This is a genomic window from Paracoccus fontiphilus (assembly GCF_017356265.1).
Classification (GTDB): Bacteria; Pseudomonadota; Alphaproteobacteria; order Rhodobacterales; family Rhodobacteraceae; genus Paracoccus; species Paracoccus fontiphilus.
The window spans coordinates 108,538-163,259 of record NZ_JAFNAW010000001.1 but is presented as its reverse complement, the minus strand read 5'-3'; the positions used below and the strand labels follow the sequence as shown (position 1 = coordinate 163,259).

The window sequence follows — 54,722 nt, the reverse complement described above, 5'->3', positions numbered from 1 at the left end:
CGATGCCCTGGCGGGGCATCTGGTCGTCCGCACGCCCGAGGAAGGCTCGCCCATGCGGCCGCTGGGCCGGGCGGCCATCGCCTACAGCCTGAAGCCCTCGGATGAGCGGGCGCATGCGCTGAAGCTTGCGTTTCGCGACGTGCTGGACACCTTGCCCGGCAACGATGTCCCGGTCCTGATCAGCCACGAGAACTTGGCGGGTGCCATGCCCGGCAATGGCGGCGAGACGCGGCTTTTCCCCGCTTTGCCGCAGATCGCCGCGCTTTTGCTGGCCGAGGCACGGGACTTCGACGTCGACTTCGTGGTCTATACGCGCAAGCAGAAGACCTGGCGCCCGTCCGTCTGGGCGCAGGCCGTCCGCACCGACGGCTACGAACGCAGCCTGGCCGAGTTCGAGGACGAGACCGCTGGCCTGCCCGGTTGGGGCGACCTGATCCGCCGCCTGACCGCCGATCTTGGCGGGCGTGTGACCCGCTTCAGGCTGGAGGACGAGGCTGATCCCCTGCGGCCCGGCCGCCAGCTTCTCCGCCACGCGGGGTTGGAAGACACCCTGATCGACACGCTGGAGCCGCTGGACGGTCCGACGAACAGCCGCCTGAACGACGGCGCCACCGAATTCCTGCGCCGCCTGAACGGCCTGGCGCTGAACCCGCACGCGCATGTCAAGGTCGCCGATCTTGTCGCCCGCGCCGAGAATCTTTTCGCGGCGGACGCGCCGTCGCAAGGCACTTCCTGAGAGGAGCACCCAATGGTCCAGTTCACCCTGCCCAAGAACAGCCAGATCCGGGTCGGCAAGACCTGGCCCGCACCGGCGGGCGCAACGAACGTCCGCAAGTTCAAGATCTATCGCTGGGACCCCGACACCGGGGAAAACCCGCGCCTGGACACCTATTTCGTCGATCTGGACAAGTGCGGTCCGATGATCCTGGACGCGCTGATCAAGATCAAGAACGAGATCGACCCCACGCTGTCCTTTCGCCGGTCCTGCCGCGAGGGGATCTGCGGGTCCTGCGCGATGAACATCGACGGCGGCAACCACTTGGCCTGCATCTATGGCATCGACGAGGTGAAGGGCGACATCAGCATCTATCCGCTGCCGCATATGCCGGTGGTCAAGGACCTTGTGCCGGATCTGACGCATTTCTATGCCCAGCACGCCTCGGTGAACCCCTACCTCATCACCAAGTCGCCCACGCCTGGCAAGGAATGGAAGCAGTCCATCGAGGACCGCAAGAAGCTGGACGGGTTGTATGAGTGCATCCTGTGCGCGTCCTGTTCTACCGCCTGCCCATCCTACTGGTGGAACGGCGACCGCTATCTTGGGCCGGCCGCGTTGCTGCACGCTTATCGCTGGATCATCGACAGCCGCGACGAGGCGACGGGCGAGCGGCTGGACGAGCTGGAAGACCCCTTCAAGCTGTATCGCTGCCACACGATCATGAACTGCACCAACACCTGCCCCAAGGGGTTGAACCCGGCCAAGGCGATCGCGTCCATCAAGCACATGATGGTCGACCGGATGGTGTGATTTGCGTCCCGCGATGGCCGGGGGCTTCGCGCCCCCGGACCCCCGCGGGATATTTGGACCAAGATGAAAGGGCCGGAGGTTTTGCCTCCGGCCCTTTCTACGCCTTGCGCGGTCGTCGCTGAGAAAGGTCCGCTGGACCTGTCCGGCAGGAAAGAGGTCAGCTGGCCCTTTTTCCGATCCGCCTTCTATGGGGGCGTTCTACCCCTCAACCCTGGTGAGGTCGGCGATCTGCTGGCCTGCGGCGCGGATGCGGTGCAGCAGATTCAGGCGATTGCGCCGGACGATCTGGTTGTCGGTGTTGACCTGCACGGCTTCGAAGAAGGCGTCGATGGGTGCGCGCAGGGCGGCGATGGCGGTCATGGCGGCAGGGAAGTCCTCCGCTGCGATGGCCTGCTTGATCGCCGGTTCGGCGGTGTCGAGGGCGGCGAAGAGGGCGCGTTCCTCGTCGGTTTCGGCGAACTTCACGTCGGCGCCGAAGCTGTATTCGACGCCGTCCTTATCCTCGGCCTGCGTCAGGATGTTCCCGGCGCGCTTGAGGCCCTGGGTGAGGTTTTTTCCGTCCTCGGTTTGAAGCATGGTGTTCAGCGCGGTGGCGCGGTTCACCACCAGCACGAGGTCGTCGTTGCCGGGCTGCGCCAGCACGGCGTCGATGATGTCGTGGCGGATGCCCTGGTCGCGGAGATAGACTTTTAAGCGGTCGTGGAGGAAGGAGAGGAGGTCGGCTACCCGCTCTGGCAACGGATAAACACGTGATGCGTTTAGCTTCCATCCCGAGACCCAAGTTTTGGCCGCTACAATTGGTTGGGTCAGAAGTACAAACCACACGAGATTATCGGCAGGGGCAGCAAAATCGAAATCTTTTGCAAAACTTGCCTCTAACGTCTCATTGTCAGCCAACTCAGAGAAGTTGCTTGGCAGGATAGCGATAGCATTTCGCTGCGCTGCGAGTTCGTAAAGGCGTTGCATAGCTGCATTTACCAAGTACGAAAGCTTAACTCTCGATTTGCTTTCAAGAGCCAGCCTAATAATTCCTAGTGCTGCCCTGCGAAGCGCATAAGGGTCCTTGGACCCGGTAGGCTTCTCATCAATCGCCCAGAACCCAGTTAGCGTGTCGATCTTGTCAGCCAAGGCAACCGCTACCGAGACCGGTGCAGTCGGCACATCATCCGACGGTCCAAGCGGCGAATAGTGGTCGCGGGCGGCGTCGGCCACGGCCTCGAGCTGGCCCGCCGCTAGGGCATAATATCGGCCCATGGTGCCCTGCAATTCTGGGAACTCGCCGACCATGGCGCTGCGGAGATCCAGCTTGGCCAGCTTCGCGGCCTGTTCGGCCTGGTCCGCATCGGCTCCGACCAACGGGGCAATTTCGCGGGCCAAGGCAGCAATGCGGGCGATGCGGTCGGCCTGGCTGCCCAGCTTGTTGTGGAAGGTTACGGACTTCAGGCCCTCGGCCCAAGCGGCCATGCCGGCCTTTGCCTCGCGCAGGTCATTTTCCCAAAAGAACGCCGCGTCGGAGAGGCGGGCGGCCAGGACGCGCTGGTTGCCGGCCAGGATCGTCGCGCCGTCGTCGGGGGTCTCGATGTTGGCGACGGTGACGAAGCCCTCGATGCGGCCGGTCCTGGGGTTGCGGGCCGAGAAGAACTTCTGGTGTTCCTTCATGGAGGTTTGCAGGACCTCGGGCGGCAGGTCCAGGAAGCGGTCCTCGATCACGCCCATCAGGGGAACGGGCCATTCAACAAGGCCCGCGACCTCGGACAGCAGGGCGTTGTCGGCCACGATTTCCCAGCCGCGCGCGAAGGCGAGGTTTTCGGCGCCCTGGCGGATCGCTTCTTCGCGTTCGGCACTGTCCAGGATGACATGGGCGCGGCGCAGCTTGGCGGCGTAGTCGTCAAAGCCTGTCACCGTGAAGGCGTCGGGGGACAGGAAGCGGTGGCCGCGCGTGGTGTTGCCTGCGGCGATGCCCTCGACGGTCAGGGGGACCACGGTGGCGCCCGCCTCGTCGGACAGCAGGCAGAGGATCGAATGCAGCGGGCGGACCCAGCGCAGCGAACCCGCGCCCCAGCGCATCGACTTGGGCCAGGGGAAGTTGCGGACCGTGGCTTCCAGCACCTCGGCCACGATGTCGGCCGCAGGGCGGCCGGGACGTTCGATCACCGCGAACCAGACGGCGCCCTTCTTGTCGTCGCGCGCCGTAAGCTGGTCGCGGGTCAGGCCGGTGGAGCGGAGGAAGCCTTCGAGCGCCGCCTCGGGCGCGTCGGTGCGGGGGCCCTTGCGTTCCTCTCGGGTGGTGGGGCTGCCCGCGGTCAGCCCCTCGACCGCGAGCGTCAGGCGACGGGGCGTGCTGAACGCGCCGGCGGAGGCATACGTCAGACCGGCACTTACCAGCCCGTCAGTGACCAGCTTCTTCAGATCCTCGCGGGCACGGGCCTGCATCCGGGCGGGGATTTCCTCGGAGAACAGTTCGATCAGCAGGTCGGGCATCAGTCCATCACTCCGCGTTCCGGGGTCTTGTCGTTGTATTGGTGCCAGCCATAAACGCGGCCGTCGGGATAGATCGCCAGCACGCGGTCCACGTCGGGGCGGATCTCGGGCTGGCCCAGCACGGCCCGGGCTGCGCCCGAGGCGAGGTCGGCGGTCAACTGGCCGTAGTCGAAGCAGTCGAACCAGAAGGGCGCGCCAAGGGGCGTGGCGTCCTCGAACGGCACGGGGTCGACGGGCTGATCGGAAAGCCGCGCGCAGGCCCGCCATTTCAGGGGCGAACTGTCGCCGTCTATGCCCTGGAATCCGTCAAGCGGCACGGTCACGGGGCCGGTCGCGGTCTGGATCGTCAGGCTGTCCGCATAGGTGACGTCGTAGAAGTGGAATTCCTGCAGATACCACATGCCGACGCCGGCAACCGCGCCGACGCCCAGCAGGCCGATGCCGACGATCTTGCCGTTCATGCCTGTGCCGCGTCCGTGGTCACGAACAGGTCGGCGCAGGCTTTCGCCAGGGCGCGGACGCGGCCGATATAGGCTTGCCGTTCCGTGACCGAGATCACGCCGCGTGCGTCCAGCAGGTTGAAGATGTGGCTGGCCTTGATCGCCTGGTCATAGGCCGGGTGCGCCATGGGAATGGTGCGGCCCGCGCCGTCCACCGGATCGGCGGCCAGGATGCGGGCGCATTCGGCCTCGGCATCCTTGAAGTGCTGGAACAGGGTGTCGGTGTCCGCGACCTCGAAGTTCCAGCGCGAATATTCCCGTTCGGTCTGGCGGAAGATGTCGCCATAGGTCAGCGGGATCGGCGCATCGGGGTCGTTGAAGGGCATGTCCATCACATGCTCGATCCCCAGCACGTACATCGCAAGACGCTCCAGCCCATAGGTCAGCTCGCCCGAGACGGGGCGGCAGTCGTGGCCGCCGACCTGCTGGAAATAGGTGAACTGGCTGACCTCCATGCCGTCGCACCAGACCTCCCAGCCCAATCCCCAGGCGCCGAGGGTGGGGGATTCCCAGTCGTCTTCCACAAAGCGGACATCGTGGACCAGGGGGTCCAGGCCGATGGCGCGGAGGCTGCCCAGGTACAGGTCCTGCAGGTTCGCGGGCGAGGGCTTGATGATGACCTGGTACTGGTAATAGTGCTGCAACCTGTTCGGGTTTTCGCCGTATCGCCCGTCCGTCGGCCGGCGCGAGGGCTGGACATAGGCGGCCGCCCAGGACCGCCCGCCCAGTGCGCGAAGGGTGGTGGCAGGGTGGAAGGTGCCCGCGCCGACCTCCATGTCATAGGGCTGCAGGACGGCGCAGCCTTGGGCGGCCCAGTAGTTCTGCAACCGCAGGATGATTTCCTGGAAGCTGCGGGGTCGGTTGGGGCTGGTCATCGGGGCCGTCCTTTGCATAGATCAGCACATGCTTGCGCGCCTTCTAGGCGGGGCGGGGAACAGGGTCAATAAAGGCCACACGAATGGCCTGGGGATCGAAGGGGACGGGAATGCGGCGCTGGGTTTTCTTGGTGATGGCGGCAGGGTTGCCGATGGCGGCGTGGGCGCAGGACGCCGTGATCCGCATCGAATCCAAGCGCGATGCCGAGGTGTCGGAGGCCGCAGCCCGCTGGGCCAGCCAGTTCGACGACGTGGTGACCTTTCCGCTGCCGCGCGGCTGGACGGCCATCGCCATCGGTCCCTTGTCCCCCGAGGAGGCGGGCAAGCGGATCGGCGCGCTGAAGGAAGCGCGGCAAATCCCCCTGGACAGCTTCGTCACCGTGCCGGAGGAGGGCGTGGTCCTGACCCCGGTGGGAGAGGCGGCCACGCCCGTCGCCGGGACGCCGCAACCCGCCGCGCCCCAGCCCGACCTGCCCGCGCCGGGGCCCGCGCCGGGGGCCTATCTCCGCCTGCAATCGGTCCAGGCGCGTTCCGAGGCCGATGCCGCCCTGGCCGAGTGGCGCAGGACCTTCCCCGAGGCCGGGCTGGCGGAACTGCCGAACGGCTGGTTCGGGGTGGTGCTGGGGCCGGTGGACCGGGCCACGGCCGATGCCTGGCTGCGCGTCTTCAAGGACGGCGACGTGGTGCCGGACGACGCCTTCGTGTCGGACGCAGCCGAGCTTGGTGCGGTGATCGAGGCGGGCAAGGCCCCCGGCTTTCCCGCGCCCCCCGCCGCCCCCGCCGAGATGCCGCCGATGGACCAGGTGCAGCGCGCCCTGCGCTGGGCCGGCGTCTATGGCGGAGAGATCGACGGCAAGACCGGCCCCCGCACCCGCGACGCCATCCAGGCCGAGATCCTGGCCGAGCGGCTGTCCACCGATCCCGGCACGGCGATGGCGGAACTGATCGCCCGCCGCGATGCCTGGCGCACCGAGGTCGGCCTGACGACCCTGGACGACCCCGCCACGGGCCTGTCGGTCATGGCGCCGATGGACCGGCTGGCCTTCGACCGGACGGAACGCGCGCTGTCGATCTATGGCCCCAGGGACAACTCGGGCGCGGCGCTGATCCTGTTCAGCCAGCCGGGCGGGCAACAGGAACTGCTGGATCTCTCGGGTCTGGTGACGGCGCTTGGCTGGGTGCCGCAGCCCGTCCGCAGCATCAAGCCCGGCCATGTCCTGCTGGAGGGCGCGAACGATGCCCATATCGGCCGGGCCGAGGGCTGGGTCCGCGACGGGCGGGCCGAGGGCTTCGTGCTGATCTGGCCTGCGGCGGACGCCAAGGGCCAGGCGCGGATCGCGGCCGAGATGTCGGACAGCTTTGCGCGCAAGGCCCCGGCGGCGAACGATGCGCCTGCGCCCGATGCGGAAAGCGCGCCCTTGCGTCCCTGATCCGGGTCGGGAACGGTCCGCCGCCGCTGGAGCGCCGAGGCGCCTAGTGGCGCCAGAACCGGGGCAGCAGCAGGACCAGGACGGACACAAGCTCCAGCCGGCCCAGGTACATGCCCAGGATCATCAGCCATTTGGCGGGTTCCGGAAACTGGACGATCGATCCGTTGGCGGTGATCTCGGGACCCCAGACGGGGCCGATGTTGGCGATGGCGGTCCAGGCGGCGGTCAGCGCGGTCCGGGGGTGCAGGCCGGTCAGGGACAGGCCGACGATCAGCAGTCCGAAGGTCAGGGTGAACAGCGTGAAGAAGGCCATGACGGAATCGATGACGTCCTGGTCCAGCGGGCGTCCCTCGTAGCGCAGCGGATAAACGCGATGGGGCGAATGCATCCGGCGCAACTGCGCCCGAACGGCCTGGAACAGCACCAGATAGCGGAACACCTTGACCGAGCAGGCGGTCGATCCGGTGCAGCCGCCGATCAGCCCGCAGATGATCAGCACGGCGATGGGCAGGTGGCCCCATTTCATCACGTCGGTCGAGAAGAACCCCGTGCCCGAGAAGGTCGAGACGGTGTTGAACACCGTTTCCCGCGTGATGTCGAAGATGTTGCCCTGATGGTCCAGGAAGATCACGCGATAGACGATGATGATCGCGCAGGCATAGCCGATCCAGCGCAGATAGGCGCGGATCTGCGTGTCCTGCCAGATCGGCGTGAAATGCCCGCGCATCCCCTGCACCAGCCGGATGAAGGGCAGGGATGCCAGCACCATGAAGAACGAGGCCGCCCATTCCAGCGGCCCCAGAAAGGCCCCGAAGCTGGCGTCGTAGTTCGAGAAGCCGCCGGTTGAGACCGTGCCGAAGGCCTGCACGATGGCGTCGAAGCCGTTCATGCCTAGCAGAAGATAGGTCACGGTGCAGAAGCCGGTCAGCATGACGTAGATGCGGGTCATCTCGGCCGCGATCTCTCCGGCGCGGGGCATGATCTTGCCCAGGGTGTCGAAGCCCTCGGACCGGAAGAACTGCATCCCGCCGACCTTCATGATCGGCAGGAAGACCATGGCGACGACCACGATCCCCAGGCCGCCGACCCAGTGCAGGATCGCGCGCCACAGATGCGTGCCCTTGGGCAGGATGTCCAGTTCTGGAAAGGCCGTGGTGCCTGTGGTGGTGACGCCCGACATGGATTCGAAATAGGCATCCGTGAAGCTGGCATAGGGCTGGCCCAGCATGAAGGGCAGGGCGCCGAAGACCGGCAGCACCGCCCACAGGCCGGATGTCAGCAGGAAGGCCTGCTGGATCGACAGGCTGCGGTAATCGCCCCAGGTCGCGACCGAGACCAGCGTGCCCGCCACCATCGTCAGGGCCGCCGATTGAAGAAAGATGACCCAGTGCGGATCGCCGTGCCACCAGTCCACCAGCATGGGCGCCAGCATCGAAACCCCCAGGGTCACGATGATCTTGCCGATCGGATGGGCCACGGGGCGCAGGTCTGTCATGGCCTTTTGCTTGCCCCGCGCCCGTGCGGGCGTCAAGCGCCCTGGCGGGCCGGGCTGCCGGCGCGGTTGATCCGCCCGACCCAGAGCGCCGCCGCCAGCAGGATCAGGCCCGCCACCAGGGCAACCGTCCCTGCGGCCCGGTCGAAGGCGCCGGTGGCGAGGAACAGCAGCCGCTGGGCCTCGGGCGCGGGCAGGGTGGCGGCCAGGGCCAGGGCGCCATCCAGCGAATCCGTGGCATCCGCGCCCAAGCCCCCGGCGGCGGCAAAGCTGGCGCTGTAGATGCCCGCCATCAGGCTGCCCAGCAGCGCGATCCCCAGCGCTCCGCCCAGTTCATAGGACACCTCCTCGACCGAGGCGGCCATGCCGGCGCGTTCCGCCGGGGCGTTCAGCATGATGGCCGAGGACGCCGCCGTCATCGCCGCGCCGACGCCCGCGCCGGTGATGGCGAAGCTTGCAAGCTCGGCCCAGCGGTGCCCGAAGCCCGCCGCATAGATCAGGATGCCGGCCCCGCTGACGGCCAGCGTCGCCGCCAGCATCCGGCCCGCGCCGACGCGCCCCAGCATCATGCCTGCAACCGGCCCGGCCATGAACGAGGCCAGCGGGATCGGCAGCACGAACAGCCCGGCCTGGAGGGGGGACAGCCCCTGCACCAGTTGCAGGCGCTGCGTGATCACCAGTTGCACCCCCAGAAGCGCGGCGGCCGAGACGACTGCGCCGATCACGCCCCCCGCGAAGCGGGGATCGCGGAACAGCGCCAGGTCAATCATCGGATTGGCGCTGCGACGCAGACGCCGGGTGAACAGCGCCAGGGCGGCCAGGCCCACCAGGGCGGACAGGACCAGCACGGCGACGGACGGATGGGGCTTGGCGATCTCCTTGACGGCCAGGGTGACGCCGACCAGTCCGACCAGGACCTGCAACGATCCGACGGGATCGAAGGGATGGTGCCCGTGCCCCTTGCCGCCCGGCACGAAGGCCAGGGTCATCAACAGCGCCAGCAGCGCCACCGGCAGGTTGATCAGGAACACAGCGCCCCAGTGGAAATGCTCCAGCAGCGCGCCGCCGATCACCGGCCCCAGCGCTGCCCCGCCGGACGCGACCGCCGCCCAGATGCCGATGGCAAGGGCGCGCTGGTCCGGGTCCTCGAAGCTGTGGCGGATGATCGACAGCGTCGCGGGCATCATCGCCGCCGCGCCCACGGCCAGGGCGGCCCGCGCCGCGATCAGCGCGGCCGAGGACGGCGCAAAGCCCGCCGCCAGCGAGGCCACGGCAAAGATCACCAGCCCGATGGTGAACATCCGCCGGTGTCCATAGCGGTCGCCAAGCGCCCCGGCGCCCGGCAGCAGACCCGCCACGACCAGCGAATAGGCGTTGACGATCCACAGCTTTTCCGTGGCCGAGGCGTCAAGCTCGCGTGTCAGCGTCGGCAGCGCCGTGTAAAGCACCGTCATGTCGATGACGATCAGGAACAGCGCGCTGGAAACGATGGCCAAAACAAGCCAGGGCGAACGGACAGTCATCTTTCACCTGAAAATGAAGCGCGACCGGCTGGCGAGTCGCCGCAGGTTTATTTAAATACGATCGTATGGAAATGGAGGCTTCATGGCAAGACCGCGCAGCATCGACCGCGAAAGGCTGCTGGACGCAGCCGAGGATCTGGTCCGCAACCAGGGCGCGGCGGCGCTGACCATCGACGCGCTGGCCCGCGCCTGCGGGATCACCAAGGGCGGCGTGCAATATGCCTTCGGGACCAAGGACGACATCCTTGACGCGATGTTCGCGCGGTGGAACCGCGATTACGACGTGAAGTTCGCGGCCCTTGCCGGGCCTGATGCCAGCCCGGACCGTCGGCTTCGCGCGCATGTCCTGGCCACGCGCGACGGGGACGACGTGTCGATGACAAAGGCCGCGAGCCTGATGGCCGGCCTGATGCAGACGCCCGAGCACCTGGCCTCGACCGAAGCGTGGTATCGCGACCGGTTGGCCGGACTGGATGTCGCCACGCCCGAGGGGCGCCGCGCCCGGCTGGCCTTTCTGGCCTGCGAGGGCGCGTTCCTGCTGCATTACCTGCGCTTCATGCCGCAGGACGATGCGGAATGGCGGGCGATCTTCGCGGACATCGCCGGGCTGCTGGACGACGCAAGGCCCTAGCTGTTCGGGTCCTGGTAGACGCCGCTTTCCTTCAGCGTGTCCATCACTTCCTTGGGCATGTAGGTCTCGTCGTGCTTGGCCAGCAGGTCGCGGGCCTCGAAGCGGCCGTCGCGGTAGTATCCCTTGGCGATGGTGCCCTGGCCCTCGGTGAACAGGTCGGGGCGCGGATCGCGGCCGACATAGCTGACGGGGATTTCCGCCGCGCCGTCGGTGATGACGAAGTCGAAGGACACCCCGTCGCGGTTCACGATGGACCCTTCCTTGACCAAGCCGCCAAGCTGGAAATATTCGTCGGGCTCGGGGGTGGCCTCGGCCACCTGCGCGGGCGAGCGGTACAGGTTGATGCCGTCCCGGAAGCCATAGCCGATCAGCGCGACGGCGATCACCAGCGCCACGGCGGCGGCCACGATCACCTGGATGCGGCGGCGTTTCTTCAATGATTTCATGCCAGCCATGGTCTTGACCTCATGCTGCCTCGAAGTGGATCGGACGGCGCAGGAACTGCGTGGCCTTGCCGGACACCCGCACCGGATCGCCCGTGGTCAGGTTCTTCGATTCCGTGCCCGATCCCAGGAATTCGGGCCTGCGCTGCAGGTAATCGGCCAGGCTTTCCGCGACCAGTCCCGCCTGGCTGAAGACCTTGACCTCGGGGCCAAGGGCCTTCTGGAACGCGGCCTCGACCAGCGGGTAATGGGTGCAGCCCAGCACGGCGGCCTCGGGGTGGGGCATCCGGCGCAGAAGCGCCTCGACATGAGAGGCCACCAGCGCCTCGGCCAGGATTTCGTCGCCCATCTCGATGGCATCGACGACGCCGCCGCAGGGCTGCGCCTCGACATCGACGCCCACGGCGCGGAAGGCCAGTTCCCGCTGGAAGGCGCGGCTGGCGACGGTTGCCGGGGTGGCGAACAGGGCGACGTGCTTGACCGCGACCTCGCGGGGCGGCGAGTTGTCGCCCCAGCGGCGTTCGGTCAACGCCTCGATCATGGGAACGAAGACGCCCAGGACGCGCTTGTCGGCAGGCAGCCATTTTTCCTGCATCCGCTTCAGCGCGGCGGCGGACGCCGTGTTGCAGGCCAGGATCACCAAGTCGCAGCCTTCGGCCCAAAGCCGTTCCACGCCGGCGCAGGTCAGGTTGAAGATATCCTCGGCGGTGCGGGTGCCGTAAGGGGTATGGGCGTTGTCGCCCAGATAGACCAGCGGCAGGTCGGGCAGGCGGGCGGCGATGGCCTGATGGACGGTCAGCCCGCCAAGACCCGAATCGAAGACGCCTACTGCCATGATGTCACCCTTGTCCGTCGCGCGAGGCGTCTTTCTAGGGCGCCTCGCGTATTTTGGAAATGACTTAGATCAGGTCGCCCACCAAAGTGTCATTCGGCGGCCTGCTGCAAGGGTGCCTTCCCGCTGCGGAACTGCGCCAGCAGTTCCGTGCGGCGCACCGCCGCCGCCGCCTCGGCCTGGGCCTTGACCGGGCCATAGCCGCGCACCGCCAGGGGCAGTTCGGCCAGTTCGAGGGCGACGGGCATGGTGGCGTCCGTGACCTTGGTCAGGATTTCGCGCATGTCGGCCTCATACTCGCGGATGGCGGCGCGTTCGTGGCGGCGCTCGGCCATGTAGCCGAAGGGATCGAAGGGCGTGCCGCGCAGGAACTTCATGCGCGCCAGAACCTTGAAGCCGGTCAGCATCCAGGCGCCGAACTCGCGCTTCCTGGGACGGCCCTCGGAGTTCTTGCCGCCCAGGATCGGTGGTGCAAGGTGCAGGGTCAGCTTTGTGTCCCCGTCCCATTGCGCCGCGATCTGTTCGGCGGTCGTCAGGTGCAGCCGGGCGACCTCGTATTCGTCCTTGTAGGCCAGCAGCTTGTAATAGCCGCGCGCGACGCTTTCCCGCAGCGGGGCAGGGGCCGCATCCACCAGCTTGCGGAACCGGCGGGCGAGGCGCCTGTTCTGGTAGCCCACCAGCCGGGCTTCGCGATAGGCGACGGGATCGGGGGGCAGTTGCGTCACCGGGGCGGGCTTGCGGGTCTGGTCGGGGAAGGCCATGGCCCAGCGGCCGATCTGGAAGGCCCGCTGGTTTTCCGCGACCTTGGCGCCGTTCAGCTCGATCGCCTGCATGATCGCCTCCAGCGACAGCGGGATCAGGCCCTGCTGCCAGGCGGCACCCAGCACCAGCATGTTGGAATAGATCGAATCCCCCAGCATCCGCAGCGCCAGATCGTTGGCGTCGAAGAAGGCCACCCGGTCGCGCAGCCGCGCCTGGAGCGAGACCCTCAACTGGTCCGAGGGCACGCGGAAATCGCGCAGGCGGGTGAAGTCGCCGGTGATGATCTCGTGGTCGTTGACCACCGCGCCGGTTCGGTTCGTTGTCATCAGCCCGATGGTCTTGGCGCCCGCCGTCACCACCAGGTCTCCGCCGATGATGCAGTCGGCCTCGCCCACGGCGACGCGGATGGCGCTGATGTCCTCGGGCTTGTTCGCCAGCCGCAGGTGGATATGGACCGCGCCGCCCTTCTGGGCGAGACCCGCCATCTCCATCATGCCGGCGCCCTTGCCGTCGATATGGGCGGCTTGGGCCAGTACCGCGCCGATGGTCACGACGCCGGTGCCGCCGACGCCGGTGATGACGACGTTGTGGGTGCCGCTGATCGCGGGCAGGGCGGGCAGGGGCAGGTCGGGGATGTCGAAGGCTTCGGCCTTGGGCTTGCGAAGCTTGCCGCCTTCGACGGTGACGAAGCTGGGGCAGAAGCCCTTGAGGCAGGAGTAATCCTTGTTGCAGGACGACTGGTCGATCTGGCGCTTGCGGCCCAGTTCGGTGTCCAAGGGCACGATCGACACGCAGTTCGACTGCACGCCGCAGTCGCCGCAGCCCTCGCAGACCTCGGGGTTGATCCAGACGCGGCGGTCGGGGTCGGGGAACTGGCCCTTCTTGCGGCGGCGACGCTTTTCGGCGGCGCAGGTCTGGATATAGAGGATCGCGCTGACGCCCTCGGTTTCCGCCAGTTCGCGCTGCACGGCCATCAGTTCCGCGCGTTCCTCGAAGCGAAGGCCCGCCGGGAATTGCTTCTGGTCGATATCTTCCTTTTCGTCATAGACGACGACCAGAGGCTTCACGCCCATCGCCACCAGCTCGGCGGCGATCTGATGCGCGGTCAGCCCGCCTTCGTTCGGCTGGCCGCCGGTCATGGCGACCGCGTCGTTGAACAGGATCTTGTAGGTGATGGTCGTGCCCGCCGCGATGGCCGCGCGGATCGCCAGGGAACCCGAGTGATTGTAGGTGCCGTCGCCCAGATTCTGGAACACGTGCTTGGTCTTGCTGAAGGGCGCCTCGCCGACCCAGTTCACGCCCTCGCCGCCCATATGGGTGAAGCCGGTGGTTTCCCGGTCCATCCACTGCACCATGTAGTGACAGCCGATCCCGGCATAGGCGCGGCTTCCCTCGGGCAGCTTGGTCGAGGTGTTGTGCGGGCAGCCCGAACAGAACCACGGGGTCCGCGTGGCGATCTCGGGCGCGTTGTCGGCGCGGCGGACCTCGGACAGGCGGGTCAGGCCCGCCTTGATGTGGTCGGTGCCGCGGCCTTCCTCGATCAGGATCTCGCCGATCTTCTGGGCGATCATCACGGGGTCCAGGGCATAGCGGGTGGGGAACAGTTCCGCCCCCGTCCGGTCGTGCTTCCAGCCGTGGACGCGGCGGCCGTGGCGGTTGTCGAAGATCGCTTCCTTCAACTGAACCTCGATCAGCTTGCGCTTTTCCTCGACGCAGACGATCAGCTCCAGCGTTTCCGACCATTCCTGGAAGGACTTCATGTCCAGGGGCCAGGTCTGCCCGACCTTGTAGGTGGTCAGGCCCAGGCGTTCGGCCTCGTCCTCGTCGATGCCCAGCAGGGACAGGGCATGGACCAGATCCAGCCAGTTCTTGCCCGCCGCGACGAAGCCGATCTTGGCGCCCGGCTTGCCCCAGACCTTGTGGTCGATCTTGTTGGCCCGCGAAAACGCCTCGGCCGCCCAACGCTTGTAGTCGATCATCCGCGCCTCGGACGCCACGGGCGTGTCGTGCAGGCGGATGTTCAGCCCGCCTTCGGGCATCTGGAACTCGGGCGCGACGAAGGACAGCCGGAAAGGATCGCCGTTCACGACCGAGGTCGCCTCGACCGTGTCCTTCATGGTCTTGAGGCCGGTCCAGACGCCCGCAAAGCGCGACAGGGCAAAGGCATAAAGCCCATAGTCCAGGATTTCCTGCACCCCGGCAGGCGACAGCACCGGGATATAGCGGTCGATCATCGCCCAGTCGGACTGGTGCAGCACGGACGAACTTTCGCCGGTATGGTCGTCGCCCATGGCCATGACCACGCCGCCATGCGTCGAGGTGCCGGCCATGTTGGCGTGGCGCATCACGTCGCCGGACCGGTCCACGCCCGGACCCTTGCCATACCACAGCGCGAAGACGCCATCATATTTCCCTTCGCCGCGCAGTTCCGCCTGCTGGGTGCCCCAGATCGCGGTCGCGGCCAGATCCTCGTTCAGGCCGGGCTGGAACAGGATGTTCGATGCCGACAGCCGCTTGCCTTCGCGCATCATCGCCAGATCGACGCCCCCCAGAGGCGATCCGCGATAGCCGGTCACGAAGCCCGCCGTGTTCAGCCCCGCCGCCTTGTCGCGCGCGGCCTGCATCAGCATCAGCCGCACCAAGGCCTGCGTGCCGTTCAGCAGCACCTGCGGCTTTGCCAGATCGAAGCGGTCGGCTAGCGAGAATTCCTGCTTGCTCATTCCAATAACTCCTCCACCGGCCCTCAGTATAGGTCAGCTTTGCTGACCGAACAAAGGAAAAATGCCGCAGCCGCTTTCTCTTGCCGGGATGCGGCATTCGGGGTAGGTCTGCAAAAAACGCATGGCTGACACGGCAGGATTGTAACAGCATGGACTGGGACAAGCTCAGAATATTTCACGCCGTTGCCGATGCGGGCAGCCTGACCCATGCCGGCGACACGCTGCACCTGTCGCAATCCGCCGTCAGCCGGCAGATTCGCGCACTGGAGGAATCGCTGGGAACGACGCTGTTCCACCGCCACGCGCGGGGGCTGATTCTGACGGAACAGGGCGAATTGCTGTTCGACGCCACCTCGGCCATGGCGCGCAAGCTGGACACGGCCGCCGCCCGCATCCGCGACAGCGAGGAGCATGTCTTCGGCGAATTGCGCGTCACCGCCGCCGTGGGCTTCGGCACGCTGTGGCTCGCGCCGCGTCTGGTCAAGCTTTATGAAAAGTTTCCCGACCTCAAGATCGACCTGATGCTGGAGGAACGTCTGCTGGACCTGCCTATGCGCGAGGCCGATGTCGCCATCCGCATGAAGGAGCCCAGCCAGTCCGACCTGATCCGGCGCCGCCTTCTGAATATCCGGATGCGGCTTTACGCGACCCAGGATTACCTGGCAAAGGCCGGCGTCCCCCAGACCATAGCCGATCTGTCGTCGCACCGTCTGATCTGCCAGAAGCCCGACCAGCCGCAGGTCGCGGCGGGCGCGCGCCTCGTGCAGGAGATCATGGCCCAGAACATCGTCTCGACCCTGACGGTGAACAACTATTTCGGCGTGTTGCAGGCGGTGCTGGCAAACCTCGGCATCGGGGTCCTGCCGGATTACCTGACTGCCGACCACAAGCAACTGGTCCGCGTGCTGCCCGACCTGGAATCGGGCGAGGTGCCGGTCTTCCTGGCCTATCCCGAGGAGTTGCGCCAGACCCGCCGCGTCGCCGTCTTCCGCGACTTCGTGCTGGAGGAAATCCAGGATTACCGCCGCCGCCAAAGCGAGGCGATGCTGGCCTGAACGGCAGCGCCGCCTGTGGCTTTTGCAATCTAGGCGTGTAGCTATTCCGCAACTGCATGTCAGCTATGCTGCGGCTGCGGCATGATCCCTCTTGAACCGTTAACAGCCTGCCCATAAATCGGGCTTCGAAGGCGATGGTCAGCGTAATCGCTCATCACCTTCTACCTCCCTGTTGGACTTAGGCCGGGCCTCGTGCCCGGCTTTTTTTTGGCCTGCCTTGGGCGGCGCGTCGGCGCGGCCCTTCCCATGTGCGCCGACTGGCCATAAAAGGCGCCAGATCCCACGCGCAGGAAGGCCATGACATGCAGGAACCGACGATCACCCCCGACCTGATCGCTGCGCACGGGCTGAAGCCCGACGAATACGATCGCATCCTGCAGATCATCGGGCGCGAACCCACCTTCACGGAATTGGGCATCTTCAGCGCCATGTGGAACGAGCATTGTTCCTACAAGTCGTCGAAGAAATGGCTGCGCACCCTGCCGACGACCGGCCCGCAGGTCATTTGCGGCCCCGGCGAGAACGCGGGCGTGGTGGACATCGGCGCCAATGAACAGGGGATCCGGCAGGCCGTGGTCTTCAAGATGGAAAGCCACAACCACCCCAGCTACATCGAGCCGCACCAGGGCGCTGCGACCGGCGTGGGCGGCATCCTGCGCGACGTCTTCACCATGGGCGCACGCCCTATTGCCGCCATGGACGCGCTGTCCTTCGGCCGCCCCGAGCATCCCAAGACCGCGCATCTGGTCAAGGGCGTGGTGGAAGGCATCGGCGCCTATGGCAACGCCTTCGGCGTCCCGAACGTGGGCGGAGAGGTCCGCTTCCACCGCAGCTATGACGGAAACTGCCTGGTCAACGCCTTCGCGGCGGGCCTGGCCGATGCGGACAAGATCTTCTACTCGGCGGCTTCGGGCATCGGCATGCCGGTGGTCTATCTGGGCGCCAAGACCGGCCGCGACGGCGTCGGCGGCGCGACCATGGCCAGCGCCGAGTTCGACGACACCATCGAGGAAAAGCGCCCCACCGTGCAGGTGGGCGATCCCTTCACCGAAAAATGCCTGCTGGAAGCCTGCCTCGAGCTGATGCAGACCGACAGCGTCATTTCCATCCAGGACATGGGCGCGGCGGGCCTGACCTGTTCGGCGGTCGAGATGGGCGACAAGGGTGGGCTTGGCATCAAGCTGATCCTCGACGCCGTGCCGCAGCGCGAAACGAACATGACGGCCTACGAGATGATGCTGTCGGAATCCCAGGAACGGATGCTGATGGTCCTCAAGCCCGAGAAGGAGGCCGAGGCCCGCGCCATCTTCGAGAAATGGGATCTGGACTTCGCCATCGTGGGCGAGACGATCGCCGAGGACCGTTTCCTGATCGTCCATGGCAACGAGACGAAGGCCGACCTGCCGCTGTCGAAGCTGTCCTCCTCTGCGCCGGAATACGACCGTCCGTGGGTCGAGACTCCCGCCGCCGGACCCATGCCGGACCTGCCCGCGATCACGCCGATCCAGGCGCTGCGCGCGCTGATCGGCAGCCCGTCCCATGCCCACAAGGGCTGGGTCTGGGAACAGTACGACACCCAGGTCGGCGCCGACACGATCCGCCGTCCCGGCATGGGCGCGGGCGTGGTCCGCGTCCACGGCACCAACAAGGCGCTTGCCTTCACCAGCGACGTGACGCCCCGCTACGTCAAGGCCAACCCCTTCGAGGGCGGCAAGCAGGCCGTGGCCGAGGCTTACCGCAACCTGTCCGCCGTGGGCGCACTGCCGCTGGCCACGACCGACAACCTGAACTTCGGCAACCCCGAAAAGCCCGAGATCATGGGCCAGTTCGTCGGCGCGATCAAAGGCATCGGGGAAGCCTGCGCGGCGCTGGATTTCCCCATCGTGTCGGGCAACGTGTCGCTGTATAACGAGACCGACGGCAAGGGCATCCTGCCCACCCCGACCATCGGCGGCGTGGGCCTGATCGACGACCTGTCGAACCTGATCGCGGGCCTGCCGTCCGAAGGCGACGTGGCCATCGTCATCGGAGAGACGCGCGGACATCTGGGCCAGTCCGCGCTTGCCGCCGAGGCCTTCGGGATCGAGGACGGCGACGCGCCGCACGTGGACCTTGCCGCCGAACGCAAGCACGGAGAGTTCCTGCGCGCCAACCGCGCCCATGTGACCTCCGCGACCGACCTGTCCGACGGCGGCCTTGCCTTGGCCGCCTTCGAGATGGCCGAGGCGGCGGGCATCGGCCTGCGCCTGGACTCGGGCGACATCGCGCAACTGTTCGGAGAGGATCAGGCCCGCTATCTGGTCGCCTGCGACGCCGCGGGCGCGGACGCGCTGCTGAAGGCCGCCGAGGCTGCGGGTGTTCCCGCCGCCCAGGTCGGCGTCTTCGGCGGCATGGCCGTGCAGATGGGCGACGATGCCGGCGATCTGGCGGACCTGTCGGACCTGTATCGCACTGCCTTCGCCAAGGCGATCCGGGGCGACATGCCGGACCACGCATGACGGTCAGGGCGCCGGCGGGCTATGCCGCCATCGTCACCGCCGCCGGACGCGGCACCCGTGCGGGCGGCGCCCCGAAGCAATGGCGCGACCTGGGCGGCCGCAGCGTCCTGGCGCGCGCGTTGGATGCCTTTGCGGGCTTTGACCGCGTGGTGCTGGTGGTCCATCCCGACGATATGGGCCTTGCCCTCCGCGACCACGCGGGCGGCGTCACTATCGTGAGCGGCGGCGACACCCGCGCGGCCAGCGTCATGGCCGGGCTTGAGGCGTTGGAAGGGCAGGCCACCCATGTCCTGATCCATGACGGCGCGCGGCCCCTGGTCGGCGAGGCCGTGATTCAGGGCGTGATCGACGCGCTGCAGGCGGGCGCGCCCGCCGCCGCTCCGGCGCTGCCCGTGACGGATGCCTTGTGGCGCGGCGCGGACAATGCCGTGACCGCCACCGCCCCCCGCGACGGGCTTTTCCGCGCGCAAACGCCTCAGGGCTTTGCCTTGGACCAAATATCCAAGGCGCACCGCCTGCACCCGGACGACGCCGCCGACGATGTGGAACTGGCCCTCAAGGCCGGGGTTCCCGTCGCGATCACGCCGGGGTCCGAGGACAACCTGAAGATCACCTTTCCCGCCGACTTCGCGCGGGCCGAACGGATATTGGGGACCGCGATGGATATTCGCCTTGGCAACGGCTACGACGTCCACGCCTTCGGGCCGGGCGACTACGTCTGGCTCTGCGGCGTGCAGGTCGCGCATGACGCGGGCCTGGTCGGCCATTCCGACGCCGATGTCGGGATGCACGCGCTGACCGATGCCATCTATGGCGCGCTGGCCGAGGGCGACATCGGCCGCCACTTCCCCCCGTCCGACCCGCAATGGAAGGGCGCCGACAGCGCGATCTTCCTGCGCCACGCCGCCGATCTGGCCCGGCAACGGGGCTTCATCTTCGGAAACGCCGACGTGACGCTGATCTGCGAAGCGCCGAAGATCGGACCCCATGCCGCCGCCATGCAGGCGCGTCTAGCCGCCATCATGGGCGTGGACGCCAGCCGCGTCAGCGTCAAGGCGACCACCTCGGAACGGCTGGGCTTCACCGGACGGCGCGAAGGCATCGCGGCCATCGCCACCGCCGCGCTGATGAAGGCGTGAACCCATGATCGCCACCATCGTCACCGTCTTCGGCATCGGCCGGCTGCGTCCCGGCCCCGGCACCTGGGGATCGGCCGCAGCCGTCCTGCTGGCCGTCCTGGTCTATCAGGCCGGGGGCGCGCTGCTGATCCCCTTGGGCGCGCTCCTCGCCGCCCTGATCGGCTTCTGGGCCGTCCCGCAGGCGCTGCGCATGACCACGGACGAAGATCCGTCGTGGATCGTGATCGACGAGGTCGCGGGCCAGTGGCTCGCCATGTCCTTCACCGTGATCCCGCTGTGGCGGCACGGGGTCTCGATCCTGGACGCCTGGCCGGGCTTTGTCGTGCCCTTCCTGCTGTTCCGCCTGTTCGACATCTGGAAACCCTGGCTGGTGGGCCGGGCCGACCGGCAGGGCGGGGCCGTGGGCGTGATGATGGACGACCTGTGGGCCGGGCTGTTCGCGGGGATCGTCTCGGTCGTCCTGGCCGGGATCTACCATGGACTGCTGCAATGACCCTGGCTTCCGATGTCCTGGACGCCGCCCGCGCGCGGGGCGTGCTGATCGCCACCGCCGAAAGCTGCACCGGCGGGCTGGTCATCGGCGCCCTGACCGAGGTGCCGGGATCGTCCGACGCCGTGGACCGGGGCTTCGTCACCTATTCCAACGCCGCCAAGCAGCAGATGCTGGGCGTGCGGGCGGAAACGCTGGAGGCGCATGGCGCGGTCAGCGAACAGGTCGCGTCGGAAATGGTCTCGGGGGCGCTGCGCAACTCGGGCGCGGGGATCGCCGTGGCCGTCACCGGCATCGCGGGGCCGGGGGGGTCGGAACACAAGCCCGAAGGTCGGGTCTGCTTCGGCATCGCCGAACCCTTCGGCACCCGCACCGAAACCGTCGAATTCGGCGCCATCGGCCGCAGCCAGGTCCGCGCCGCTACCGTGGAACACGCGCTGCAGATGCTGCTGGACGCGCTGAGCCGCTAGCAACGCGCGGCCGGTTAACAGGCCGTTAACGCGGCCACAGCACCCTTGTGCCTCATTTGCAGGACGAGGGTGCCCATGCCAAGCGTTGAGGAAGTCGCCGCGCAGATCGTCGCGCGTGAGGGCGGTTACGTGAACGATCCGGACGATCCGGGCGGGGCCACGAACTTTGGCGTCACGGTCGGGACGATGGAATCCCTGGGGCTGGACCTGAACAAGGACGGCCGCGTCGATGCCACGGACGTGCGGATGCTGACCCGCGCGCAGGCGCAGCAGATCTTCGTGGAACACTACTTCAAGCGTCCGCGCCTGTCCGAACTGCCGGACACGGTGCAGGCCAGCGTCTTCGACATGTATGTGAACGCCGGGGCCAATGCCGTGAAGATCCTGCAGCGGCTGGTCGCGCGGATGGGCTTTGCCGCGACCGCCGACGGCGCGATCGGCCCGCAGACCATCGCGGCGGCGCATGACGCGGCGGCGGCAGCCCCCGATCACTTCGCCGATGCCTACGGGATCGCCCGGCGGAACTATTACTACTCCCTGGCCGATCAGCGCCCTGCCAGCCGCAAGTATGCCCGCACCAAGGCGGGCGGGAAGGGCGGCTGGATCACCCGCGCCGAGGAGTTCATCAGTCCCCGTTACCACCTGACCGAGGCCGAGCATCGCGAAAGGACCGCCAAATGGGCATGATCGACCGCTTCATCGGCCTGGGCCAGGGCGTCACCGCGCTTGGCAGCGCCGCGACAGGCATGGCCGAGGTCTTCACCCAGAACGCCACCCGCAAGATGGAGCTTGAGGAAGAGGCCTATGCCCGCGCAATCAACCAGTTGGGGCAGGAGTTCCAGGCGGTTCGCCCCGGCTTCTTCGACAGCTTCGTCAACGGCCTGAACCGCCTTCCCCGGCCGCTGCTGGCCTTGGGGACCATGGGCCTGTTCATCTATGCCATGGTCGAGCCCGCGGGCTTCGGCCTGCGCATGGTGGGCCTGCAGCAGGTGCCCGAGCCCCTGTGGTGGCTGCTGGGCGCCATCGTCGGCTTCTACTTCGGTGCCCGCGAGGCCCATCATTTCCGCCACCGCGTCTGGCCCGCCGGGCAGGTCAGGACCACCGTCACGACGCAGCAGGTTGCGGCAGTCCGGAACGGGGATGACGACTTCTCGGACAACGCCGCGCTGCGCGACTGGCTGGCGAGCCTGCGCGCATAGGCCGCAGCCGCGGCGCTCAAAAACCCGGACGGCAGACCAAGGGGGGACTTTTCCCCCCTTTTGCATGGCCCTATGCTGGGCAGGCACCAAGGGACCGCCGCCATGACAGCAGAATTCGGCCATTTCGCCCTGATCCTCGCCTTTGCGGTATCACTGTATCAGATGGTGGTGCCGATGGTCGGGGCGTCGAAGGGCTGGGCAGGATGGATGGACAGCGCCCGCCCCGCCGCCGTGGCGCAGTTCCTGCTGGTCGGCCTGTCCTTCGCGGCGCTGACGGCGGCCTTCGTCACCTCGGACTTCTCGCTGAAGCTGGTCTACGAGAATTCGCATACGGCCAAGCCGATGCTTTACAAGATCAGCGGCGTCTGGGGAAACCACGAAGGCTCGATGCTGCTGTGGGTGTTGATCCTGTCGCTGTTCGGGGCCGCGGCTGCGGCCTTCGGCGACAACCTGCCCCCTGCCTTGCGGGCGCGGGTGCTGGCGGTGCAGGCCGCCATCGGCGCGGCCTTCTACGGCTTCATCATCTTCACCTCGAACCCGTTCCTGCGGCTGGCAAGCCCGCCCTTCGACGGGCGCGACCTGAACCCGCTGCTGCAGGACCCCGGCTTGGCCTTCCATCCGCCGTTCCTTTATCTGGGCTATGTGGGCCTTTCGATGGCGTTTTCCTTCGCGGTCGCCGCGCTGATCGACGGGCGCGTGGACGCCGCCTGGGCACGCTGGGTGCGGCCCTGGACGCTGGCCGCCTGGATGTTCCTGACCGTGGGCATCGCGCTGGGGTCGTGGTGGGCCTATTACGAACTGGGCTGGGGCGGCTTCTGGTTCTGGGACCCGGTCGAGAACGCCAGCTTCATGCCTTGGCTGCTGGCCGCCGCCCTGCTGCATTCCGCCATCGTCGTCGAAAAGCGAGAGGCGCTGAAAAGCTGGACCATCCTGCTGGCAATCATGGCCTTCGGCTTTTCCATGGTCGGCACGTTCATCGTGCGATCGGGCGTCATCACCTCGGTCCACAGCTTTGCCAGCGATCCGGCACGGGGCGTCTTCATCCTGGCCATCCTGGTCGTCTTCACGGGCGGCGCGCTGACGCTTTATGCCGCGCGGGCAGGCTCGATGACCGCGAAGGGGGTCTTTGCGCCGGTCTCGCGCGAGGGCGCCCTGGTTCTCAACAACGTGCTGCTGGCGGTCGCGGCCTTCGTGGTCTTCATCGGCACCATGTGGCCGCTGATCGCGGAACTGCTGTGGGACCGCAAGCTGTCGGTCGGCGCACCCTTCTTCAACAAGGCCTTCACGCCCTTCATGATCGTCCTGGCGCTGGCCCTGCCGCTGGGGGCTATCATGCCTTGGAAGCGCGCGACCCTCGGCCGGGCCATGCGGCCCCTGGGGGGGGCGCTGGCCCTGACCGGGGCGGTGATGGCGCTTGTCTGGGCCGTCTCGACCGGGCGGTCGGCGCTGGCGGTGATCGGCGCGGGGCTTGGCGCCTGGATGATCTTCGGCGCGCTGGCGGAACTGGTTCACCGGACCGGCCAGTCGGGCCTATCCCGGCTGCTGCGCCTGCCGCGCGCCGACTGGGGCAAGGCCACCGCCCATGCGGGGCTTGGCGTCACCTTCATCGGCATCGCCCTTCTGACCGCCTGGCAGGTCGAGGACATCCGCGTGGCCCAGGTCGGCCAGCCGTTCCAGGTCGCGGATTACGAGATCACCCTGACCAGCGTGGACGAGGTCGAGGGGCCGAACTACCTCTCGACCACGGCGACGATGGAGGTTGCGCGGGGCGGCAGGCCGGTCGCGGTCCTGCAGCCTGAAAAACGCGTCTATCCCGTCCAGGCCATGCCCACGACCGAGGCCGCGATCGACAACGGCATCTTCCGCGACATCTATCTGGTGATCGGCGACGCGCAGGCCGACGGAGGCTGGGCGGTGCGCATCTACATCAAGCCCTTCGCCAACTGGATCTGGGCGGGCGCCCTGCTGATGGCGCTTGGCGGGATCATCAGCCTGTCCGACCGCCGCTATCGCGTGGCGGCCGGGGCGCGGCCCGCGCCTGCCAGGGCGGTGGCCGCGGAATGAGACGGCTTGTTCTTCTGATCGCCCTGCTTCTGCCCGTCGCGGCCTTCGCCGTGCAGCCGGACGAGGTGCTGCCCGATGCCGGTCAAGAGGCGCGGGCGCGCGAAATCTCTCAAATGCTGCGCTGCCCGGTCTGCCAGGGCGAGAACATCGACGAATCCAATGCGCCCATCAGCCGCGACCTGCGGCTTTACGTGCGCGAGCGGATCGTGGCCGGCGACAGCAACGACGAGGTGATCGACGCGGTGGTGGACCGCTTCGGCGAGTTCGTCCTGTTCGAGCCGCGCGCCCGGGGCGGCAACCTGGTCCTGTGGCTGGCCGGTCCGGTCATGGCGCTGCTGGCCCTGCTGTCGGCCTGGCGGTTCCTGCGCGGCCGCGCGCAAGCCCGCCCCGAGACAACCGAAACGCTGAGCCAGGCCGAACGCGAGCGGCTGGACCAGATCATGCGCGACTGACGCGGGGTCGGGCTTTCCCCGGTCGGCATTTCGGTCATGATGCCCTGAAAAAGGGGGACAGCCATGACCTATGAAACCATCCAGTTCGCCGTCGCGGACGGCGTGGCCACGCTGACGTTGAACCGTCCGCAGGTGATGAACGCGCTGAGCAGCCAGATGCGGCGCGAGATCACCGAGGCCGTCACGAACCTGCCCGACGAGGTGCGCTGCCTGGTCCTCACGGGGGCGGGCCGGGGGTTCTGCTCGGGACAGGATCTGACCGACCGGGCTGCGGCGGCCGATCTGGAGGGAACCCTGCGCGATGAATACGAACCCATGCTGCGGGCGATCCGCGCCTGCCGCGTGCCGGTGATCGCAGCGGTGAACGGCGTGGCGGCGGGCGCGGGGGCCAACCTCGCGCTGGCGGCGGACGTGGTGATCGCCGCCGAAAGCGCCAGCTTCATCCAGGCCTTCACGCGGATCGGGCTGGTTCCCGACGCAGGCGGCACCTTCATCATCCCGCGCGCCGTGGGCGCGGCGCGGGCGCTGGGCATGATGCTGTTCGCCGAACCTCTCGGCGCGCGCCAGGCGGCCGACTGGGGGCTGATCTGGGAAGCCCTGCCGGACGAGGCCTTTGCCCAGGGCGTTGCCGCCCGTGCCCGCCAGCTGGCGCAGGGGCCGACCGCCGCCTATCGCGCCATCCGCGAGGCGGTCCAGGCCTCGACCCAGAACGACATGGACGCGCAGCTTGCGCTGGAAGCGCGGTTGCAGGGCGAGGCGGGGCGCACGGCCGATTTCATCGAGGGGGTTACGGCCTTTCTGGAAAAGCGCCCGGCGCGATTTTCCGGCCGGTGATCAGGCGATCTGCGAGAAACGCGGCGTGGGGGTGCGATTGTCGAAGAACGGCACCGTGTCCGGAACCGGCAAGGCCGCGCCAAGGGGCAGGTCCGCCACCAGCTCGGCCAGTTCGGCCAGGACCACTTCGGTGATGAAGGGCAGGTCCAGGGCGCGGGCTTCCTGCAGGGGCACCCAGTGCAGGTGCGAAAGCTCGTCGCAGGCGCGGCCAAAGTCGTCGGGATCGGTGGCAAGGCGCGCGGCGTCGGCCACGAAGAAATGCGCGTCGAACCGACGCGGGCGGCCAGGCGGCGTGATGGCCCGGAACAGATAGACCAGGGCCGAGGCATCGGGGCAAAGGCCCGCCTCGGCAAAGCCCGGCCAGTCGCTGCGGCCGGGGCGCCCGATCAGCTGACCGGTTTCCTCGGCCAGTTCGCGCAGGGCGGCGGCGGCGATCGCATCGGGGGCGGGGGCACAATCAGGGCGCGGCTGCTGGAGCAGGCGGCCGCGATGCGGCTCGGCCACGGGGGCGGCCAGGGGCGCCCCGGCGTCGGCGGGATCGACCGCGCCGCCGGGAAAGACGTATTTGGACGGCATGAAGACCGCGCCCGCGCCGCGCATTCCCATCAGGACCGACACGCCCCCCGCCTGCCTGCGCAGCAGGATGACCGTCGCCGCGTCGCGGATGGGTGTCGCGTCGGTCACGATCCGGACCGGGGTGCGAGGTCGTCGAAGCCATGCATCCGCCGCGCCCATTGCAGGCCCACGAAGGCGCCCTTGATGCGCGGCAGCAGCAGCAGGGACAGGATGATCGCCCCCAGGCCGAAGGTCCAGATCATCGTCATGGCCGAGGGACGCCACGCCACATAGCAGGCCAGCAGGATCGGTGCGCCCAGGTGCGAGACCAGCAGGATCGTCAGATAGGCCGGCCCGTCGTCGGCGCGCTGGTGATGCAGGGCCTCGCCGCAGGCGGGGCAATGATCGGCGACCTTCAGGAAGGACCGGAACAACTTGCCCTCGCCGCAGGCCGGACACCGCCCCAGGGCACTGCGCAGCATGGCTTGCCCGGTCGGGCGTTCAGACGGATCGCTGGGGGCAAGGGGATGGGACACGGCAATCTCCGGCATCATGGGGCAGGGCGCCAATCTAGGGGCTGATGCGCCGCGATGCCAGTCCTTCAAGGCGCCCGCTGCCTGTTCCCTTCGTCGCGGTGCTTCAATGGACGGGCTGCATGGGCGCCATGAGGACAAGGTTGCGGCCCAGCGACTTCGCCGCCATCATGGCCCGGTCGGCCCGTTCCAGCGCGATCTCGGCCACCAGGTCGGGGCGGCTGATGTGAAAGGGCGCCTGTTCTAGCGCGACGCCGACCGACAGGGTCGCCTGGACCTGCCCCCCGCCCGAGATGCGGGGCAGCAGGGTGGGCCTCGTCTCGACGGCATGGCGGATGTCCTCGGCCATGCGATGGGCTTCGCCTTCGCTCGCGTCCGGCAGGACGACCAGGAACTCCTCTCCTCCAAGACGCGCGGTCATGCCCCGGCCCGCCACGATCGCCTCGATCCGGCGGGCGACGTCGCACAGGACGGCATCGCCGGCAGAGTGGCCGAAGCTGTCATTGATCGTCTTGAACCGATCCAGGTCCAGCGCCATCACCGCGAAACCGGACTGGCGCCGCATGGCGCAGCGGGCGATTTCCGCCAGTTGCGGCTGCGCATAGCGCCGGTTGTAAAGCCCTGTCAGGGGATCGGTCATGGCCCAGGCCATGCTCTGCCGTATTTCCTTGCGGCGGCTGTCTGCCCTGCGCTTGCGGTTCAACTGGTTGCGCAGGGAAAGGGCGGCGATCTCGGCATTGTTCTCGGCCGTCGGGTCCAGCGGCAGGACCTCTCCGGCGCCGAGGTCGAGAGCGATGGCGCAAAGCTCCTCGCGCTCGGGCGCGACAAGGACGGCAAAGCCCGCCTCCTTCGATCCGTTGCGTGACCGAAGCTCGGACAGCAGCCGCAGCCCGTCGCCCTTGCGGTCGATATCCGCCGCGATGATGTACAGATCCGCGCCGTCGCCCTGGGCGGCCGCGCTCAGCGTCTCGTCGGGGCTGGAGATGGCGAAGCGGCAGTTCAGCCGGGGTTGCAGAATATGGCGCCAGCGCTGGGCGCGCGCCGGCTGATCCGCCACAAGGACCACGTTGCCCGACGGCGCCGGGGCAAAGCCCGCCGCCGCCTCGGCCATGCCCAGTTCCGGGGCGTCGTCGGTTTCCGCGTCGCGCAGCAATCCGCGGACACGGGCCAGCAACATCTGCTCCTCGACCCTCGGGTCCAGCACGGCGGACGCACCGGCCTCCAGCGCCTCGACCCGGCGCTGACCGTCGGCAAGCGCCAGCACGGGCGTGCGCGCGCGTTCGACGGACACAAGGCGGAAGAATTCGCCCAGTGGCAGGTCCGTGAACCCCGTGCCCAGCAGGATCAGGTCGGGACGGCCCAGCCGCAGCTGCGTCAGCAGTTCACCAGCATTGGCGGCCGTCAGCACGTCATAGCAGGCCCCGGACAACCGCACCTTCAGGCTGATCCGGCTCGTGGCGCTGCTTTCTGCTATGAGGATACGCGCGGTCATCGTAACGCCCCCCTTCCGACGGCCTGAGCGGAAGAATGGCATTGATTCCTTAAGAAAGGGTTTCCAAACAGGCGGCGGGAATGACAGAACCGGGGACGTGCAATGACATATACGCGAGAATCCGCGCATGAGCTGGCGACGACGGCCTTGCTTTACCTGGCGGAGCAGCCCGACCTGATGGCCCAGTTCCTGGGCGCGACGGGCCTTCAGCCGCAGGATCTGCGCAAGGTGGCTTCCAGCCCGGACCTGGCGCTGTATGTCCTGGACTATCTGCTGGAGGACGACCGGCGCGTCATGGATGCAGCCGCGGGGATGCAGGTCGCGCCTGGCGATCTTCTACATGCGCGCACGGCGCTTGCCGGGCCGGGAAGCTATGGCTGGCAGGTCTGAGTTTGCGATTTGTTCACTTCCTGGCCCTAGAAAGGGCGCCGGAGGTGACGAATGCACGAGTTTGCCAGCCGGGCCATCGAGAAGTTCCTGCACGACGAGGCCATCCACCGGGTCGAGGCAGGGCTGCTCTCTCCTGGCCAGATGCTCCAGGATGCGGCGGCGCAGTCGGGCAAGCCCCTCGACGAACTGACCGAGGATCTGGGCGCCTGGCTGGTGCAGCAGCATGAAATCTGGCGTCTTCTGCGCTTCTGCGGCAGCGACTTCCTGGATTTCCTGCTGCACCTGGACGAGTTGCCCGAGCGGATTCGCCTGATCGCGGACGATGTGGATGTTCCCGACATCGCGTTGTCCCGAAGCGCCGACGGCCTGGTCTGGGTGACGGTCTCGGGCGGTCCGCCCGGCTGGGACGCGCTGCTGGCCGGTCTCTTGCGGGCCATGGCCGACGACTATGGCACGCTTTGCGTCATCACGCGCGGGCCCGAGGGGATCTGCATCGACGTCTCTGATTCGGCCTTCGCCGAGGCGCGGACGTTCCACCTGTCATCCAGGGCGCGACCGGCATGACGCAGGCGCTGACCCTGGGGAAAGCCGCGCTTGACCGATTGATGCCGATGCACCTGTGCCTGTCCGAGGATGGCCAGATCCGTTTCGCCGGACCCACGATGCGCAAGCTGATCCCGCCCGATGCCAAAACAGCCGAGGATGTCTTCGTCCGGGCAAAGACGGCCGAACCCGTCTGCGTCATGGATTCCATCCGCTCCGCCGGTGCCGGCAGCCGGCTGTCGCTGCGGTTGCGGTGCCATCCCCAGACATTGTTGCGCGGGCACGCCGTCGCGCCGGGTTCCGGCAGCCTTCTGCTAAACTTCGGCTTCAGGGTCGGCTTGTCGGACGCCGTCGCGGCCTTCGGCCTGACCGAGAGCGATTTCGCGCCTCCCGAACTGGCGCTTGAACTGATGTTCCTGCAGGAAGCCAACCGCGCCATCCAGCAGGAACTCGCCCGCTTCAACCGTCACCTGATGCTGGCCCGCCAGGATGCCGAGCGAGAGGCCCATACCGATCCGCTGACCGCCGTCCTGAACCGGCGCGGGCTGCTGTCTGCGATGCGGGAGGCCCTGGATGGACGCGACGGGCGGTGCTTCGCGCTGATCCATCTGGACCTGGACAACTTCAAGCCGGTGAACGACCGCCTGGGTCATTCCGCCGGCGATCGCCTGCTGCGGGACGTGGCGCAGGTCCTGGGCCGGGTGACCCGCAGCCACGACCATGTCGCCCGGATCGGCGGGGACGAGTTCGTCCTGCTGCTGGGCGGCTCATGGTCCCGTCAGGCGCTGACCGGCATCGGGACACGGATCATCGAAGGGATCAGGCAGGTCTCGCCCGGGGATTGCGATGTATCCGCCAGCCTGGGAATCGTGCTGTCCGCAGGCTATGGGCCGGACGACATCGACCGGATGCTGAACGATGCCGATGTTGCCCTGTATCGATCCAAGCGGGGTGGCAAGGGGCGCGTCTCCGTCGCCCCCCTCGCGGCGGCGGGAACGCTTACGATGCTTCCAGGGCCGCGATGATAGGACCGAAATCGGCGGCCTTCAGGCTGGCGCCGCCGACAAGGGCACCGTCCACGTTGGCGATTGCAAAGATTTCTGCCGCGTTGCCGGGCTTGACGCTGCCGCCGTAGAGCAGCCGGACCTGCGCGGCATCCTCGATCCTGCCGCCAAGCCGCTCGCGCAGCAGCGCATGGACCTCGGCGATCTGGTCGTTGGTGGGCGTGCGCCCGGTGCCGATGGCCCAGACCGGCTCATAGGCGATGACGGTGTTTGTCGCCGTCGCGCCCTCGGGAATGGACCCGTCAAGTTGCGAGGCGATGAGGGCCAGCGTTTGCCCGTTGTCGCGCTGCGCCTCGGTCTCGCCCACGCAGATGATCGCCGTCAGGCCCGCGTCATGCGCGGCAGCGGCCTTGGCGGCAACGACCGCATCGGTCTCGCCGTGGTCGGCGCGGCGCTCGGAATGGCCCAGGATAACGAAGGCCGCGCCCGCGTCCTTCAACTGCGCCGCAGAGATGTCGCCCGTGTGGGCGCCCGAAGCCTTGGCGTGGCAATCCTGCCCGCCAAGCGCGATCGCCTTGTCGCCGACCCGCGCCTTCAACGGGTGCAGCAGCACGGCGGGCGGGCAGATCAGAACATCGCAACCGGGGGCAGGCTGGGCCGCGATCAGGACGTCGATCTCGTCCAGTGCGGCCAGGTTGCCGTTCATCTTCCAGTTTCCGGCTGCCAGTTTGCGCGGTGCCATGCCATTCCTCCTAAGCTACGCCAGTGGCTTAGGGCGGCAGGACGCGCTTCGCAATCATGATAGCGCCGCAACCGGCCGGGAAATCACCCGCCGGCGCGGCTGCCTTCCAGGGGCTCGAACCGTACCGATTCGCCGCAGCCGCAGGCGTCGGTCACATTGGGGTTGCGGAACCTGAACTGCGATTCCAGCACCCCGGTCTCATAGTCGATCTCGGTCCCGAAAAGGAACATCTGCGCCTTGGGCGCGATCAGCACGCGGGCCGCGCCCTGTTCGACCACTTCCTCGTTCGGCTCGGCCGCTTCGACCAGATCCATGGTGTATTCCATGCCCGCGCAGCCGCCCTTCTTCAGCCCGATCCGCAGGCCAAAGGCGTTCCTGCCGGCCATCAGCCGGGCGATCTGACGTTCGGCGGCGGGCGTGATGGTGACCGGAACCGATCCGGGAATGGCAAACATGGCGCGTTCCTTCTGTTCGCAAGAAAGATAGTCCCGCACCCCGCGCCCATCAAGACGCGGGCGTTTTCATCTTGGACCAAATATCCCACAGGGGGACCGGGGGACGTGAAGTCCCCCGGCTTGCACCCGCGAGGCCTACATGAAGCCCAGTTCCAGCCGGGCCTCGTCGGACATCATGTCCATGCCCCATTGCGGCTGGAAGGTCATCTCCACATCGACCTGCCTGACGCCCGGGATGGCCTCGACCGCGTCGGCGACCCAGCCCGGCATCTCGCCCGCGACCGGGCAGCCGGGCGCGGTCAGGGTCATGACCACGCGGACTTCGTTCCCGTCATTGATGCCAATCGTGTAGATCAGCCCCAGGTCGAAGATGTTGACGGGTATCTCGGGGTCGTAGACGGTCTTGCAGGCTTCGACGACGCTGTCATAAAGCGGATGGTCGGTGGACGAGGGCGCGATCAGCGGGGCGCCTTCCTGCAGTTCGGTCATGGCGTGTTCCTGTCAAATGCGCCCTTTATATAGGCGCAGGCCCTTGCCCCGTCCAGAGACGGGACGGATTGCGAAGCCCTGCCGCATTCGTTAGACACGGCCGGTTCCAGCGACAGGCCCCATGATGAGCGAGCGTTTCCACTTCACCCTCCGCACGACCGACGGCCGCGCCCGGACCGGCACCATCCACACGCCGCGCGGGGAAATCCGCACCCCCGCCTTCATGCCCGTCGGCACCGCCGCCACCGTCAAGGCGATGCTGCCGGAATCGGTGCGCGCCACGGGGGCCGACATCCTGCTGGGCAACACCTATCACCTGATGCTGCGCCCCGGCGCCGAACGGATCGCCCGCCTGGGGGGGCTGCACCGCTTCATGAACTGGGACCGGCCCATCCTGACCGATTCCGGCGGCTTCCAGGTGATGTCGCTGGCCGCGCTGCGCAAGCTGACCGAGGACGGCGTCACCTTCTCGTCCCATATCGACGGGTCCAAGCACACGCTGTCGCCCGAAACCAGCATGGAGATCCAGCGCCTCTTGGGCAGCGACATCGTGATGTGCTTCGACGAATGCCCGGCGCTTCCGGCGACCGAGGAGGCGGTGGCCCAGTCCATGCGCCTGTCGATGCGCTGGGCGCAGCGGTCGCGCGACGCCTTTGGCGACCGTCCCGGCCACGCGCTGTTCGGCATCATGCAGGGCGGCGTCACGCCCGAGTTGCGCGAGGAAAGCGCCGAGGCGTTGAAATCCATCGGCTTCGACGGCTACGCCATCGGCGGGTTGGCAGTGGGCGAGGGGCAGGAGGCGATGTTCGGCGTTCTCGACTATGCGCCCGGCTTCCTGCCGGTGGACAAGCCGCGTTACCTGATGGGCGTGGGCAAGCCCGACGACATCGTGGGGGCCGTGCAGCGCGGCGTCGACATGATGGACTGCGTGCTGCCCTCGCGGTCAGGGCGCACGGGACAGGCCTGGACGCGGCGGGGCCAGGTCAACATCAAGAACGCCCGCCATGCCGACGACCCGCGCCCGCTGGACGAGCATTGCACCTGCCCGGCCTGTACCGGCTACAGCCGCGCCTATCTGCACCACGTCTTCCGGGCGGGCGAGATGATCAGCGGGATGCTTCTGACCTGGCACAACCTGCACTATTTCCAGGAACTGATGGAGGGCCTGCGCGGCGCCATTGCCGAAGGGCGGCTGGACGATCACGTGGCCGATTTCCATGCGGCACGGGCGCAGGGCGACATCCCCCCTCTGTGATCCGTGCGGCCGATTGACCAAAAACGCTTTTCATCGCCTCAACTTGCCCCTATCCGTTGCAGATTGGCGGACGAACCGCCCGGTTTGAAAGACCCTCATGAGCGACGACATCATCACGATCACCCGGACCGAGGAGCTTGCCCGCTTCTGCGAGGCCGCGAAAGCCGCGCCCTATGTCACGATCGACACCGAATTCCTGCGCGAACGGACCTATTGGTCCAAGCTGTGCCTGATCCAGATGGCGCTGCCGCCCGCATCGACCCCCAAGGCTGCAGGGGGCGAGGCCGTGCTGGTGGACCCCTTGGCCGAGGGCCTGTCGCTGGAGCCGCTTTACGACCTGTTCCGCCATCCCGGCACGGTCAAGGTTTTTCACGCCGCACGGCAGGACCTGGAAATCTTCTTCCACGACGCGGGCCTTTTCCCGCAGCCCCTGTTCGACACGCAGGTCGCCGCCATGGTCTGCGGCTTCGGCGAGCAGGTCGGCTATGAAACGCTGGTGCGCAAGATCGCCAAGGCGAACCTGGACAAGTCCTCGCGCTTCACCGACTGGTCGCGCCGCCCCTTGTCGGACGCGCAGGCGGCCTATGCCCTGGCCGACGTGACGCATCTGCGCGTCATCTACGAATTCCTGTCGGCCGAGCTTCGCAAGAACGACCGCGAAAGCTGGCTGGCCGAGGAGATCGCGGTCCTGGAAGACCCCGAAACCTACATCACCCGACCCGAGGAAGCCTGGCTCAAGGTCCGCACGCGCACCAACTCGCCGCGCTTCCTGGCGATCCTGCGCGAACTGGCCCGCTTCCGCGAGGCCTATGCCCAGGAACGCGACATTCCCCGGTCGCGGGTCTTCAAGGACGATGCCATGATCGAGGTCGCCTCGACCAAGCCCGTGACCGAGGCCGACCTGGGCCGGTCGCGCCTGCTGCTGCGCGAGGCCCGCAAGGGAGAGATCGCGAACGGCATCCTGGCCGCCGTCAAGGCGGGGACCGAGGCCAAGGACCTGCCGCAGCCCAAGGGAGAGGAACCCGGCAAGCCGGGCAACGCCGCGCTGTCGGATCTGTTGCGGGTGCTGCTGAAGGCCAAGGCCGACGCGGCGGGGGTGGCGCCGAAGCTGATCGCCTCGTCCGCGGAACTGGACGCCATCGCCTCGGGCGAGCGTGACCTGCCCGCGCTGAAGGGCTGGCGCGCCGAGGTCTTCGGCCAGGACGCCCTGCGCCTGGCGGGCGGAGAGATCGCGCTTTCGGCCAAGGGCGGCGCGGTTCGCGTCGTGCCCGTGGGCTAGCCGCCGTGACCGCGCCGCTGACCTTGACCCGTCCGCGGCCCGAAGATACCGCAGCCATCGTCGATGCTCTGTCCGATTGGCAGCTGACGCGATGGCTGACCGCCGTGCCCTGGCCCTATGGCCCGGCGGATGCGACCGCCTTCATCACCGAGGCGGGCTTGGGCGAATACGCCGTCCGGCAGGGCGACCGGCTGCTGGGCATGGTCCGCGCCTCGTCCAGCTTCGGCATCTGGATGGCGCCCTTCGCGCAGCGGCAGGGGCTTGCGGAACGGGCGTCTGTCATGGCCCTGTCGCGGCGTTTCCTGCAGCGTTCCGCCGATGTCGAGGCCAACTGCCTGCAGGGCAACACCCCATCCGCCGCCCTGCTGTCCCGTCTGGGCTTTCGCCCGCGGGTCGAGGTCATGCTGTGGTCGCAACCGCAGCAGCGTCACCTGCCGGGCCTGTCGCTGGGCCTGACGCGGGCCGATTTCGCCCGGCGCCACGCCATCGCCCTGACGACGCCGCGCCTTGTCATCGAACCGTTCCGCCCTGCTGACCTGCCCGACCTGCACCGGATTGCCACCCTCCCCGAGGTCGCCGCGAAGCTTTTGCTGTTCCACCCGGACATGACGCCCGAGGACATGGCCCCGTTGTTCCAGTCCGACGGCCTGCTTCCGCCCATGCGGCTGACCGTGCGCCACCAGGGGCAAGTGGCGGGCTCGATCGGGATGAGCGCGGGCGATCCGCCGCGCGTGTTCTATTTCCTCGATCCCGCGCTGGCGGGGCAGGGATTGGGCGAGGAAATGGGCCGCGCCTTCCTGGCCGAGATCGTCGCCCGCTTTGATCCGCCCGAGCTGCTGGCCGACGTGTTCCTGGACAACCAGCCCTCGCGGCGCCTGCTGAAGAACCTAGGCTTCCAGCGCGAGGAGGACCGGATGCTGTCCTCGCTTGCCCGCAGCCAGCCGGCGCCCGCTGCCATCTATCGCTGGCGCAGGCGCGTGCGGGCCTAGGGTGTCTTGGTGGTGCCCGTCGGCAGCGTTGCCTGCGGCAAGGTGATGACCCTGAAGCCGGCGCGGCGCGCTTCGGCGCTGGCGTCGCGCTTTTCCGGCCGGTCCATTGAGGCGATTGGCCGGATCGGCGTTCCCTGGCGCCCCCCCGAAAGGCGGTCCTGGTCGAAGGCCGAGGGCGATGGCGCCAGCGTCTTGCCGCCTTCCAGGATCGGCATCACCTCGTCGCCGATCAGGTCGAAGCGGCGCGGCGCGACGCCGATCTGGCCTTCCGCGATGATGCAGCCGAGGGCGCGGGTCACGTCCCCCAGATCCGAGGTCAGCGGCAGCAGCAGCATCCGCGCCGACAGTTCGGGGCGGGCATATTCGGCCTTGGCGTGCAGCGTCATCTGCGCCAGTTGCGGGGCGCGGAACACCGATTCAAGCACGTCGGACAGCCGTCCGCGCGAACTGCCGTTGGCCAGCGAACAGAAGGCCATGCCGCGCACCTCCATGCCCATCAGGTCGATCAGGTGCTGTCCGGCCAGGCGGAAGCGCGCGGCACCGGGCGCGATACGTTCCAGGATGAACGCGTAATCCAGCGCCCGGCGGATGCCCTGGGGCTGGATATCGGACCTTGCGGGAACCGCGCGGCCCCGCCGAAGACTGTCCCAGTATGCGCGCAGGTCGTTCAGGATTCGCGCAGGCTGCGTCGGGTTGAAGTCCGCCAGATGCAAGATCTGGCCTGTCCGATCCACCAGCGGCAGATGCGAACGCGCGTCGTCGTCCTGACATTCCGACAATGCCTTACCCTCGTTACCGAATACGCATCCCGATACGCGGATGCATTGTTACTACAACGCCATGATAAACAATATCCGGGGCGCTGCCGAGTCGTTTTGCTAACGAATGGTTAACTCTGTCGCACAAACCTGTCTCCGGCGGCCCTTGACCGTCCGGCGGTGCTGGTCCATCCCGCCGTCACGCCAAAAAGGAAGGACGCCCATGGACCGCACCGGCCTGTTGATCATCCTGTCATCGCCTTCGGGCGCGGGGAAATCCACGCTGGCCCGGCGCCTGATGGACTGGGACCCCTCGCTGCGCTTTTCGGTCTCTGCCACGACGCGCGCGCCCCGTCCGGGCGAGGTCGAGGGGCAGCACTACTACTTCACCACCCCCGGCGCCTTCCGGCAAATGGTCGAACAGGGCCAGATGCTGGAATATGCCGAGGTTTTCGGAAACCTTTACGGCAGCCCCCGCGCCCCGGTCGAGGCCGCGATGCGCGACGGCCGGGACACGCTGTTCGACGTGGACTGGCAGGGCGGCCAGCAGATCCGGGCCTCGGCCCTGGGCGGGCATGTCGTGTCGATCTTCGTGCTGCCGCCGTCGCTGCCGGAACTGGAACGGCGGCTGCGCGGGCGCGGGCAGGACAGCGACGCCGTCATCGCCTCTCGGATGGAGAAGAGCCGCGCCGAGATCAGCCATTGGGCGGAATACGACTATGTCCTGGTCAACGACGACCTGGACGAGACCGAGGGCCGGCTGCGCGCCATCCTGACGGCCGAACGCCTGCGCCGCGACCGTCAGGCCGGACTGGGGCGCTTTGTCAGAAACCTGATGGAGGAGGACGCATGATCCGGCGCCGCGACCATTCCGCGGCCGGATCGGGGCGGCATCCATGAGCCAAGACGCGCAGCGCCGGGCATCCGATCTGCTGGAGGGCGTTCCCGTCCCGATGCTGGCCGTCGACGGCAAGGCGCGCACCATCGGCGCCAACCGCGCGGCGGTCGCGCTGTTCGGCGGGGGCGACCTGCTGAACCGTCCCTTCGTGACGATCCTGCGCCACCCGGCCGTCGTGGCGGCGGTCGATTGGGTGCTGGAACCCGACCGCCACCCGGCGCCCACGCCCGACCCGTCGCTGCCCGTGCCCACCGACGGCGTGGCGATCCTGAATGCCGTGATCGTGGCCGACGGGCGCGACATCGCGGCAGAGATCACCGTGGCGCGGCTTCCCTCGCCGCTGGGGCGGGGGGCCACCATCGCCGTTCTGGACCGCTCGGAAACCGAGGAAGCCGAACAGATGCGCCGGGACTTCGTGGCCAATGTCAGCCACGAGCTGAAGACGCCCCTGACCGCGATGATCGGCTTCATCGAGACGCTACGCGGCCCCGCCCGCGACGATGCCAAGGCCCGCGACCGTTTCCTGGACATCATGGAGCGCGAGGCGGCGCGCATGAACCGCCTGGTCAGCGACCTTTTGTCCCTCAGCCGCGTCCAGGCCGAGGAGCGGCGCCGTCCGTCGGCGCAGGTGGACCTGCCGCTGCTGCTGCGGGGCGTGCTGGCCACGATGGACAACGCGGCAAGGGCGGCGGGCATCACCGTCGAGACGGACGGGCTGGCAGGCAGCCAGCGGGTGCCGGGCGATCCCGACCAGCTTGTGCAGGTGTTCCAGAACCTGATCGAGAACGCGCTGAAATACGGCGCGTCGGGCGGCTATCTGGGCGTTTCCCTGCGCCGCATCGACCACGAGCCGCTTTTGCGCGGCCCGGCATGGGCGGTCGAGATCCGCGACCGGGGCGAGGGGATCGAGGGGATGCACCTGCCGCGCCTGACCGAGCGTTTCTACCGCGTCGATACGCACCGGTCGCGGGCGCAGGGCGGCACGGGGCTTGGCCTTGCCATCGTCAAGCACATCGTCAACCGCCACCGGGGCCGGCTGCGCATCGACAGCACCCGCGGGAAGGGCAGCACCTTCACGGTGATCCTGCCGGAAAGCGCCAGCCGCGGATAGGCTTTGCCGGTGGCGGGCGGCAGGACCCTGGCCTATAACCATTGCGACAATCATGGATGGAGGCCGCCCATGGCGCAGAGTTCCGAACCCGATCCCGCCAAGCTGGCGGCCGCCCGCGCGGCGGTGGCCCTTGTGCAGGACGGCATGAAGCTGGGCCTTGGCACCGGATCGACCGCCAGCATCATGGTCCGCGAACTGGCCGCCCGCGTCAGGGCTGAGGGGCTGTCGCTGCGCTGCGCGGCCACGTCGAAGGCCACCTGCGAACTGGCCGAAAGCCTGGGGCTGCGCATCGAAAGCCTGGACGGGATCGGCTGGCTGGACATGACCATCGACGGCGCGGACGAGGTCGATCCCGACCTGCACCTGATCAAGGGCGGCGGCGGCGCCCACCTGCGCGAGAAGATCGTGGCGGCGGCCAGCAAGCGGATGGTCGTGATCGCCGATCCCGCCAAGGTGGTCGAGCAGCTTGGCGCCTTTCCCCTGCCGGTCGAGGTGCTGCAGTTCGGCTTCGAGACGACGCGCACGCTGATCCGCCGCGCGCTGGAGGAACTGGACCTTGGCGACCGCGACGTCCTGCTGCGCCTGAAGGGCAGCGAGCCCTGGGTGACGGACGAGGGGAACTGGATCCTGGACCTGCACCTGCAATGCATCCCCGATCCGGTGGCGCTGGCGCGTGCCCTGGCCGCCATTCCGGGGGTGGTGGAACACGGGCTGTTCCTGGGCATGTGCAGCCTTGCGATCATCGGCAAGCCCGATGGCACGGTTGTCCGCCTTGACCGCAATGCCGATATAGACGCCGACATGCTGGCCGGCGAAGGAGACTGAGACTGTGACTTTCGACTATGACCTGTTCGTGATCGGCGGCGGCTCGGGCGGCGTCAGGGCGGCGCGGATCGCGGCGGGCGAACATGGCGCACGCGTGGCCCTGGCCGAGGAAAGCCGCATGGGCGGCACCTGCGTTATCCGCGGCTGCGTGCCCAAGAAGCTGATGATCTTCGCCAGCCAGGCCGGGCTGATGGCCGAGGAGATGCGCGGCTATGGCTGGGAAGGGGCGCAGGCGGGCCGCTTCGACTGGGAGGTGTTCCGCGAAAAGCTGCACGCCGAGCTGACCCGGCTCGAGGTGATCTATACCGCGAACCTTGAGAAATCCGGGGTCGAGATCTTTCACCAGCGCGCCACGGTTGTCGATCACCACACGGTCGCCCTGGCCGACGGCACGCGAAAAACGGCCAAGCACATCCTGATCGCGGTCGGCGGACGCCCCGCCCTGCCCGGCATCCCGGGCGAGGAACTGGGCCTGATCTCGGACGACCTGTTCCTTCTGGACCGCCTGCCGCGCCGCGTCCTGCTGGTCGGCGGCGGCTACATCGCCTGCGAGTTCGCGACCATCCTGGCGGGCCTTGGCTGCGAGACGGTGCAGGTCTATCGCGGCGATGCGGTGCTGCGCGGCTTCGACCGGCAGGCCCGCGACATGGCAACGCTGCAACTTTCCGACATCGGCATCGACCTGCGCCTCAACGTCAACCCGACCGCGCTTCAGCGGAACGGCGACCGCATCGACGTCAGCTTCAGCGACGACAGCCGCGAACAGTTTGACGCGGTGATCTGGGCCACCGGGCGCGCGCCCTATACCGGCGCGCTGGGGCTTGAGAACACCGGCGTCCACCTGCGTCCGAACGGCGCGATCGCCGTTGACGAGTGGTCGCAGACGGCGGTGCCCTCGATCTTCGCGGTGGGCGACGTGACCGATCGCGTGAACCTGACCCCCGTGGCCATCCGCGAGGGCCATGCCTTCGCCGACACGATCTTCGGCGGTCGCGCGCGCACCGTCAGCCACCACAACATCGCCAGCGCCGTCTATCTGCGCCCGCACGAGGTCGCGCAGATCGGCCTGACCGAGGAACAGGCCTGCGCGCGCGGCGACGTCGATGTCTATGCGACGGTGTTCCGCCCGATGCGGTCCATGTTCGCGGGCAGCAACGCCAAGGTGATGATGAAGCTGCTGGTCGATCCCCAGACCGACGTGGTTCTGGGCTGCCACATCTTCGGCCCCGACGCGGGCGAGATGATCCAGCTGGCGGCGATCCCCATCACGATGGGCGCGACCAAGGCCGACTTCGACGCGACCATGGCGGTCCACCCGACCGCCGCCGAGGAGCTGGTGACGATGCGCCAGCCCACGCGCCGCCACCGGCTGGAGGTTTCTGCACAGGCTGCAACCGCCTGACAATTGCGACAGAAAAGCGCGGGCAGGGGACCGTCGGGTTGACTTTTCCCCCCGCTGCACCAGTTTTCAAGCAACGGAATTCCGAAGAAGAAAGAAGGACCACGGATGGCAAGTCAGGGCCCTTGGGGCGGCGGAAGCGGCGGAGGAGATGACGAGGATCGCGGCAAGCAGCCCTCGAACCGCCCCTGGGGACAGCAGCAACCACCAAAAGGCCCGCAGCGCCCGGGTGGTCCGCAGCAGATGCCCGAGATCGAAGAACTGATGAAGAAGGGCCAGGAACGGCTGCGCGTGCTGATGGGCGGGCGCGGCGGCGGCGGCAACGGCCCGACCGGCGGCGGGCCGCGCCGCCCCTCGGGACCGGGGCTGCAGATGAACCGCACCACGCTGACCATCGGCGGGCTGGTCCTGCTGGCCTTGTGGGCCTTTGCCAGCTTCTACCGCGTCCAGACCAACGAAAAGAGCGTCGAGTTCCTGTTCGGCCGCGCCGTGGCCGTGGGGTCCGAGGGCCTGAACTTCGCCCCCTGGCCCATCGTCACCGCCGAGGTCATCCCCGTCACCAACGAACGCGTGACCGAGATCGGCACCGGGCGCGAGGGCGAGATGGACAACGGCCTGATGCTGACCCGCGACCAGAACATCGTGGACATGGAATACCAGGTCGTCTGGAACATCTCGGACCCCGAGAAATACCTGTTCAACCTGGCCGATCCCGCCGACACGATGCGGGCCGTGGCGGAATCCTCGATGCGCGACATCATCGCCCGGACCGAGCTTGCGCCGATCCTGAACCGCGACCGGGGGACCATCGCCAACGACCTGCAGGAATCCGTGCAGCAGACGCTGGATGCCTATCAGTCGGGCATCAACGTGGTCCGCGTCAACCTGGACCGCGCTGACCCGCCGGTCGAGGTGATCGACGCCTTCCGCGAGGTGCAGGCCGCCCAGCAGGAACGCGACCGCCTGGAAAAGGAAGCCGACGCCTATGCCAACCGCGTCCTGGCGCAGGCCCGCGGCGACGCGGCCGCGGCCCTGGAACAGGCCGAGGCCTATCGCGCCGAGGCGGTCAACACCGCCCAGGGCGAGGCCGCGCGCTTCAACTCGATCTACGAGGAATACGTGAAGGCGCCCGAAGTCACCCGCCGCCGGATGTATCTGGAAACCATGGAAGGCGTTCTGGGCAGCGTCGACAAGATCATCATCGGCGAGGGCCTGGACGGTCAGGGCTCTGGCGTCGTGCCCTATCTGCCGCTTGACCAGCTGCGCCGCGACGGCGGCACCAACACGAACACCGGAGGGAGCAACTGATGGCCGCGCGGAGAGTGAATCTGGGAACGCTGGCCATTCCGTTCCTGATCGTCGTGGCGGTGCTGGTGGCCACGTCGCTGTTCATCGTCGACGAACGCGAAAAGGCGCTGGTCCTGCGCCTGGGCCGCGTGGTCGACGTCAAGGAGGAACCGGGCCTGGGCTTCAAGGTCCCGTTCCTGGACAACGTGGAAAAGTACGACGGCCGCATCCTGGGCCTGCCGACCGTCCCGCTGGAGGTCACGCCGCTGGACGACCGGCGCCTGATCGTGGACGCCTTCGCCCGCTGGCGCATCACCGATGTGGTCCGCTTCCGCCAAGCGGTGGGCGCGGGCGGCATCCAGGGCGCGCAGGGCCGTCTGGAACCGATCGTCCGCAACGCCATCCGCGAGGTGCTGGGCACCGTGCCCTCGACCAGCGTGCTTTCGGATGACCGCACGGCGCTGATGAACCAGATCCGCGACGAGGCGCGCGGCAATTCCGAAGGGCTGGGGGTCGAGATCATCGACGTGCGCCTGACCCGCACCGACCTGCCCGAGCAGAACCTGAACGCCACCTATGCCCGGATGCGCGCCGAGCGTCAGCGCGAGGCCGCCGACGAGATCGCGCGGGGCGGCGAGGCTGCGCAGCGCGTCCGTGCCGCCGCCGACCGCACGGTGACGGAACTGACGTCCGAGGCGCAGAAGCGCGCCGAGATCGTGCGCGGCGAGGCCGATGCGCAGCGCAACGCCATCTATGCCGACGCCTTCGGCCGCGACCCCGAGTTCTTCGCCTTCACGCGGTCGATGACCTCCTATGAACGCGCGCTCAAGGGCGAGAACAGCTCTCTGGTGCTGCAGCCGGATGGAGAGTTCTTCAGCTATCTGCGCGACGACGGTGCGGATCGCGCGAATCCCGCGCCGACCCCGGTTCCGGCGGGCAACTCGGCCGAGAACGCGGCGGTCCAGCCGCCCGCCACCGACGAGCAACTGGTGACGCCCACCGTCACCGACCGCGAGGGCAACCGGCTGGGCGAAAGCGCGGGCGTCACGCTGACGCCCATGCCGGAAAGCCTGACCACCCCGCCGCAGGAAGCACCCGCCGTGGCCGTCCCGCCCGCGACGGGCGAGGCGGCGCCGGCAGCGGACGCGGAAACCGCGGGCGGCACGCCCGAGCCGGCACCCGCGCAAAACTGACACGAAAACGGAAGGGCGGATGGCAAACCATCCGCCCTTTCTGCAACAAAGGTCACGATCAGTTCACCACCCGAGAGCGTGGTTTATTTGCCACGGCGCACTATTTCTTCTTCATATCCAGCCGGTCCCCGGCCCATGTCAGGACCGGAGCATATGCGAAAGATGAGGACATCCGCATGAAGACGCTTTCTCCTCGGCACCTCCTGACCGCCTCGGCGCTGGCCGTGACCGTCGGCCTTGGCTTCGCGGCCGCCCAGGACACGCAGCCCGAAATCTCGCCCGAGGCCAGCCAGCAGGCGCAAGAGGCGGCGAACAACAACGAGCCGCTGTCGGCCCCCGCGACGGCCTCGTCGCAGGTCATGCCCGACAGCTTCGCCGATCTGGTCCAGCAGGTGGCGCCCGCCGTCGTGAACATCACCACCAGCGCCGTGGTCGCCCAGCCGACCGGCGGCGAGGGCGGGCCGATGTTCCCCGAGGGCAGCCCGTTTTCCGACCTGTTCCGCGACTTCGGCTTTCCCGGCGTTCCCGGCCAGCCGGGCCAGGGCGGCCCGCGGATGCCGCAGCGATCGAACGCGCTGGGTTCGGGCTTCGTCATCTCGGCCGATGGCTTCATCGTCACGAACAACCACGTGATCGAGGGCGCGGACGAGATCGAGATCGAGTTCTATTCGGGCGAGACGCTGCCCGCGAAGGTCGTGGGCACCGACCCGAACACCGATGTCGCGCTGCTGAAGGTCGAAAGCGACGACGCGCTGCCCTTCGTGAAGTTCGGCAATTCGGACGATGCGCGCGTGGGCGACTGGGTGCTGGCGCTTGGCAACCCGCTGGGGCAGGGCTTCTCGGCCAGTTCCGGGATCGTCTCGGCGCGGAACCGGGAATTGTCCGGCACTTATGACGACTACCTGCAGACCGACGCGGCGATCAACCGCGGCAACTCGGGCGGGCCGCTGTTCAACCTCAAGGGCGAGGTCGTGGGCGTCAACACCGCGATCCTGTCGCCGAACGGCGGCTCGATCGGCATCGGCTTTTCCATGGCGTCGAACGTCGTGTCCACCGTCGTCGAGCAGTTGCGCGAGTTCGGGGAAACCCGGCGCGGCTGGCTTGGCGTCAAGATCCAGGACGTGACCCCCGACATGGCCGAGGCCCTTGGCCTTGCGGCCGAGTCGGGCGCGATGGTGACGGACGTGCCCGAGGGTCCCGCGAAAGAGGCCGGGATGCGCGCGGGCGACGTGATCACCAGCTTTGCCGGCGCGGATGTCGAGGACACCCGCAGCCTTGTCCGCCGCGTGGCGGAAGCCCCCGCCGGAGAGCCGGTGGATGTGATCGTGCAGCGCCAGGAAGGGCCGGTGACGCTGAGCGTGACCCTGGGCCGCCGCGAAACCGCCGAGGGCACGGGTGCGCCTGCCACGGAAGACAGCGCCACGCCGCAGCAGGTCCTGGGCATGTCCCTGCGCGTCCTGACGCCGCAGATGGCGCAGGAGATGGGCCTGCCGGGCGATGCCGCGGGCCTTCTGGTCGAAGAGGTCGATCCCGCCAGTGAAGCCGCCGAAAAGGGCCTTGCCCCCGGCGACATCATCACCGAGGCGGGCCAGCAGCCCGTCGCCTCGATCCGCGACCTGAACGAGCGCATCGACGAGGTGCGCGAGGCTGGCCGCAAGTCGCTGCTGGTGCTGGTGCGCCGCGACGGCGAGCCGCGCTTCGTGGCCCTGCCGGTCGGCGAATCCTGAGGGCACGGACAGTCCGGCAAGTCCGCCGGGCATGAGGAACAGGGGCGGTTCGCAGGGGCGGGCCGCCTTTTTCGATCCAGGCGGATGAAGGCATTCCGGCATGACCGACGACGCACCGCTGATCCTGACCCTCCGGATGGACGATGCCAGCTTTGCCCTCTTCCAGGCCATGCGGCAGCGGCACTTTCCAGCGGCGCGCAACCACATTCCCGCGCATCTCACGCTGTTTCATCACCTGCCGGGTGCCCGCATCGGCTGGATCACGCAAGAACTGAGCCGCGTTGCTGAAGCCACGGCGTCCCTCATGGGGCGCGTGGCGGGCCTGCGGTTCCTGGGCCGGGGCGTGGCCTATGACCTCGATTGCCCCGGGATCGAGCGGTTGCGGGCGGTGCTTTCCGGCATCTTCGCCGATGTCCTGACCGCGCAGGATCGCCAGCGGATCAGGCCGCATGTGACGATCCAGAACAAGGTCGCGCCCGCCGAGGCCCGCAGGCTGTTCGACGACCTTTCCGCCCGGTTCCAGCCCCTTGCCTTCGAGGCGACCGGGTTCCTGCTGTGGCGCTATCGCGGCGGCCCCTGGGATGCGGCGGGTTGGTTTCCCTTCGGCGGCAGCGCAGGCGGCATGGGCTTGGCCTGATGGCCTGGGCCCCTTTTCTTCGCGGGTCCGATGGCCTATCTGCCCCTTGCGCAGCAAAGGAAACGAGCCATGGCGAAGATCACCTACATCGAGCATAACGGAACCCGCCACGAGGTGGACGTGAAGCCCGGCATGACGGTGATGGAAGGCGCGCGGGACAATGGCATCCCGGGCATCGACGCCGATTGCGGCGGCGCCTGCGCCTGTTCGACCTGCCATGTCTATGTCGACCCGGCCTGGGTGGACCAGCTTCCGCCGAAGGACCCGATGGAGGAGGACATGCTGGACTTCGCCTATCAGCCCGATCCCGAACGCTCTCGCCTGACCTGCCAGATCAAGGTGACCGAGGCCCTGGACGGCCTGGTCGTGCAACTGCCCGAACGCCAGATCTGAGCAGCGGATCGTCCAAGCGCTGCCGCGGCAAGTTCGCGGCGGCCCGGCTCATGCGCCAAGCGGCCGCCTGATGGTCGTGCCGTGCCTTGGTCCGGCGCCAAGTGTCGGTTTGTCCACCCAGGCCGCCGGCTCCAACGGCTTGGCCATCGGCCGCGCGAACGCTGCCTACTTCAGCAGCGCCAGCGCCTCGGCCAGATCGATCGCGCCGTCATAAAGCGCCCGGCCCGAAATCGCGCCGGCGATCACGCCCGTCTGGGCCAGCGCCCGCAGGTCGTCCAGCGACGACACGCCGCCCGATGCGATGACCGGGATGGACACCGCGCGGGCCAGGGCCTCGGTCGCGGCGATGTTGGGGCCCTGCATGGCGCCGTCGCGGTCGATGTCGGTGTAGATGATCGCGGCGACCCCGGCGTCCTGGAACTGGCGGGCAAGGTCGGTCGCCATCACGGCGGTTTCGGTCGCCCAGCCACGGGTGGCGACGCGACCGGCGCGTGCGTCGATGCCCACGGCGATCCGGCCGGGGAAGGCTGCCGCCGCCTCGTGGACAAGGTCGGGGTTCTCGACCGCCACGGTTCCCAGAATCACGCGCGACAGGCCCTTTGCCAGCCAGGCCTCGATGGTGGCCATGTCGCGGATGCCGCCGCCGAGCTGGGCGGGGATGTCGATGGCCGCCAGGATCGCCTCGACCGCGGCGGCGTTGACGGGATGGCCTGCAAAGGCGCCGTTCAGGTCCACCAGGTGCAGCCATTCGGCCCCCGCGTCCTGGAAGGCGCGGGCCTGGGCGGCAGGGTCGGTGCCGAAGACGGTCGCGGCCTCCATCTCTCCACGCAGCAGGCGGACGCAGTTGCCGTCCTTCAGGTCGATAGCGGGATAAAGGATCATGGCGGTCTCCGATAGGTCGCGGGTCGCGCACCCTTTGCCACGCGGGCGGGCGGAACGGAAGGGCGGGCCGCGACCTGACGTCATGCTTGCCAGCGCCGGGACCGCCCGCGCAGCATCAGGCCATCTTGAGGAGGGGAACCCATGCGCCACATCATCATTGCCGCCATCCTTGCGGTGACGGGCACCGCCGCTGCCGCCGACCCGATCGAGGGCGTCTGGCAGACCCAGCCGGACGAGGGCGCTTTCGCTCATGTCACGATCAGCCCCTGCGGCGGGGCCTTCTGCGGCACCATCAGCCGCACCTTCCAGGGTTCGTCCGAGTTCCGGTCCCCGAATCTGGGGCGCCAGATCGTCATCGACATGGCTCCGCAGGGGGGCAGCAATTATGCGGGCAAGGTCTGGCGCCCGGCGAACGACAAGATCTACAACGGCAAGGCCAGCGTGGAGGGCGACCGGATGAGCCTGTCAGGCTGCGTCGCGGGCGGCCTGATCTGCAAGAGCCAGACCTGGGCGCGCGTGCAGTAGCCCGGCAACCCGGCCGGTCGGACCCGCGTTCCCCGGCATATCCATTTGCCAGGGGAACGCGACATGCCGACGATCACGACCGATGATGGAACGAAGCTTCATGTCAAGGACTGGGGGCGGGGCCGTCCCGTGGTTCTGATCCATGGCTGGCCGCTGAACGCGGACAGTTGGGAATACCAGGCCGTCAGGCTGGCCGAGGCCGGTTTCCGCGTCATCAGCTATGACCGACGCGGCTTTGGCCGCTCGGACCAGCCGTGGAGCGGCTATGACTACGACACCCTGGCCGACGATCTGGCCGCGGTGATGAAAGGCCTGGACCTTCGGGACGCCACGCTGGTCGGCTTCTCGATGGGCGGGGGAGAGGTGGCGCGCTATATGTCGCGCCACGGCAATGGCGTGTCGCAGGCGGTCTTCGTGTCCTCGGTCGTGCCGGGGATGCCGAAGGGGGACAGCAACCCCAAGGGCGTCGCGGCCGAGGTGCCGGAACAGATACGGGCAGGGTTGCGCAAGGACCGCCCCGCCTTCCTGACCGACTTTCTGAAGGACTTCTACGGCCAGGGCATCCTGGGCGGCGTCAGCCAGCCCATGCTGGACTGGACGCTGGGCATGGCGATGATGGCCAGCCCCCGGGCGACGCTGGAATGCGTGACGGCCTTCGGCACCACCGACTTCACCGGCGATGTCCCGAACATCAACGTCCCCGCCCTGATCATCCACGGCACCGGCGACAAGACGGTGCCCGCCGCCGCGACCGCGCAGCGCCTTGCCCCCATGCTGCCGGATGCGAGGCTGGTCGAATACAGCGGCGCGCCGCATGGCCTGACGGCCACCCACGCGGACCGGCTGACCGAGGATCTGCTGGAGTTCCTGAAGCAGGCGTGAGGACGGGTCGGGGTCCGGCGCCAGGCAGCCCTTCGCGCCGCATTCGAGACAAATGCGACGTTGTTGGCGTTTTACCTCGGCCAGCGTCAAGCCGTATCGTCAGGGCATTCGACCAATCTGGGGACTGTCTTGACGATGACTTTGGTTCAGTTTTTCCGCAACACCGGCGCGATCGCGATTGCGGCCTTGGCGGCTGCTTGCGGCACGACCTATGACCTGCCGGGCGTGGATGACCGGGTGGACGCCCGCGCCACCGCGATGTTCGCCGAGGCGAGGGCCGCCGCACCCCGAAGTCCCGCCGACCCGGCTGTCGCCCAGGCGCGGTTCCGGCGCGTCGCCTCGCGCTTGCAGCCGGTGGCCGAAACCCTGTGCAAGGCCGAACTGGCCCAAAAGGGTGCCGACTGCCGCGTCAAGCTGGAACTGGATCGGCAGATGGCCGAACGGAACGCCTATTTCACCTATGCCGGGCCGGGCAACAGCGACCCGGTCATCCGCTTCACCGTGACGATGCTTCAGGATGTCGAAAGCGATGACGAGGTAGCCTTCATCCTGGGCCATGAATACGGTCACCTGATCGGCCAGCATATCGTCAAGCAGCAGCAGCAGGCCGTCGCAGGGGCGCTGATCCTGGGCGCATTGACGGCCTATGGCAACGCGCAGGCAGCCTCGGCGGGGCAGGGCTATGACCCCCATGCGGTCAGCCGCAACATGGAGATCGGCGCCGCCGTCGGCACCAGGGCGTATTCGCAGACCTACGAACTGGAAAGCGACATGCTGGGCACCCGCATCGCCGCCGCCGCCGGCTATGATCCGGTCAAGGGGGCGAAGTTCTTCGCGCGGGCCGAGGCGGCGCGGTCTCAAGGCGGCCAGCTGTCCTTCTGGGGAACGCATCCCGCGGATTCCCGGCGCCTGGCCGTTGTCTTGGCGACCGTGGATCAGATGAAGGCCGGCGCCCCTTCCGGCGTCGAGTGACCGATCGCCGTCCTTGCGCCGGGCCGCTGCGTCACGCAGTCCGCCATTGCGACACGCAGGGGATCTTTTCCCGGTCGCAGCGGTCGGCGTATTTGCGGGCGATCTCCTGGACCTCGGCCAGCAGGCCATCGGCCAGCTTGATCGGTTCAAGGCCCAGGCCCAGGAAGCGGTCGTTGGCAACGTGCAGGTCGTTCTCGTCCGCCTCGTTGCGGGGGTTCTTCAGGAACGCGACCTCGACCCCGGTCTGGTCGGCGATCATCTGCGCCAGGTCCCGGACGCGGTGGGTTTCCGTCATCTGGTTCAGGATGCTGACCCGGTCGCCCTTCGCGGGCGGGTTCATCAGTGCCAGCTCGATGCAGCGGCAGGTGTCCTGGATGTGGATGAAGGCGCGGGTCTGCCCGCCCGTGCCGTGCACCGTCAGCGGATAGCCGATCGCCGCCTGCATCAGGAAGCGGTTCAGCACCGTGCCGTAGTCGCCGTCGTAATCGAAGCGGTTGATCAGCCGGTCGTCAAGGCGCGTTTCCTCGGTCTGGGTGCCCCAGACGATGCCCTGGTGCAGGTCGGTGATCCGCACCCGATCGTTCTTGTTGTAGTAGAAGAAGAACAGCTGATCCTGGGTCTTGGTCATGTGGTAGATCGAGCCGGGATTGGCCGGATACAGGATTTCCTGCGTGTGGGGGCCGTTCTCGGTTTCCACCACCACGTTCAGGTAGCCCTCGGGGATCTTCATGCCCGCGGTGCCGTAGCCATAGACGCCCATCGTGCCCAGGTGGACCAGATGGATGTCTTGGCCCGACTCGACGATGGCGGCCAGAACGTCGTTGGTGGCGTTCAGGTTGTTGCTGACGGTATAGCGCTTGTGCCAGCTGGATTTCATTGAATAGGGCGCGGCGCGCTGTTCGGCGAAATGGATCACCGCATCGGGCTTTTCGTCGCGCAGCAGGGTCAGCAGGCGGTGGTAATGTTCGCCCACCGTGAAATTCTCGACCCGGATCGTGTGGTTGGTCAGCTCGTGCCAGGCCCGCACGCGTTCGCCCAGCGGGCGGATCGGGGTCAGGCTGCTGACCTCCAGTTCCACGTCGATCTTGCGACGGGACAGGTTGTCCACGATGATGACATCATGGCCGCGCGCCGACAGGTGCAGCGCGGTCGGCCAACCGCAGAAACCGTCTCCGCCCAGAACGATGATTTTCATAAACCTGCCTTCAATAGCTGCGCGTCCTGCCGCCTTTTAGAGCGGCAACCGGACGGATGCCATAGTCGCCATGATGCTGACACACAGCCGTTTCAATCCCGCGCCGGGATCAGGCGGCGGATTGCCGCATATTGGCGGTATGCGCCTGAATGGCGTCTTCCAGATCGTGGTAGTAGCTGAGCTGTCCGTTCTCCAGCACCGCGCCCGCTTGGCAGATTTCGCGCAGGCCTGCCATCGAATGGGACACGACAACCGCGCCGGCGGCCTTCATGCGCGCGTTGAAGACGTGATTCGACTTGGCGCGGAAGGCCGCATCGCCCACGGCGGAAACCTCGTCCACGAGGTAGGTGTCGAAGGGCACGGCCATCGACACGCCAAAGGCCAGCCGCGCCCTCATGCCCGACGAATAGGTGCGGAAGGGCAGGTAGAAATGCTGTCCGAGTTCCGCGAAATCCTCGACGAAGTCGCGCATCTCGTCGCTGTCGATGCCGTAGACGCGGGCGACGAAGCGGCAGTTCTGCTCGCCTGTCAGTTCGCCGTTGAACGACCCCGCGAAGCCCACCGGCCAGCTGATCGTGCCCGAGGACAGGATGCGTCCCGACGTGGGCAGCATCGCGCCCGAGATCATGCGCAGAAGGGACGACTTGCCCGCGCCGTTGCGGCCCAGAAGGGCCACGGACACGCCGGTCGGGAAAGTCGCGTTCATGTTGTTCGCGACAACTTTCCGGCGGCCGTTCAGCTTGTAGACCTTGGTCAGGTTCTCCAGGCGGATCATCGCCGGTCGCTCAGGCTGTAGAAGGTGAGGATGCCGACAATCCAGATCAGCAGAAGGAACCCGCCCATCATAGGCAGAAGCTTCATCCGTTTTGGGAATTCCGAGTCCTGCGCCAGCGTCGGCTTCACATAGGCGGCAAGATAGCGGGTCTGCCGCGCGGCTTCGGCGCGGGCGACGTCATAGGCCGCCAGGGCCGCGACATAGGTCTGCTGGGCGAATTCGCGGTCCACCATCAGGCTTTCGTACTGGCCCACGACCTCGGACAGGGCCTCGCCCGTCGCCGTCTCGGACCCGAACTTCTGCCGCTCGGACGCGATCTGTTCGCGAATGACGTCGATTCGCAGCTGCGTCTGCTCGATCCGGGGGTCGTTTGCCTGCGCGTTGGCCTGAAGCAGGCCAAGCGAGACCAGTTGTTCGGCCAGTTGCGCCTGCAAGGTGCTGACGACGCCCACCTAGCCTTCCACATCGGCGGTCGGATCGACAAGCTGGTGGCGGTTGCGGAATTCCGTCATTGCCTGCCGCGCCGCGCCGCGCCGCGCGCAGCCGCTCCAGCGCCTCGTTCAGGTCGTGGCGGGCATAGCGCCGCGCATCCTCGCGCGAGACGTCGTTCAGCTCGTTCACAAGGATCGTGCTTTCATCGTAGATCGCCTGCGCGTCCTTGGGGTCAAAGGCCACCACGCGCAGGTCGATCATGCCCTCGTCGTAATAGACGCGGACCTTGCGTTCCCATTCCGACAGCAGATCCTCCAGCGAGGCGTTGCCGGTATAGGCGAAGACGGGGTCGTTCTCGGGCTTCGACCAGATGGCGCGCAGGTCCAGCTTGTCATCGATCCGCTGCACTAGGTCGTGGCTCTGGATGAACTTGTAGAGGATGTCGGTGTCTGGGGCGGGTCGGATCAGGGGAAGTCGGCGTTAACCGACTTGTCGTTCGGGGCAGTCATGCGCGGGGCCACTCGCCTGCTGTTGATCTGTTGTCGCCTGTTTGTCATGCATAAACTCACCACACAGTTCCAGCGTCCTGACGGGACCGTGAACAGCCAGCCAGGTCAATCCTGTCCAAAGTCACCTTCCCCTTGCCCGCAGCGAACCAGGCCAAGCCCGACGCCCTGCGCGAGTCGCACCGGCACCGGTCCTTTTCCAGCTTCCGCGCCATCGGTGCCCTTGTGCTGCGAGAGATGTCCACGACGAACGGCAAGGCGTCGCGCGGCTATCTCTGGGCCGTGGCCGAGCCCGTCGCCGGCATCGTCCTTCTGAGCCTGATCTTTTCGCTTGTCTTCGCAGCGCCGCCGATCGGGACCAATTTCCCCATCTTCTATGCCACGGGAATCGTGCCCTTCCTGTTCTACATGGCGATTTCCACCAAGGTCGCGCAGTCGGTCGCCTATTCCAAGGCCTTGCTTGCCTATCCGGTCGTGACCTTCATGGATGCCTTGCTGGCCCGGATGATCATGAACGGCATCACCCAGATGCTGGTGGCCTACATCGTCTTCTTCGCCGTCCTGTTCTTCCAGGACACCCGGACCGATCCCCAGGCCGGGGGCATCGCCTTGTCCCTGTTCATGGCCTTCGCGTTCGGGACCTCCGTGGGCGTCATGAACTGCTTCCTCAGCGAGGCCTTCTCCTGGTGGCAGCAGGTCTGGGCGATCCTGAACAGGCCCTTGTTCCTGATTTCCTGCATCTTCTTCATCTATGACGACCTTCCGACACCGTTCGGGGACTATCTGTGGTACAACCCCCTGGTCCATGTCATCGGGCAGATGCGCAAGTCCTTCTATCCGTCCTACGCGGGGGATTACGTCAGCCCCGCCTATGTGCTTGGCGTGTCGCTGCTTGTCTATGCGCTGGGTCTGGCCCTGCTGATCCGCTATCACCGCGACCTGCAGAACAGTTGATCACCCGCGCGGGTCGATCAGCTTGGCCAGCACCGCGTCGCGGGTGATGCAGCCGCCGCCCTCGACGGGCAGGGCGGTCCTGTCGGCCAGAAGGCCCATCACCTGGCGGACGGGCATGTCGCGCGGGATGGGATCGCCCGGCGCCTCGCCCGGGTGCACCACGTCGCGGGCGGTCAGCACGCCCAGCGGGTTCATGTGCGCCACGAAGTCGGCGACATAGTCGCTGGCGGGGTTCGCGATGATCTCTCGGGCGGTGCCGATCTGGACGATGCGGCCGCCCTCCATCAGGGCGATGCGGTTGCCCAGCTTGAAGGCTTCGTCCAGGTCGTGGCTGACAAAGATGATCGTGCGGCGGGTCTTGGCCTGCAGCTCCAGCAATTCGTCCTGCAGCCGCGTGCGAATCAGCGGGTCGAGCGCGCTGAACGGTTCGTCCATCAGCAGGATCGGCGCCTCGGTCGCGAAGGCGCGGGCCAGGCCCACGCGCTGCTGCATCCCGCCCGACAGGTCGCCCACCTTGCGTTCGGCCCAGTCGGTCAGGCCCACGGTCTCAAGCTGATGGTCGACGCGCGCCTTGCGATCGGCTGCGGGGATTCCCGCCAGTTCCAGCCCCAGGCCCACATTCTCGCGCACGGTGCGCCAGGGCAGCAGGCCGAACTGCTGGAAGACCATGGCCACATGGCGCAGGCGGATGTCGCGCAGTTCCCGCTTGCCGGCCCCGCTGACCGAGATCATGCGGCTGCCGTCCCAGACGCGGACCTCGCCCCGGCAGACGTGGTTCAGCGCGTTGACCGCGCGCAGCAGCGTGGACTTGCCCGATCCCGACAGGCCCATCAGGACCAGGATCTCGCCTTGTCGGACGTTCAGGGAACAGTCGTGGACCCCCAGCACCTGACCCGTGGCGGCGCGGATCTCTCCGCGCTCCTTGCCCTGGTCCATCAGGGGCAGGGCGGTTTCGGGATGGTCGCCGAAGACGATGCTGACCCGGTCGAATTCGACGGCATTGTGCATGGTGTTCACCGGCGACCCTCCATCCGCAGCATCCGGTCCAGCAGGATCGCGACGACGACGATCACGAAGCCCGATTCGAAACCCAGCGAGGTGTTGACGCTGTTCAAGGCCCGCACCACCGGCACACCCAGCCCCGAGGCGCCCACAAGCGCGGCGATGACGACCATCGACAAGGACAGCATGATGGTCTGGTTCAGCCCGGCCATGATCTGCGGCAATGCGCTTGGCAGCTCGACCTTCCACAGCAGTTGGCGCGGGGTGGCGCCGAAGGCGGTCGCGGCCTCGACCAGGGCGGGGGGCGTCGATGCGATGCCTAGCTGAGTCAGCCGGATGGGCGCGGGCAGCACGAAGATCACCGTCGCCAGAAGACCCGGCACCATGCCGATGCCGAAGAACACGATGGCCGGAATCAGATAGACGAAGGTCGGCAGCGTCTGCATCAGATCCAGCACCGGCCGCATCCAGGCGTAAAGCCGCGGCCTGTGCGCGGCGGCGATGCCCACCGGCACCCCGATCGCCATGCAGACCAGGCAGGCAGCCAGAACCAGGGTCAGGGATTGCAGCATCTCCTCCCAGTAGCCCTGGTTCAGCACGAACAGCAGGCCCGCCGCCACCAGCAGGCAGGTCTTCCAACTGCGCTGCAAGGCCCAGGTCAGCGCCACCGCCAGCAGGATGAACAGCAGCGGATGCGGGGCCTCCAGACCGGCAAGGATGCGGGCAATCAGCCAATCCAGCGCGCCCGAGATCGTGTTGAACAAGCCTGCCGCATTGGCGTTCAGCCAGTCGAAGATCCCCTTGGCCGTCCGCCCGACGGGTATCTTGTTGTCGGTCACAAGCGCCGTCAGCTGCTCCATGCGGTCTCCTTGGATCTTGGTGTCGTGAAGCGCGGTCCGGCGGTCAGCCGGACAGCGCCTCGGTCAGGGCGGCTGCCGCGTCGTTGCCGTCAACTGTCGTGACGCCGTCCAGCCAGGGCATCGCCGCATCGGGATTGGCGCTCAGCCAGTCCTTGGCGGCCTCCATCGGCTCCTGGCCGTCGTTCAGGATCTTGCCCATCACCTCGTTCTCCATGGGGAGGGTGAATTCCAGGTTCTGCAGGAACTTGCCCAGGTTCGGGCATTCGGCGACGAAGCCGTGGCGGGTGTTCGTGCGGACCTCGGCGCCGCCCAGGTCGGGGCCGAAGACCTCGTCCCCGCCGGTCAGGTAGGTCATGTCGAACTGG

General features: G+C 67.6%; 56 protein-coding genes (2 of these 56 only partly in view). 34 read left to right on the top strand and 22 right to left on the bottom strand.

Annotated elements, in window-relative coordinates; all coding sequences use genetic code 11:
* Both J0F76_RS00880 and J0F76_RS00875 read left to right on the top strand, forming a co-directional pair.
* On the top strand, nt 1–736 hold the 3' portion of the coding sequence (locus tag J0F76_RS00880) for a hypothetical protein (protein WP_207464697.1). It extends 107 nt beyond the left edge of the window; 736 of the gene's 843 nt are visible here — the last part of the coding sequence; its start codon lies off the left edge, out of view; the stop codon is at nt 734–736.
* Nucleotides 737–748: 12 nt separating this feature from the next.
* Nucleotides 749–1,528 carry a succinate dehydrogenase iron-sulfur subunit gene (locus J0F76_RS00875; protein WP_207464695.1) on the top strand — a complete coding sequence of 260 codons (780 nt, stop codon included), beginning with the start codon at nt 749–751 and terminating at the stop codon, nt 1,526–1,528.
* 198 nt (nt 1,529–1,726) lie between these two features.
* Here the strand turns inward: J0F76_RS00875 and glyS are convergent, their stop codons facing one another.
* Genes glyS through J0F76_RS00860 form a run of 3 tightly spaced genes read right to left on the bottom strand, consistent with a single transcriptional unit; the run spans nt 1,727 to nt 5,384 of the window.
* Entirely contained in the window at nt 1,727–4,009 is a 2,283-nt protein-coding gene (gene glyS, locus J0F76_RS00870) for a glycine--tRNA ligase subunit beta (protein WP_207464694.1), read from the bottom strand.
* Nucleotides 4,009–4,470, bottom strand: coding sequence for a DUF6446 family protein (locus tag J0F76_RS00865; RefSeq protein WP_207464692.1), 462 nt, complete (start codon nt 4,468–4,470; stop codon nt 4,009–4,011). Before J0F76_RS00865 ends, glyS begins: the two co-directional genes overlap by 1 nt.
* On the bottom strand, nt 4,467–5,384 hold the full coding sequence (locus J0F76_RS00860) for a glycine--tRNA ligase subunit alpha (RefSeq protein WP_207464690.1): 918 nt from the start codon (nt 5,382–5,384) through the stop codon (nt 4,467–4,469). The genes J0F76_RS00865 and J0F76_RS00860 overlap by 4 nt, the downstream gene beginning before the upstream one ends.
* Nucleotides 5,385–5,494: 110 nt before the next feature.
* Between J0F76_RS00860 and J0F76_RS00855 the strand changes: the two genes are divergently transcribed.
* The gene (locus tag J0F76_RS00855; protein WP_242689897.1) at nt 5,495–6,814 is read left to right on the top strand and encodes a peptidoglycan-binding domain-containing protein; all 1,320 of its coding nucleotides are present in this window, start codon (nt 5,495–5,497) and stop codon (nt 6,812–6,814) included.
* A gap of 43 nt (nt 6,815–6,857) precedes the next feature.
* On the opposite strand, the gene J0F76_RS00850 is transcribed toward J0F76_RS00855, so the two are convergent.
* A complete protein-coding gene (locus tag J0F76_RS00850) occupies nt 6,858–8,309 on the bottom strand; it encodes a TrkH family potassium uptake protein (protein ID WP_207464688.1) in 1,452 nt (483 codons plus the stop codon).
* 32 nt (nt 8,310–8,341) lie between these two features.
* Nucleotides 8,342–9,829 (bottom strand): MFS transporter, encoded by a 1,488-nt coding sequence (locus J0F76_RS00845; protein WP_207464686.1) that lies wholly within the window; start codon nt 9,827–9,829, stop codon nt 8,342–8,344.
* Nucleotides 9,830–9,911: 82 nt separating this feature from the next.
* Here J0F76_RS00845 and J0F76_RS00840 point away from each other — a divergent pair, with 82 nt between their 5' ends.
* Nucleotides 9,912–10,460, top strand: a complete 549-nt coding sequence (locus tag J0F76_RS00840) for a TetR/AcrR family transcriptional regulator (protein WP_207464685.1) — start codon at nt 9,912–9,914, stop codon at nt 10,458–10,460.
* Here J0F76_RS00840 and ccmE read toward each other — a convergent pair.
* From ccmE to J0F76_RS00825, 3 genes are all read right to left on the bottom strand, one after another.
* The gene (gene ccmE, locus J0F76_RS00835) at nt 10,457–10,906 is read right to left on the bottom strand and encodes a cytochrome c maturation protein CcmE (protein WP_207464791.1); all 450 of its coding nucleotides are present in this window, start codon (nt 10,904–10,906) and stop codon (nt 10,457–10,459) included. The genes J0F76_RS00840 and ccmE overlap by 4 nt on opposite strands.
* Nucleotides 10,907–10,925: 19 nt before the next feature.
* The gene (locus J0F76_RS00830) at nt 10,926–11,738 is read right to left on the bottom strand and encodes a glutamate racemase (protein WP_207464683.1); all 813 of its coding nucleotides are present in this window, start codon (nt 11,736–11,738) and stop codon (nt 10,926–10,928) included.
* A gap of 89 nt (nt 11,739–11,827) precedes the next feature.
* Nucleotides 11,828–15,217 carry an indolepyruvate ferredoxin oxidoreductase family protein gene (locus tag J0F76_RS00825; RefSeq protein WP_207464681.1) on the bottom strand — a complete coding sequence of 1,130 codons (3,390 nt, stop codon included), beginning with the start codon at nt 15,215–15,217 and terminating at the stop codon, nt 11,828–11,830.
* 149 nt (nt 15,218–15,366) lie between these two features.
* Between J0F76_RS00825 and J0F76_RS00820 the strand changes: the two genes are divergently transcribed.
* The 10 genes from J0F76_RS00820 to J0F76_RS00775 all read left to right on the top strand — a co-directional run bounded on the left by J0F76_RS00820 (nt 15,367) and on the right by J0F76_RS00775 (nt 25,418).
* On the top strand, nt 15,367–16,272 hold the full coding sequence (locus tag J0F76_RS00820) for a LysR family transcriptional regulator (RefSeq protein WP_207464678.1): 906 nt from the start codon (nt 15,367–15,369) through the stop codon (nt 16,270–16,272).
* Between the two features lie 302 nt (nt 16,273–16,574).
* Nucleotides 16,575–18,770 (top strand): phosphoribosylformylglycinamidine synthase subunit PurL, encoded by a 2,196-nt coding sequence (gene purL / locus J0F76_RS00815; protein ID WP_207464677.1) that lies wholly within the window; start codon nt 16,575–16,577, stop codon nt 18,768–18,770.
* Entirely contained in the window at nt 18,767–19,909 is a 1,143-nt protein-coding gene (locus J0F76_RS00810) for a bifunctional 2-C-methyl-D-erythritol 4-phosphate cytidylyltransferase/2-C-methyl-D-erythritol 2,4-cyclodiphosphate synthase (RefSeq protein ID WP_207464675.1), read from the top strand. The genes purL and J0F76_RS00810 overlap by 4 nt, the downstream gene beginning before the upstream one ends.
* Before the next feature lie 4 nt (nt 19,910–19,913).
* Nucleotides 19,914–20,402 (top strand): phosphatidylglycerophosphatase A family protein, encoded by a 489-nt coding sequence (locus J0F76_RS00805; RefSeq protein WP_207464673.1) that lies wholly within the window; start codon nt 19,914–19,916, stop codon nt 20,400–20,402.
* Nucleotides 20,399–20,869, top strand: coding sequence for a CinA family protein (locus J0F76_RS00800; protein ID WP_207464671.1), 471 nt, complete (start codon nt 20,399–20,401; stop codon nt 20,867–20,869). The genes J0F76_RS00805 and J0F76_RS00800 overlap by 4 nt, the downstream gene beginning before the upstream one ends.
* A gap of 75 nt (nt 20,870–20,944) precedes the next feature.
* Nucleotides 20,945–21,556 (top strand): holin-associated N-acetylmuramidase, encoded by a 612-nt coding sequence (locus J0F76_RS00795; RefSeq protein WP_207464669.1) that lies wholly within the window; start codon nt 20,945–20,947, stop codon nt 21,554–21,556.
* Nucleotides 21,547–22,068: a holin family protein gene (locus J0F76_RS00790; RefSeq protein WP_207464667.1), complete on the top strand. Its 522-nt coding sequence runs from the start codon at nt 21,547–21,549 to the stop codon at nt 22,066–22,068. Before J0F76_RS00795 ends, J0F76_RS00790 begins: the two co-directional genes overlap by 10 nt.
* A 102-nt stretch (nt 22,069–22,170) precedes the next feature.
* Nucleotides 22,171–24,132, top strand: a complete 1,962-nt coding sequence (locus J0F76_RS00785; RefSeq protein ID WP_207464664.1) for a heme lyase CcmF/NrfE family subunit — start codon at nt 22,171–22,173, stop codon at nt 24,130–24,132.
* On the top strand, nt 24,129–24,584 hold the full coding sequence (locus J0F76_RS00780; protein WP_207464662.1) for a cytochrome c-type biogenesis protein: 456 nt from the start codon (nt 24,129–24,131) through the stop codon (nt 24,582–24,584). Before J0F76_RS00785 ends, J0F76_RS00780 begins: the two co-directional genes overlap by 4 nt.
* 63 nt (nt 24,585–24,647) lie before the next feature.
* Nucleotides 24,648–25,418 carry an enoyl-CoA hydratase-related protein gene (locus J0F76_RS00775; protein ID WP_207464660.1) on the top strand — a complete coding sequence of 257 codons (771 nt, stop codon included), beginning with the start codon at nt 24,648–24,650 and terminating at the stop codon, nt 25,416–25,418.
* Here the strand turns inward: J0F76_RS00775 and J0F76_RS00770 are convergent, their stop codons facing one another.
* The 3 genes from J0F76_RS00770 to J0F76_RS00760 all read right to left on the bottom strand — a co-directional run bounded on the left by J0F76_RS00770 (nt 25,419) and on the right by J0F76_RS00760 (nt 27,998).
* Nucleotides 25,419–26,153 carry an NUDIX hydrolase gene (locus J0F76_RS00770; RefSeq protein ID WP_207464658.1) on the bottom strand — a complete coding sequence of 245 codons (735 nt, stop codon included), beginning with the start codon at nt 26,151–26,153 and terminating at the stop codon, nt 25,419–25,421.
* A complete protein-coding gene (locus tag J0F76_RS00765) occupies nt 26,099–26,527 on the bottom strand; it encodes a DUF983 domain-containing protein (protein WP_242689896.1) in 429 nt (142 codons plus the stop codon). Before J0F76_RS00765 ends, J0F76_RS00770 begins: the two co-directional genes overlap by 55 nt.
* A gap of 85 nt (nt 26,528–26,612) precedes the next feature.
* Nucleotides 26,613–27,998: a diguanylate cyclase gene (locus tag J0F76_RS00760; RefSeq protein ID WP_207464656.1), complete on the bottom strand. Its 1,386-nt coding sequence runs from the start codon at nt 27,996–27,998 to the stop codon at nt 26,613–26,615.
* 102 nt (nt 27,999–28,100) lie between these two features.
* Here J0F76_RS00760 and J0F76_RS00755 point away from each other — a divergent pair, with 102 nt between their 5' ends.
* Genes J0F76_RS00755 through J0F76_RS00745 form a run of 3 tightly spaced genes read left to right on the top strand, consistent with a single transcriptional unit; the run spans nt 28,101 to nt 29,956 of the window.
* Nucleotides 28,101–28,388, top strand: coding sequence for a DUF3572 family protein (locus J0F76_RS00755; protein WP_207464647.1), 288 nt, complete (start codon nt 28,101–28,103; stop codon nt 28,386–28,388).
* A gap of 51 nt (nt 28,389–28,439) precedes the next feature.
* Nucleotides 28,440–28,952: a heme NO-binding domain-containing protein gene (locus J0F76_RS00750; RefSeq protein WP_207464645.1), complete on the top strand. Its 513-nt coding sequence runs from the start codon at nt 28,440–28,442 to the stop codon at nt 28,950–28,952.
* The gene (locus tag J0F76_RS00745; RefSeq protein WP_207464643.1) at nt 28,949–29,956 is read left to right on the top strand and encodes a GGDEF domain-containing protein; all 1,008 of its coding nucleotides are present in this window, start codon (nt 28,949–28,951) and stop codon (nt 29,954–29,956) included. The genes J0F76_RS00750 and J0F76_RS00745 overlap by 4 nt, the downstream gene beginning before the upstream one ends.
* Here the strand turns inward: J0F76_RS00745 and tpiA are convergent.
* The 3 genes from tpiA to J0F76_RS00730 all read right to left on the bottom strand — a co-directional run bounded on the left by tpiA (nt 29,931) and on the right by J0F76_RS00730 (nt 31,621).
* Complete coding sequence (gene tpiA, locus J0F76_RS00740; RefSeq protein ID WP_207464641.1) at nt 29,931–30,677, bottom strand: triose-phosphate isomerase; 747 nt, start codon at nt 30,675–30,677, stop codon at nt 29,931–29,933. The two genes, J0F76_RS00745 and tpiA, sit on opposite strands and share 26 nt — an antisense overlap.
* A gap of 83 nt (nt 30,678–30,760) precedes the next feature.
* Entirely contained in the window at nt 30,761–31,132 is a 372-nt protein-coding gene (locus J0F76_RS00735) for a HesB/IscA family protein (protein ID WP_207464639.1), read from the bottom strand.
* 135 nt (nt 31,133–31,267) lie between these two features.
* The gene (locus tag J0F76_RS00730) at nt 31,268–31,621 is read right to left on the bottom strand and encodes an SUF system Fe-S cluster assembly protein (protein WP_207464637.1); all 354 of its coding nucleotides are present in this window, start codon (nt 31,619–31,621) and stop codon (nt 31,268–31,270) included.
* A gap of 124 nt (nt 31,622–31,745) precedes the next feature.
* Between J0F76_RS00730 and tgt the strand changes: the two genes are divergently transcribed.
* The 3 genes from tgt (at nt 31,746) to J0F76_RS00715 (ending at nt 35,144) form a co-directional block, all read left to right on the top strand.
* Nucleotides 31,746–32,876 carry a tRNA guanosine(34) transglycosylase Tgt gene (tgt, locus tag J0F76_RS00725; protein ID WP_207464635.1) on the top strand — a complete coding sequence of 377 codons (1,131 nt, stop codon included), beginning with the start codon at nt 31,746–31,748 and terminating at the stop codon, nt 32,874–32,876.
* A 109-nt stretch (nt 32,877–32,985) separates the two neighbouring features.
* Nucleotides 32,986–34,155 (top strand): ribonuclease D, encoded by a 1,170-nt coding sequence (gene rnd / locus J0F76_RS00720; protein WP_207464788.1) that lies wholly within the window; start codon nt 32,986–32,988, stop codon nt 34,153–34,155.
* A gap of 23 nt (nt 34,156–34,178) precedes the next feature.
* The gene (locus J0F76_RS00715) at nt 34,179–35,144 is read left to right on the top strand and encodes a GNAT family N-acetyltransferase (protein WP_207464633.1); all 966 of its coding nucleotides are present in this window, start codon (nt 34,179–34,181) and stop codon (nt 35,142–35,144) included.
* On the opposite strand, the gene J0F76_RS00710 is transcribed toward J0F76_RS00715, so the two are convergent.
* Nucleotides 35,141–35,923 (bottom strand): PAS domain-containing protein, encoded by a 783-nt coding sequence (locus tag J0F76_RS00710; protein WP_207464632.1) that lies wholly within the window; start codon nt 35,921–35,923, stop codon nt 35,141–35,143. The two genes, J0F76_RS00715 and J0F76_RS00710, sit on opposite strands and share 4 nt — an antisense overlap.
* A 202-nt stretch (nt 35,924–36,125) precedes the next feature.
* On the opposite strand from J0F76_RS00710, the gene gmk reads away from it, so the two are divergent.
* From gmk to J0F76_RS00665, 9 genes are all read left to right on the top strand, one after another.
* Nucleotides 36,126–36,755 carry a guanylate kinase gene (gene gmk / locus J0F76_RS00705; protein WP_207464630.1) on the top strand — a complete coding sequence of 210 codons (630 nt, stop codon included), beginning with the start codon at nt 36,126–36,128 and terminating at the stop codon, nt 36,753–36,755.
* A gap of 43 nt (nt 36,756–36,798) precedes the next feature.
* Nucleotides 36,799–37,911, top strand: coding sequence for a sensor histidine kinase (locus tag J0F76_RS00700; RefSeq protein ID WP_207464628.1), 1,113 nt, complete (start codon nt 36,799–36,801; stop codon nt 37,909–37,911).
* 69 nt (nt 37,912–37,980) lie between these two features.
* Entirely contained in the window at nt 37,981–38,736 is a 756-nt protein-coding gene (gene rpiA, locus J0F76_RS00695) for a ribose-5-phosphate isomerase RpiA (RefSeq protein WP_207464626.1), read from the top strand.
* Nucleotides 38,737–38,740: 4 nt separating this feature from the next.
* Nucleotides 38,741–40,138, top strand: coding sequence for a glutathione-disulfide reductase (gene gorA / locus J0F76_RS00690; RefSeq protein WP_207464624.1), 1,398 nt, complete (start codon nt 38,741–38,743; stop codon nt 40,136–40,138).
* 105 nt (nt 40,139–40,243) lie between these two features.
* Nucleotides 40,244–41,443, top strand: coding sequence for an FtsH protease activity modulator HflK (hflK, locus tag J0F76_RS00685; RefSeq protein WP_207464622.1), 1,200 nt, complete (start codon nt 40,244–40,246; stop codon nt 41,441–41,443).
* The gene (gene hflC / locus J0F76_RS00680) at nt 41,443–42,615 is read left to right on the top strand and encodes a protease modulator HflC (RefSeq protein WP_242689894.1); all 1,173 of its coding nucleotides are present in this window, start codon (nt 41,443–41,445) and stop codon (nt 42,613–42,615) included. The genes hflK and hflC overlap by 1 nt, the downstream gene beginning before the upstream one ends.
* Before the next feature lie 176 nt (nt 42,616–42,791).
* Nucleotides 42,792–44,342 (top strand): Do family serine endopeptidase, encoded by a 1,551-nt coding sequence (locus J0F76_RS00675; protein WP_207464620.1) that lies wholly within the window; start codon nt 42,792–42,794, stop codon nt 44,340–44,342.
* 100 nt (nt 44,343–44,442) lie between these two features.
* Nucleotides 44,443–44,979, top strand: coding sequence for a 2'-5' RNA ligase family protein (locus tag J0F76_RS00670; RefSeq protein ID WP_207464618.1), 537 nt, complete (start codon nt 44,443–44,445; stop codon nt 44,977–44,979).
* Between the two features lie 69 nt (nt 44,980–45,048).
* Complete coding sequence (locus J0F76_RS00665; RefSeq protein ID WP_207464616.1) at nt 45,049–45,372, top strand: 2Fe-2S iron-sulfur cluster-binding protein; 324 nt, start codon at nt 45,049–45,051, stop codon at nt 45,370–45,372.
* Between the two features lie 165 nt (nt 45,373–45,537).
* Here J0F76_RS00665 and hisA read toward each other — a convergent pair whose 3' ends face one another.
* Nucleotides 45,538–46,254, bottom strand: coding sequence for a 1-(5-phosphoribosyl)-5-[(5-phosphoribosylamino)methylideneamino]imidazole-4-carboxamide isomerase (hisA, locus tag J0F76_RS00660; protein WP_207464614.1), 717 nt, complete (start codon nt 46,252–46,254; stop codon nt 45,538–45,540).
* A gap of 141 nt (nt 46,255–46,395) precedes the next feature.
* Here hisA and J0F76_RS00655 point away from each other — a divergent pair, with 141 nt between their 5' ends.
* The 3 genes from J0F76_RS00655 (at nt 46,396) to J0F76_RS00645 (ending at nt 48,633) form a co-directional block, all read left to right on the top strand.
* The gene (locus tag J0F76_RS00655; RefSeq protein WP_207464612.1) at nt 46,396–46,779 is read left to right on the top strand and encodes a DUF2147 domain-containing protein; all 384 of its coding nucleotides are present in this window, start codon (nt 46,396–46,398) and stop codon (nt 46,777–46,779) included.
* 63 nt (nt 46,780–46,842) lie between these two features.
* Nucleotides 46,843–47,661 carry an alpha/beta fold hydrolase gene (locus J0F76_RS00650; protein ID WP_207464610.1) on the top strand — a complete coding sequence of 273 codons (819 nt, stop codon included), beginning with the start codon at nt 46,843–46,845 and terminating at the stop codon, nt 47,659–47,661.
* 135 nt (nt 47,662–47,796) lie between these two features.
* On the top strand, nt 47,797–48,633 hold the full coding sequence (locus J0F76_RS00645; RefSeq protein WP_207464608.1) for a M48 family metalloprotease: 837 nt from the start codon (nt 47,797–47,799) through the stop codon (nt 48,631–48,633).
* Nucleotides 48,634–48,664: 31 nt separating this feature from the next.
* Here the strand turns inward: J0F76_RS00645 and J0F76_RS00640 are convergent, their stop codons facing one another.
* The 3 genes from J0F76_RS00640 to J0F76_RS00630 form a co-directional block, all read right to left on the bottom strand.
* Nucleotides 48,665–49,828, bottom strand: a complete 1,164-nt coding sequence (locus J0F76_RS00640) for an NAD-dependent epimerase/dehydratase family protein (protein WP_207464606.1) — start codon at nt 49,826–49,828, stop codon at nt 48,665–48,667.
* A gap of 109 nt (nt 49,829–49,937) precedes the next feature.
* Nucleotides 49,938–50,603: an ABC transporter ATP-binding protein gene (locus J0F76_RS00635; RefSeq protein WP_207464604.1), complete on the bottom strand. Its 666-nt coding sequence runs from the start codon at nt 50,601–50,603 to the stop codon at nt 49,938–49,940.
* Nucleotides 50,600–51,055, bottom strand: a complete 456-nt coding sequence (locus tag J0F76_RS00630; protein ID WP_207464602.1) for a hypothetical protein — start codon at nt 51,053–51,055, stop codon at nt 50,600–50,602. The genes J0F76_RS00635 and J0F76_RS00630 overlap by 4 nt, the downstream gene beginning before the upstream one ends.
* A gap of 43 nt (nt 51,056–51,098) precedes the next feature.
* On the opposite strand from J0F76_RS00630, the gene J0F76_RS00625 reads away from it, so the two are divergent.
* A complete protein-coding gene (locus tag J0F76_RS00625; protein WP_207464600.1) occupies nt 51,099–51,446 on the top strand; it encodes a hypothetical protein in 348 nt (115 codons plus the stop codon).
* Between the two features lie 230 nt (nt 51,447–51,676).
* Nucleotides 51,677–52,495: an ABC transporter permease gene (locus tag J0F76_RS00620; protein WP_242689893.1), complete on the top strand. Its 819-nt coding sequence runs from the start codon at nt 51,677–51,679 to the stop codon at nt 52,493–52,495.
* On the opposite strand, the gene choV is transcribed toward J0F76_RS00620, so the two are convergent.
* The 3 genes in view from choV to choX are tightly spaced (at most 43 nt apart) and all read right to left on the bottom strand, a layout consistent with a single transcriptional unit that may run on beyond the window.
* A complete protein-coding gene (gene choV, locus J0F76_RS00615) occupies nt 52,496–53,503 on the bottom strand; it encodes a choline ABC transporter ATP-binding protein (protein ID WP_207464782.1) in 1,008 nt (335 codons plus the stop codon). It lies immediately after the preceding gene.
* A gap of 5 nt (nt 53,504–53,508) precedes the next feature.
* Nucleotides 53,509–54,357, bottom strand: coding sequence for a choline ABC transporter permease subunit (choW, locus tag J0F76_RS00610; RefSeq protein WP_207464598.1), 849 nt, complete (start codon nt 54,355–54,357; stop codon nt 53,509–53,511).
* A gap of 43 nt (nt 54,358–54,400) precedes the next feature.
* Nucleotides 54,401–54,722, bottom strand: the final stretch of a protein-coding gene (gene choX, locus J0F76_RS00605) for a choline ABC transporter substrate-binding protein (RefSeq protein WP_207464585.1). Its footprint extends 620 nt past the window's final position; 322 of the gene's 942 nt are visible here — the last part of the coding sequence; the start codon falls outside the window, past its right edge; it ends in the stop codon at nt 54,401–54,403.

What these genes read in the sequence shown, in the direction of transcription:
- J0F76_RS00875 (WP_207464695.1), top strand. Translation starts at nt 749, where the DNA reads ATGGTCCAGTTCACCCTGCCCAAGAACAGCCAGATCCGGGTCGGCAAG.
- glyS (WP_207464694.1), bottom strand. Translation starts at nt 4,009, where the DNA reads ATGCCCGACCTGCTGATCGAACTGTTCTCCGAGGAAATCCCCGCCCGG.
- J0F76_RS00865 (WP_207464692.1), bottom strand. Translation starts at nt 4,470, where the DNA reads ATGAACGGCAAGATCGTCGGCATCGGCCTGCTGGGCGTCGGCGCGGTT.
- J0F76_RS00860 (WP_207464690.1), bottom strand. Translation starts at nt 5,384, where the DNA reads ATGACCAGCCCCAACCGACCCCGCAGCTTCCAGGAAATCATCCTGCGG.
- J0F76_RS00855 (WP_242689897.1), top strand. Translation starts at nt 5,495, where the DNA reads ATGCGGCGCTGGGTTTTCTTGGTGATGGCGGCAGGGTTGCCGATGGCG.
- J0F76_RS00850 (WP_207464688.1), bottom strand. Translation starts at nt 8,309, where the DNA reads ATGACAGACCTGCGCCCCGTGGCCCATCCGATCGGCAAGATCATCGTG.
- J0F76_RS00845 (WP_207464686.1), bottom strand. Translation starts at nt 9,829, where the DNA reads ATGACTGTCCGTTCGCCCTGGCTTGTTTTGGCCATCGTTTCCAGCGCG.
- J0F76_RS00840 (WP_207464685.1), top strand. Translation starts at nt 9,912, where the DNA reads ATGGCAAGACCGCGCAGCATCGACCGCGAAAGGCTGCTGGACGCAGCC.
- ccmE (WP_207464791.1), bottom strand. Translation starts at nt 10,906, where the DNA reads ATGAAATCATTGAAGAAACGCCGCCGCATCCAGGTGATCGTGGCCGCC.
- J0F76_RS00830 (WP_207464683.1), bottom strand. Translation starts at nt 11,738, where the DNA reads ATGGCAGTAGGCGTCTTCGATTCGGGTCTTGGCGGGCTGACCGTCCAT.
- J0F76_RS00825 (WP_207464681.1), bottom strand. Translation starts at nt 15,217, where the DNA reads ATGAGCAAGCAGGAATTCTCGCTAGCCGACCGCTTCGATCTGGCAAAG.
- J0F76_RS00820 (WP_207464678.1), top strand. Translation starts at nt 15,367, where the DNA reads ATGGACTGGGACAAGCTCAGAATATTTCACGCCGTTGCCGATGCGGGC.
- purL (WP_207464677.1), top strand. Translation starts at nt 16,575, where the DNA reads ATGCAGGAACCGACGATCACCCCCGACCTGATCGCTGCGCACGGGCTG.
- J0F76_RS00810 (WP_207464675.1), top strand. Translation starts at nt 18,767, where the DNA reads ATGACGGTCAGGGCGCCGGCGGGCTATGCCGCCATCGTCACCGCCGCC.
- J0F76_RS00805 (WP_207464673.1), top strand. Translation starts at nt 19,914, where the DNA reads ATGATCGCCACCATCGTCACCGTCTTCGGCATCGGCCGGCTGCGTCCC.
- J0F76_RS00800 (WP_207464671.1), top strand. Translation starts at nt 20,399, where the DNA reads ATGACCCTGGCTTCCGATGTCCTGGACGCCGCCCGCGCGCGGGGCGTG.
- J0F76_RS00795 (WP_207464669.1), top strand. Translation starts at nt 20,945, where the DNA reads ATGCCAAGCGTTGAGGAAGTCGCCGCGCAGATCGTCGCGCGTGAGGGC.
- J0F76_RS00790 (WP_207464667.1), top strand. Translation starts at nt 21,547, where the DNA reads ATGGGCATGATCGACCGCTTCATCGGCCTGGGCCAGGGCGTCACCGCG.
- J0F76_RS00785 (WP_207464664.1), top strand. Translation starts at nt 22,171, where the DNA reads ATGACAGCAGAATTCGGCCATTTCGCCCTGATCCTCGCCTTTGCGGTA.
- J0F76_RS00780 (WP_207464662.1), top strand. Translation starts at nt 24,129, where the DNA reads ATGAGACGGCTTGTTCTTCTGATCGCCCTGCTTCTGCCCGTCGCGGCC.
- J0F76_RS00775 (WP_207464660.1), top strand. Translation starts at nt 24,648, where the DNA reads ATGACCTATGAAACCATCCAGTTCGCCGTCGCGGACGGCGTGGCCACG.
- J0F76_RS00770 (WP_207464658.1), bottom strand. Translation starts at nt 26,153, where the DNA reads ATGGGCGCGGCGGATGCATGGCTTCGACGACCTCGCACCCCGGTCCGG.
- J0F76_RS00765 (WP_242689896.1), bottom strand. Translation starts at nt 26,527, where the DNA reads ATGATGCCGGAGATTGCCGTGTCCCATCCCCTTGCCCCCAGCGATCCG.
- J0F76_RS00760 (WP_207464656.1), bottom strand. Translation starts at nt 27,998, where the DNA reads ATGACCGCGCGTATCCTCATAGCAGAAAGCAGCGCCACGAGCCGGATC.
- J0F76_RS00755 (WP_207464647.1), top strand. Translation starts at nt 28,101, where the DNA reads ATGACATATACGCGAGAATCCGCGCATGAGCTGGCGACGACGGCCTTG.
- J0F76_RS00750 (WP_207464645.1), top strand. Translation starts at nt 28,440, where the DNA reads ATGCACGAGTTTGCCAGCCGGGCCATCGAGAAGTTCCTGCACGACGAG.
- J0F76_RS00745 (WP_207464643.1), top strand. Translation starts at nt 28,949, where the DNA reads ATGACGCAGGCGCTGACCCTGGGGAAAGCCGCGCTTGACCGATTGATG.
- tpiA (WP_207464641.1), bottom strand. Translation starts at nt 30,677, where the DNA reads ATGGCACCGCGCAAACTGGCAGCCGGAAACTGGAAGATGAACGGCAAC.
- J0F76_RS00735 (WP_207464639.1), bottom strand. Translation starts at nt 31,132, where the DNA reads ATGTTTGCCATTCCCGGATCGGTTCCGGTCACCATCACGCCCGCCGCC.
- J0F76_RS00730 (WP_207464637.1), bottom strand. Translation starts at nt 31,621, where the DNA reads ATGACCGAACTGCAGGAAGGCGCCCCGCTGATCGCGCCCTCGTCCACC.
- tgt (WP_207464635.1), top strand. Translation starts at nt 31,746, where the DNA reads ATGAGCGAGCGTTTCCACTTCACCCTCCGCACGACCGACGGCCGCGCC.
- gmk (WP_207464630.1), top strand. Translation starts at nt 36,126, where the DNA reads ATGGACCGCACCGGCCTGTTGATCATCCTGTCATCGCCTTCGGGCGCG.
- J0F76_RS00700 (WP_207464628.1), top strand. Translation starts at nt 36,799, where the DNA reads ATGAGCCAAGACGCGCAGCGCCGGGCATCCGATCTGCTGGAGGGCGTT.
- rpiA (WP_207464626.1), top strand. Translation starts at nt 37,981, where the DNA reads ATGGCGCAGAGTTCCGAACCCGATCCCGCCAAGCTGGCGGCCGCCCGC.
- hflK (WP_207464622.1), top strand. Translation starts at nt 40,244, where the DNA reads ATGGCAAGTCAGGGCCCTTGGGGCGGCGGAAGCGGCGGAGGAGATGAC.
- hflC (WP_242689894.1), top strand. Translation starts at nt 41,443, where the DNA reads ATGGCCGCGCGGAGAGTGAATCTGGGAACGCTGGCCATTCCGTTCCTG.
- J0F76_RS00675 (WP_207464620.1), top strand. Translation starts at nt 42,792, where the DNA reads ATGAAGACGCTTTCTCCTCGGCACCTCCTGACCGCCTCGGCGCTGGCC.
- J0F76_RS00670 (WP_207464618.1), top strand. Translation starts at nt 44,443, where the DNA reads ATGACCGACGACGCACCGCTGATCCTGACCCTCCGGATGGACGATGCC.
- J0F76_RS00665 (WP_207464616.1), top strand. Translation starts at nt 45,049, where the DNA reads ATGGCGAAGATCACCTACATCGAGCATAACGGAACCCGCCACGAGGTG.
- hisA (WP_207464614.1), bottom strand. Translation starts at nt 46,254, where the DNA reads ATGATCCTTTATCCCGCTATCGACCTGAAGGACGGCAACTGCGTCCGC.
- J0F76_RS00655 (WP_207464612.1), top strand. Translation starts at nt 46,396, where the DNA reads ATGCGCCACATCATCATTGCCGCCATCCTTGCGGTGACGGGCACCGCC.
- J0F76_RS00650 (WP_207464610.1), top strand. Translation starts at nt 46,843, where the DNA reads ATGCCGACGATCACGACCGATGATGGAACGAAGCTTCATGTCAAGGAC.
- J0F76_RS00645 (WP_207464608.1), top strand. Translation starts at nt 47,797, where the DNA reads ATGACTTTGGTTCAGTTTTTCCGCAACACCGGCGCGATCGCGATTGCG.
- J0F76_RS00640 (WP_207464606.1), bottom strand. Translation starts at nt 49,828, where the DNA reads ATGAAAATCATCGTTCTGGGCGGAGACGGTTTCTGCGGTTGGCCGACC.
- J0F76_RS00635 (WP_207464604.1), bottom strand. Translation starts at nt 50,603, where the DNA reads ATGATCCGCCTGGAGAACCTGACCAAGGTCTACAAGCTGAACGGCCGC.
- choV (WP_207464782.1), bottom strand. Translation starts at nt 53,503, where the DNA reads ATGCACAATGCCGTCGAATTCGACCGGGTCAGCATCGTCTTCGGCGAC.
- choW (WP_207464598.1), bottom strand. Translation starts at nt 54,357, where the DNA reads ATGGAGCAGCTGACGGCGCTTGTGACCGACAACAAGATACCCGTCGGG.